The 55,073-nt window shown below is 45.6% G+C and carries 70 protein-coding genes and 1 other annotated feature (1 of these 71 running past the window's edge); of the genes, 68 read left to right on the top strand and 2 right to left on the bottom strand.

Annotation, left to right across the window (positions count from 1 at the left end):
* The 66 genes from radA to L693_RS0100905 all read left to right on the top strand — a co-directional run.
* Positions 1–1,361 carry the 3' portion of a DNA repair protein RadA gene (gene radA / locus L693_RS0101225; protein ID WP_025715700.1) on the top strand. It extends 13 nt beyond the left edge of the window, so the window shows 1,361 of its 1,374 coding nt (coding positions 14–1,374); the start codon falls outside the window, past its left edge; its stop codon occupies positions 1,359–1,361.
* Between the two features lie 12 nt (positions 1,362–1,373).
* Entirely contained in the window at positions 1,374–2,450 is a 1,077-nt protein-coding gene (disA, locus tag L693_RS0101220) for a DNA integrity scanning diadenylate cyclase DisA (protein WP_013312183.1), read from the top strand.
* 54 nt (positions 2,451–2,504) lie between these two features.
* On the top strand, positions 2,505–3,251 hold the full coding sequence (pssA, locus tag L693_RS0101215; protein ID WP_025715699.1) for a CDP-diacylglycerol--serine O-phosphatidyltransferase: 747 nt from the start codon (positions 2,505–2,507) through the stop codon (positions 3,249–3,251).
* 188 nt (positions 3,252–3,439) lie between these two features.
* Entirely contained in the window at positions 3,440–4,525 is a 1,086-nt protein-coding gene (locus tag L693_RS0101210; RefSeq protein ID WP_025715697.1) for a PIN/TRAM domain-containing protein, read from the top strand.
* Between the two features lie 70 nt (positions 4,526–4,595).
* Positions 4,596–5,294 carry a 2-C-methyl-D-erythritol 4-phosphate cytidylyltransferase gene (gene ispD, locus L693_RS0101205; RefSeq protein ID WP_025715696.1) on the top strand — a complete coding sequence of 233 codons (699 nt, stop codon included), beginning with the start codon at positions 4,596–4,598 and terminating at the stop codon, positions 5,292–5,294.
* Positions 5,291–5,767 carry a 2-C-methyl-D-erythritol 2,4-cyclodiphosphate synthase gene (ispF, locus tag L693_RS0101200; RefSeq protein WP_025715695.1) on the top strand — a complete coding sequence of 159 codons (477 nt, stop codon included), beginning with the start codon at positions 5,291–5,293 and terminating at the stop codon, positions 5,765–5,767. The genes ispD and ispF overlap by 4 nt, the downstream gene beginning before the upstream one ends.
* Positions 5,768–5,806: 39 nt before the next feature.
* Positions 5,807–7,267, top strand: a complete 1,461-nt coding sequence (gene gltX / locus L693_RS0101195) for a glutamate--tRNA ligase (RefSeq protein ID WP_025715694.1) — start codon at positions 5,807–5,809, stop codon at positions 7,265–7,267.
* 476 nt (positions 7,268–7,743) lie between these two features.
* The gene (cysE, locus tag L693_RS0101190) at positions 7,744–8,415 is read left to right on the top strand and encodes a serine O-acetyltransferase (protein WP_049825013.1); all 672 of its coding nucleotides are present in this window, start codon (positions 7,744–7,746) and stop codon (positions 8,413–8,415) included.
* A gap of 33 nt (positions 8,416–8,448) precedes the next feature.
* Positions 8,449–9,852: a cysteine--tRNA ligase gene (gene cysS, locus L693_RS0101185; RefSeq protein ID WP_025715693.1), complete on the top strand. Its 1,404-nt coding sequence runs from the start codon at positions 8,449–8,451 to the stop codon at positions 9,850–9,852.
* Positions 9,849–10,307, top strand: coding sequence for a Mini-ribonuclease 3 (locus L693_RS0101180; protein WP_025715692.1), 459 nt, complete (start codon positions 9,849–9,851; stop codon positions 10,305–10,307). The genes cysS and L693_RS0101180 overlap by 4 nt, the downstream gene beginning before the upstream one ends.
* A gap of 55 nt (positions 10,308–10,362) precedes the next feature.
* Entirely contained in the window at positions 10,363–11,109 is a 747-nt protein-coding gene (gene rlmB / locus L693_RS0101175) for a 23S rRNA (guanosine(2251)-2'-O)-methyltransferase RlmB (protein ID WP_025715691.1), read from the top strand.
* Positions 11,110–11,113: 4 nt separating this feature from the next.
* Entirely contained in the window at positions 11,114–11,635 is a 522-nt protein-coding gene (locus tag L693_RS0101170) for an NYN domain-containing protein (protein ID WP_025715690.1), read from the top strand.
* A gap of 162 nt (positions 11,636–11,797) precedes the next feature.
* Positions 11,798–12,442, top strand: coding sequence for an RNA polymerase sporulation sigma factor SigH (gene sigH / locus L693_RS0101165; RefSeq protein WP_025715689.1), 645 nt, complete (start codon positions 11,798–11,800; stop codon positions 12,440–12,442).
* Between the two features lie 329 nt (positions 12,443–12,771).
* Complete coding sequence (gene rpmG / locus L693_RS28700; protein ID WP_081752062.1) at positions 12,772–12,921, top strand: 50S ribosomal protein L33; 150 nt, start codon at positions 12,772–12,774, stop codon at positions 12,919–12,921.
* 20 nt (positions 12,922–12,941) lie between these two features.
* Positions 12,942–13,133: a preprotein translocase subunit SecE gene (secE, locus tag L693_RS0101160; protein ID WP_025685946.1), complete on the top strand. Its 192-nt coding sequence runs from the start codon at positions 12,942–12,944 to the stop codon at positions 13,131–13,133.
* 22 nt (positions 13,134–13,155) lie between these two features.
* Complete coding sequence (gene nusG, locus L693_RS0101155; protein WP_007432596.1) at positions 13,156–13,689, top strand: transcription termination/antitermination protein NusG; 534 nt, start codon at positions 13,156–13,158, stop codon at positions 13,687–13,689.
* 73 nt (positions 13,690–13,762) lie between these two features.
* The gene (gene rplK / locus L693_RS0101150) at positions 13,763–14,188 is read left to right on the top strand and encodes a 50S ribosomal protein L11 (protein ID WP_007432595.1); all 426 of its coding nucleotides are present in this window, start codon (positions 13,763–13,765) and stop codon (positions 14,186–14,188) included.
* A gap of 89 nt (positions 14,189–14,277) precedes the next feature.
* Positions 14,278–14,970 (top strand): 50S ribosomal protein L1, encoded by a 693-nt coding sequence (gene rplA / locus L693_RS0101145; protein WP_025715688.1) that lies wholly within the window; start codon positions 14,278–14,280, stop codon positions 14,968–14,970.
* 68 nt (positions 14,971–15,038) lie between these two features.
* Positions 15,039–15,190: a sequence feature (ribosomal protein L10 leader region), on the top strand.
* Between the two features lie 73 nt (positions 15,191–15,263).
* Positions 15,264–15,767 carry a 50S ribosomal protein L10 gene (gene rplJ / locus L693_RS0101140; RefSeq protein ID WP_025715687.1) on the top strand — a complete coding sequence of 168 codons (504 nt, stop codon included), beginning with the start codon at positions 15,264–15,266 and terminating at the stop codon, positions 15,765–15,767.
* A 68-nt stretch (positions 15,768–15,835) separates the two neighbouring features.
* The gene (gene rplL / locus L693_RS0101135) at positions 15,836–16,201 is read left to right on the top strand and encodes a 50S ribosomal protein L7/L12 (protein WP_013373275.1); all 366 of its coding nucleotides are present in this window, start codon (positions 15,836–15,838) and stop codon (positions 16,199–16,201) included.
* A gap of 148 nt (positions 16,202–16,349) precedes the next feature.
* The gene (locus L693_RS0101130) at positions 16,350–16,991 is read left to right on the top strand and encodes a class I SAM-dependent methyltransferase (RefSeq protein ID WP_025715686.1); all 642 of its coding nucleotides are present in this window, start codon (positions 16,350–16,352) and stop codon (positions 16,989–16,991) included.
* 315 nt (positions 16,992–17,306) lie between these two features.
* A complete protein-coding gene (gene rpoB / locus L693_RS0101125; protein ID WP_007432590.1) occupies positions 17,307–20,852 on the top strand; it encodes a DNA-directed RNA polymerase subunit beta in 3,546 nt (1,181 codons plus the stop codon).
* Between the two features lie 139 nt (positions 20,853–20,991).
* Complete coding sequence (rpoC, locus tag L693_RS0101120; protein WP_025715685.1) at positions 20,992–24,606, top strand: DNA-directed RNA polymerase subunit beta'; 3,615 nt, start codon at positions 20,992–20,994, stop codon at positions 24,604–24,606.
* Positions 24,607–24,828: 222 nt separating this feature from the next.
* Complete coding sequence (locus L693_RS0101115; RefSeq protein ID WP_007432588.1) at positions 24,829–25,080, top strand: ribosomal L7Ae/L30e/S12e/Gadd45 family protein; 252 nt, start codon at positions 24,829–24,831, stop codon at positions 25,078–25,080.
* Positions 25,081–25,223: 143 nt separating this feature from the next.
* The gene (rpsL, locus tag L693_RS0101110) at positions 25,224–25,646 is read left to right on the top strand and encodes a 30S ribosomal protein S12 (RefSeq protein WP_007432587.1); all 423 of its coding nucleotides are present in this window, start codon (positions 25,224–25,226) and stop codon (positions 25,644–25,646) included.
* 50 nt (positions 25,647–25,696) lie between these two features.
* Positions 25,697–26,167, top strand: a complete 471-nt coding sequence (rpsG, locus tag L693_RS0101105; protein ID WP_007432586.1) for a 30S ribosomal protein S7 — start codon at positions 25,697–25,699, stop codon at positions 26,165–26,167.
* A 47-nt stretch (positions 26,168–26,214) separates the two neighbouring features.
* Positions 26,215–28,293, top strand: a complete 2,079-nt coding sequence (gene fusA / locus L693_RS0101100; RefSeq protein ID WP_025715684.1) for an elongation factor G — start codon at positions 26,215–26,217, stop codon at positions 28,291–28,293.
* 94 nt (positions 28,294–28,387) lie between these two features.
* Positions 28,388–29,578, top strand: coding sequence for an elongation factor Tu (gene tuf, locus L693_RS0101095; RefSeq protein WP_007432584.1), 1,191 nt, complete (start codon positions 28,388–28,390; stop codon positions 29,576–29,578).
* Between the two features lie 339 nt (positions 29,579–29,917).
* Positions 29,918–30,226: a 30S ribosomal protein S10 gene (gene rpsJ, locus L693_RS0101090; protein ID WP_006676490.1), complete on the top strand. Its 309-nt coding sequence runs from the start codon at positions 29,918–29,920 to the stop codon at positions 30,224–30,226.
* A gap of 32 nt (positions 30,227–30,258) precedes the next feature.
* Entirely contained in the window at positions 30,259–30,882 is a 624-nt protein-coding gene (gene rplC, locus L693_RS0101085) for a 50S ribosomal protein L3 (RefSeq protein WP_025715683.1), read from the top strand.
* 26 nt (positions 30,883–30,908) lie between these two features.
* A complete protein-coding gene (rplD, locus tag L693_RS0101080) occupies positions 30,909–31,532 on the top strand; it encodes a 50S ribosomal protein L4 (protein ID WP_025715682.1) in 624 nt (207 codons plus the stop codon).
* Positions 31,532–31,822: a 50S ribosomal protein L23 gene (gene rplW / locus L693_RS0101075; RefSeq protein ID WP_007432581.1), complete on the top strand. Its 291-nt coding sequence runs from the start codon at positions 31,532–31,534 to the stop codon at positions 31,820–31,822. The genes rplD and rplW overlap by 1 nt, the downstream gene beginning before the upstream one ends.
* 30 nt (positions 31,823–31,852) lie before the next feature.
* The gene (rplB, locus tag L693_RS0101070) at positions 31,853–32,683 is read left to right on the top strand and encodes a 50S ribosomal protein L2 (protein ID WP_025715680.1); all 831 of its coding nucleotides are present in this window, start codon (positions 31,853–31,855) and stop codon (positions 32,681–32,683) included.
* A gap of 72 nt (positions 32,684–32,755) precedes the next feature.
* Positions 32,756–33,034, top strand: a complete 279-nt coding sequence (gene rpsS, locus L693_RS0101065) for a 30S ribosomal protein S19 (protein ID WP_007432579.1) — start codon at positions 32,756–32,758, stop codon at positions 33,032–33,034.
* Positions 33,035–33,069: 35 nt separating this feature from the next.
* Positions 33,070–33,402: a 50S ribosomal protein L22 gene (gene rplV / locus L693_RS0101060; protein ID WP_007432578.1), complete on the top strand. Its 333-nt coding sequence runs from the start codon at positions 33,070–33,072 to the stop codon at positions 33,400–33,402.
* Between the two features lie 13 nt (positions 33,403–33,415).
* On the top strand, positions 33,416–34,081 hold the full coding sequence (rpsC, locus tag L693_RS0101055; RefSeq protein WP_007432577.1) for a 30S ribosomal protein S3: 666 nt from the start codon (positions 33,416–33,418) through the stop codon (positions 34,079–34,081).
* A gap of 2 nt (positions 34,082–34,083) precedes the next feature.
* Complete coding sequence (gene rplP / locus L693_RS0101050) at positions 34,084–34,518, top strand: 50S ribosomal protein L16 (protein WP_007432576.1); 435 nt, start codon at positions 34,084–34,086, stop codon at positions 34,516–34,518.
* Positions 34,508–34,705, top strand: a complete 198-nt coding sequence (gene rpmC, locus L693_RS0101045; RefSeq protein ID WP_007432575.1) for a 50S ribosomal protein L29 — start codon at positions 34,508–34,510, stop codon at positions 34,703–34,705. The genes rplP and rpmC overlap by 11 nt, the downstream gene beginning before the upstream one ends.
* Before the next feature lie 50 nt (positions 34,706–34,755).
* Entirely contained in the window at positions 34,756–35,019 is a 264-nt protein-coding gene (rpsQ, locus tag L693_RS0101040; protein WP_007432574.1) for a 30S ribosomal protein S17, read from the top strand.
* A gap of 34 nt (positions 35,020–35,053) precedes the next feature.
* Positions 35,054–35,422 carry a 50S ribosomal protein L14 gene (gene rplN, locus L693_RS0101035; protein WP_007432573.1) on the top strand — a complete coding sequence of 123 codons (369 nt, stop codon included), beginning with the start codon at positions 35,054–35,056 and terminating at the stop codon, positions 35,420–35,422.
* A gap of 36 nt (positions 35,423–35,458) precedes the next feature.
* Positions 35,459–35,812 (top strand): 50S ribosomal protein L24, encoded by a 354-nt coding sequence (gene rplX, locus L693_RS0101030; RefSeq protein ID WP_007432572.1) that lies wholly within the window; start codon positions 35,459–35,461, stop codon positions 35,810–35,812.
* A gap of 31 nt (positions 35,813–35,843) precedes the next feature.
* Complete coding sequence (gene rplE, locus L693_RS0101025; RefSeq protein WP_025715678.1) at positions 35,844–36,389, top strand: 50S ribosomal protein L5; 546 nt, start codon at positions 35,844–35,846, stop codon at positions 36,387–36,389.
* 75 nt (positions 36,390–36,464) lie between these two features.
* On the top strand, positions 36,465–36,650 hold the full coding sequence (locus L693_RS28695; protein WP_013312154.1) for a type Z 30S ribosomal protein S14: 186 nt from the start codon (positions 36,465–36,467) through the stop codon (positions 36,648–36,650).
* Positions 36,651–36,682: 32 nt separating this feature from the next.
* Positions 36,683–37,081, top strand: a complete 399-nt coding sequence (rpsH, locus tag L693_RS0101020) for a 30S ribosomal protein S8 (RefSeq protein WP_007432570.1) — start codon at positions 36,683–36,685, stop codon at positions 37,079–37,081.
* Between the two features lie 33 nt (positions 37,082–37,114).
* Positions 37,115–37,657 carry a 50S ribosomal protein L6 gene (rplF, locus tag L693_RS0101015; protein ID WP_025715677.1) on the top strand — a complete coding sequence of 181 codons (543 nt, stop codon included), beginning with the start codon at positions 37,115–37,117 and terminating at the stop codon, positions 37,655–37,657.
* Between the two features lie 115 nt (positions 37,658–37,772).
* Positions 37,773–38,141, top strand: coding sequence for a 50S ribosomal protein L18 (rplR, locus tag L693_RS0101010; RefSeq protein WP_007432568.1), 369 nt, complete (start codon positions 37,773–37,775; stop codon positions 38,139–38,141).
* A 27-nt stretch (positions 38,142–38,168) separates the two neighbouring features.
* A complete protein-coding gene (rpsE, locus tag L693_RS0101005) occupies positions 38,169–38,666 on the top strand; it encodes a 30S ribosomal protein S5 (RefSeq protein ID WP_007432567.1) in 498 nt (165 codons plus the stop codon).
* Positions 38,667–38,678: 12 nt separating this feature from the next.
* The gene (gene rpmD, locus L693_RS0101000; RefSeq protein WP_007432566.1) at positions 38,679–38,864 is read left to right on the top strand and encodes a 50S ribosomal protein L30; all 186 of its coding nucleotides are present in this window, start codon (positions 38,679–38,681) and stop codon (positions 38,862–38,864) included.
* A gap of 43 nt (positions 38,865–38,907) precedes the next feature.
* A complete protein-coding gene (rplO, locus tag L693_RS0100995) occupies positions 38,908–39,348 on the top strand; it encodes a 50S ribosomal protein L15 (protein ID WP_007432565.1) in 441 nt (146 codons plus the stop codon).
* Positions 39,348–40,646, top strand: a complete 1,299-nt coding sequence (gene secY / locus L693_RS0100990; RefSeq protein ID WP_025715676.1) for a preprotein translocase subunit SecY — start codon at positions 39,348–39,350, stop codon at positions 40,644–40,646. The genes rplO and secY overlap by 1 nt, the downstream gene beginning before the upstream one ends.
* An 89-nt stretch (positions 40,647–40,735) precedes the next feature.
* A complete protein-coding gene (locus L693_RS0100985; protein ID WP_025715675.1) occupies positions 40,736–41,380 on the top strand; it encodes an adenylate kinase in 645 nt (214 codons plus the stop codon).
* 5 nt (positions 41,381–41,385) lie between these two features.
* Positions 41,386–41,925, top strand: a complete 540-nt coding sequence (locus L693_RS0100980) for a M24 family metallopeptidase (RefSeq protein ID WP_025715674.1) — start codon at positions 41,386–41,388, stop codon at positions 41,923–41,925.
* Positions 41,926–41,934: 9 nt separating this feature from the next.
* Positions 41,935–42,243 (top strand): KOW domain-containing RNA-binding protein, encoded by a 309-nt coding sequence (locus tag L693_RS0100975; protein WP_010348799.1) that lies wholly within the window; start codon positions 41,935–41,937, stop codon positions 42,241–42,243.
* Between the two features lie 2 nt (positions 42,244–42,245).
* A complete protein-coding gene (gene infA / locus L693_RS0100970; protein ID WP_006212898.1) occupies positions 42,246–42,461 on the top strand; it encodes a translation initiation factor IF-1 in 216 nt (71 codons plus the stop codon).
* Positions 42,462–42,579: 118 nt separating this feature from the next.
* Positions 42,580–42,693: a 50S ribosomal protein L36 gene (gene rpmJ, locus L693_RS0100960; RefSeq protein ID WP_003333770.1), complete on the top strand. Its 114-nt coding sequence runs from the start codon at positions 42,580–42,582 to the stop codon at positions 42,691–42,693.
* A 21-nt stretch (positions 42,694–42,714) separates the two neighbouring features.
* Positions 42,715–43,083, top strand: coding sequence for a 30S ribosomal protein S13 (gene rpsM, locus L693_RS0100955; protein ID WP_007432560.1), 369 nt, complete (start codon positions 42,715–42,717; stop codon positions 43,081–43,083).
* 19 nt (positions 43,084–43,102) lie between these two features.
* On the top strand, positions 43,103–43,498 hold the full coding sequence (gene rpsK / locus L693_RS0100950) for a 30S ribosomal protein S11 (RefSeq protein WP_013312144.1): 396 nt from the start codon (positions 43,103–43,105) through the stop codon (positions 43,496–43,498).
* A 135-nt stretch (positions 43,499–43,633) separates the two neighbouring features.
* Entirely contained in the window at positions 43,634–44,578 is a 945-nt protein-coding gene (locus L693_RS0100945; RefSeq protein ID WP_007432558.1) for a DNA-directed RNA polymerase subunit alpha, read from the top strand.
* A gap of 33 nt (positions 44,579–44,611) precedes the next feature.
* Entirely contained in the window at positions 44,612–44,977 is a 366-nt protein-coding gene (rplQ, locus tag L693_RS0100940; protein WP_007432557.1) for a 50S ribosomal protein L17, read from the top strand.
* Positions 44,978–45,127: 150 nt separating this feature from the next.
* Positions 45,128–45,913, top strand: coding sequence for a tRNA pseudouridine(38-40) synthase TruA (gene truA / locus L693_RS0100935; protein ID WP_025715672.1), 786 nt, complete (start codon positions 45,128–45,130; stop codon positions 45,911–45,913).
* Between the two features lie 182 nt (positions 45,914–46,095).
* Positions 46,096–46,533, top strand: coding sequence for a 50S ribosomal protein L13 (gene rplM / locus L693_RS0100930; RefSeq protein WP_007432555.1), 438 nt, complete (start codon positions 46,096–46,098; stop codon positions 46,531–46,533).
* Positions 46,534–46,552: 19 nt separating this feature from the next.
* Positions 46,553–46,945 (top strand): 30S ribosomal protein S9, encoded by a 393-nt coding sequence (rpsI, locus tag L693_RS0100925; RefSeq protein WP_007432554.1) that lies wholly within the window; start codon positions 46,553–46,555, stop codon positions 46,943–46,945.
* Between the two features lie 1,124 nt (positions 46,946–48,069).
* Positions 48,070–48,762 carry a phosphoadenylyl-sulfate reductase gene (locus L693_RS0100920; protein ID WP_025715670.1) on the top strand — a complete coding sequence of 231 codons (693 nt, stop codon included), beginning with the start codon at positions 48,070–48,072 and terminating at the stop codon, positions 48,760–48,762.
* Positions 48,763–48,814: 52 nt separating this feature from the next.
* Complete coding sequence (gene sat, locus L693_RS0100915; protein WP_025715669.1) at positions 48,815–49,984, top strand: sulfate adenylyltransferase; 1,170 nt, start codon at positions 48,815–48,817, stop codon at positions 49,982–49,984.
* A 68-nt stretch (positions 49,985–50,052) separates the two neighbouring features.
* Positions 50,053–50,829: an N-acetylmuramoyl-L-alanine amidase CwlD gene (cwlD, locus tag L693_RS0100910; RefSeq protein ID WP_025715668.1), complete on the top strand. Its 777-nt coding sequence runs from the start codon at positions 50,053–50,055 to the stop codon at positions 50,827–50,829.
* Positions 50,830–50,889: 60 nt separating this feature from the next.
* Complete coding sequence (locus L693_RS0100905; protein ID WP_025715667.1) at positions 50,890–52,002, top strand: Mrp/NBP35 family ATP-binding protein; 1,113 nt, start codon at positions 50,890–50,892, stop codon at positions 52,000–52,002.
* A 29-nt stretch (positions 52,003–52,031) separates the two neighbouring features.
* Here the strand turns inward: L693_RS0100905 and gerD are convergent, their stop codons facing one another.
* The gene (gene gerD, locus L693_RS0100900; RefSeq protein ID WP_025715665.1) at positions 52,032–52,790 is read right to left on the bottom strand and encodes a spore germination lipoprotein GerD; all 759 of its coding nucleotides are present in this window, start codon (positions 52,788–52,790) and stop codon (positions 52,032–52,034) included.
* Positions 52,791–52,896: 106 nt separating this feature from the next.
* On the bottom strand, positions 52,897–53,676 hold the full coding sequence (gene pdaB / locus L693_RS0100895; RefSeq protein WP_025715664.1) for a polysaccharide deacetylase family sporulation protein PdaB: 780 nt from the start codon (positions 53,674–53,676) through the stop codon (positions 52,897–52,899).
* 99 nt (positions 53,677–53,775) lie between these two features.
* On the opposite strand from pdaB, the gene L693_RS0100890 reads away from it, so the two are divergent.
* Positions 53,776–54,390 carry a stage II sporulation protein M gene (locus tag L693_RS0100890; RefSeq protein ID WP_025715663.1) on the top strand — a complete coding sequence of 205 codons (615 nt, stop codon included), beginning with the start codon at positions 53,776–53,778 and terminating at the stop codon, positions 54,388–54,390.
* A gap of 194 nt (positions 54,391–54,584) precedes the next feature.
* Positions 54,585–54,815, top strand: coding sequence for a hypothetical protein (locus L693_RS0100885; protein ID WP_025715662.1), 231 nt, complete (start codon positions 54,585–54,587; stop codon positions 54,813–54,815).
* Positions 54,816–55,073: the final 258 nt, after the last annotated feature.

Genomic DNA, 55,073 nt, shown 5'->3' with positions numbered 1-55,073 from the left:
AAACTAAATTTTCCTGTACGGAATGCGGTTATGAATCGCCCAAATGGTACGGAAAATGTCCTGGATGTCAGGCGTGGAATTCCATGGTGGAAGAAACGGAAAGCGTTGTAAAAACTCAAGGAATGGGTTCTCCCCTTCTTACTCATAGCACAAAAGATAAGCCGCTCCCCATTATTGAGGTAGAGAGTGGCAAAGAAGCACGAATTTTGACGGGAATTGGCGAATTGAATCGTGTGCTTGGCGGAGGCGTAGTGCCGGGGTCCCTCGTTCTGGTGGGCGGTGATCCGGGGATTGGTAAATCTACGCTGATGCTACAAACCTCTAATGAGCTCGCTTTAACCGGTTTGAAGGTGCTGTACGTGTCTGGTGAGGAGTCGGTTCGTCAAACGAAGCTGCGCGCAGACCGACTGGGTGCCTTGTCTCCCAATTTGTACGTATTATGTGAGACGAATTTGGAGACGATTGAAGAAGCAGTGGACAGCTTGAAGCCCGAATTTTTGGTGATAGACTCTATTCAGACCGTATATTTGCCGGAGGTGACAAGTGCGCCAGGAAGTGTGGCTCAGGTCCGAGAGTGTACCTCACGCTTTATGCGAATTGCCAAGGGACTAGGGATTGCTACGGTGCTGGTAGGACATGTGACCAAGGAAGGGGCAATTGCAGGCCCACGTCTGTTGGAGCATATGGTCGATTGCGTGCTTTATTTTGAAGGAGAGCGTCATCATACGTATCGGCTGCTGCGTGCAGTTAAGAACCGTTTCGGTTCTACGAATGAAATCGGCATTTTTGAAATGGCTGAGAGTGGCTTGCGTGAGGTAGCGAATCCTTCTGAGCTTTTCCTGTCTGAACGACCACTAGGGGTGGCTGGTTCCACTGTTGTAGCCAGTGTGGAAGGAACCAGACCTGTGCTGGTCGAACTGCAGGCGCTGATTGCGGCCACGCATTTTCCTTCTCCACGCCGAATGGGTACAGGAATCGACCATCATCGGATGGGATTAATTATAGCCGTGCTGGAAAAACGGATGGGCATGTTTTTGCAAAACCAGGATGCTTATCTCAACGTAGCCGGCGGCGTGAAGCTGGATGAGCCCGCGGTGGATTTGGCTATAGCGGTGAGCATTGCTTCCAGTTTCCGGGACGCTCCTACCAAGCCGTACGATGTAATTTTTGGTGAAGTGGGGCTGACAGGCGAGGTGCGAGCTGTATCCCGAGCAGAGCAGCGAGTGCGGGAAGCGGAGAAACTGGGTTTCAAACGGGTGATCATGCCAGAGAAAAGCCTGAAGGGCTGGACACATCCGAAAGGGATACAAATTATAGGAGTAGCAACGGTGGCAGATGCACTGGCAGCCGCATTAGATTAGGGGGCAATGAGAATGAAAGAAGCGAGCCAACTGGATAAAATGAACGATTTGCTGCGGCTTGTGGCACCGGGAACTCCCTTTCGCGATGGATTGGAAAACGTTTTACGTGCTAAAACGGGTGCTCTTCTGGTCGTTGGCTATAGCCCGGAAGTAATGGAAGTCGTGGATGGCGGGTTCTCTATCAACTGTGATTTTTCGCCGAACTATTTATATGAATTGGCTAAAATGGATGGCGCAATCATATTGAGCGAAGATTTGAAGCGGATTTTATACGCAAATACGCAATTAATTCCTGACTCTTCTATTTCGTCGATTGAAACAGGGATTCGACACCGGACAGCAGAGCGAGTTGCAAAGCAGACAGGCAAGCTCGTTGTGTCCATTTCCCAGCGGCGTAATATTATTACGTTGTATCAGGGAACGCTGCGCTATGCGCTCAAGGAAATCGGAGTCATCTTAACGAAGGCCAATCAGGCAATTCAGACACTAGAAAAATATAGATCGGTGTTGGGTCAAGCCTCGACGAATTTGACAGCATCTGAATTCGAAGAGCTGGTAACCATGCCGGAGGTCGTTAATGTTATCCAACGGATTGAAATGGTGCTGCGCATTAAAATGGAAATCAAACGATTTATTAATGAGCTCGGAAATGAAGGCCGACTCATCAGCATGCAGATGGAGGAGCTTGTCAGCAATATAGAGGAAGAAGCCTGGTTGCTGTACAAGGATTATGCTAAAGACGACAGCGACGAGAAAATCCGTGAGATTATACTTGGACTCAAGCGATCTACGGACGACGAGTTGCTGGATGTTAATCATATCGTACGTTTACTGGGTTACCCGTCTTCTGCTGCAACATCAGAGGAGTATATTGCTGCACGCGGGTATCGGGTGCTGAACAAGATACCACGTCTGCCGAATGTGATTATTCATAATCTGGTGGAGCGGTTTGGACGCTTTCCGCATGTTATAACTGCAACGATTGAAGAGCTGGATGAAGTGGATGGCATCGGAGAGGTTCGTGCGCGTACGATTAAAGAAGGTCTTAAAAGGTTGCAGGAACAAGTTTTCATTGACAGACAAATGTAAATGTAATACAGTGAAAGGATTATAATGGAACAATTCATACATTGAGGTGAAGAGATGATTACCAAATCAATTCCGAACATGTTTACCTTGGGTAACTTGTTTCTCGGAATGATCGCCATTTTATTGGCCGTAGACGGAAAATACAGTCTTGCCGCTATTATGGTTATTGTCGCCATGTTGTTGGACGGACTGGACGGAAGAATGGCCCGGGCGCTGAATGCCCAGAGCGAATTCGGTAAAGAACTGGACTCCTTATCAGATATGATATCATTTGGTGTAGCTCCCGCAGTTATTATGTACATGGTTGCTTTTCATGATGCAAATTCGGCTTTGGCTTGGACGGTTACGGCCATTTTCCCCATGTGCGGAGCGTTGCGTTTGGCTCGATTTAATGTACGCCCCGGTGTGCCAGGTTATTTTACAGGCTTGCCGATTCCGGCAGCAGGTGGCGTACTAGCCACTTTGTCCTTATTTCATAACAATGTTTCATTGTTATACATGTCGATTGCCATGTTGCTGGTCTCTTATTTGATGGTCAGCTCCATGAGATATCCTAATTTTAAAAAGGTTGGCTTTCCGAAAAAAGCGATCTGGATCGCTCCTTGGGTTGTGATTGCAGCGGTAGTACTGGCTGCTAAATTTCCCGACCAGCTGTCGAAGCTGATTTTTGTCCCATTGGTGCTATATGCATTATATGGGATGAAACTGAACATCCGTAAGCTTTCACGCAGACGGGGACGTGATCGGGAACGTTCCAACCAGGAAGAACAGGACGATCAATATCGTCATTCGCAACGTTAATAACAGCTAGAAACAAATGAGCATTTATTTCCTTGAATTCTTTCAGGGAGATAGATGCTTTTTTTGTGCATAAAAAATAAAAACACAGGGTTAGCCGGGCGAGGATTGGATCATACTGGTAAAGAAAAAAGTGTATATCCAATAAATAGCAGGATGTATGAGAAGAAAAAAGGAGGTATAGAGACTCGATGTGGAGAAAGGCTATTTTAACTTTTACAGGATTGTGCGGAGCATGGTTTGGCTATACGTTGTACCATCGGGTAGGAGGTATCTTATCATGGATGCCGCAGTGGTTGAATGATGGTACCTTACCGGGAATGGCCGTTTGGATGATTGCGGGAGCAGTGCTGTTTATGGCCGGTTGCTCATTCGCAGGGGCATCGGTGGCGAATCGGTTGCAGCAGGGCATTGAGGGCTTGGTCCGGATACCGATGAATGAGATGCTTGCCGGTGTAATTGGATTAGCAGTGGGATTGATCCTTTCCTTGGCAGTCTACCCGCTTTTATCATGGTTGGGAGCACCTGGTCAGCTGATTCAGACAGCCGTTACCATCGTTTGCGGATATGTAGGATTGATGGTTGGTTTGGAGAAGCGGGATGAGCTGTCTTCGTTTTGGAGTTCTGGTTTTTTTGGCCGGGGCACAGGTGTACCAGAACGTAAGCTGGAGGAACATAAAATTTTGGATACCAGCGTCATTATAGATGGGCGTATTGCGGATATTTGCAAGACAGGTTTTATTGAAGGAACGATAGTGATTCCTGAATTTGTGTTGGAGGAACTGCAGCATATTGCAGATTCATCTGATTTACTTAAGCGTAATCGTGGGCGTCGGGGTCTGGATATTTTGAATAAAATCCAAAAAGAGCTGGATGTGAATGTGCTCATTTATGAAGGGGATTTTGAGGAGATTTCAGAGGTTGACAGTAAGCTGGTCAAGCTGGCAAAGGTGCTGGAGGGTAAAGTTGTAACCAATGACTTTAACCTGAATAAGGTATGTGAGCTTCAGGGTGTATCGGTGCTGAACATTAATGATTTGGCGAATGCAGTCAAGCCTGTCGTACTGCCTGGTGAGGAAATTATGGTGCAGATCATTAAGGACGGCAAGGAGCATGGACAGGGTGTGGCCTATTTGGATGATGGTACGATGATTGTTGTGGAGGGCGGACGTGACTATATCGGTTCCTTGATGGAGGTGCTGGTCACGAGTGTACTTCAGACCTCTGCGGGACGTATGATCTTTGCTAAACCGAAACTATTGGAAAAAGCTCAATAAACGAGGTATGATGAAGTAGATATGTTATCATACGGATCGTACAAGTACGATCAGGGCAGGAGTTATTTCAATGAACAATCGGGTAGGAGTCGTTATTGTGGCGGCTGGGCGCGGCTCCCGTATGGGGACGCAGGAAAGTAAGCAATTTCTGCTTTTGCGGGACAAGCCCATCTTCATACATACACTTGAAATATTTGCAGCTATGCCCGAAGTGGATGAAATGGTGATGGTGACGGGAGCTGAAGATGTGGAGCGCTGTCGGGAATGGATTCGTCAATACCAGATCGAAAAAAACGTACAGGTGGTAGCTGGTGGCAGTGAACGACAGCATTCGGTTTATCACGGCTTACGCCACTTGCAAGCAGATTGGGTGATGGTTCATGATGGTGTGCGCCCACTGATCCAGCCTGAGCTTGTACGTTCATGTCTGGAGGCGGCTCAGCGTACCGGTGCTTCTGTAGCGGCAGTACCTGTAAAGGATACGGTCAAGCAAGTGAACGGGGATGGTATCATTACAGCAACGCCAGATCGCCGAAGTCTGTGGAGTATTCAAACGCCACAGACTTTTCGTCTTTCCGATTTGCTCCGTGCGTATGAGGAAGCAGAGCAGGCGGGATTTTTGGGAACAGATGATTCTACACTGGTGGAGCGGCTTGGCATTCCGGTTACTGTCGTTCAAGGCAGCTACAAGAACATCAAAATTACTACGCCTGAGGATTTGGACATGGCGGCGCTATGGGTAAAGACAGAGGGAGAGGATATCAAGTGATCAGAGTAGGACAAGGATTTGACGTCCACCAGCTGGTGGAAGGAAGGCCATGTATCATCGGAGGCGTGAATATTCCCTATGAGAAAGGTTTGCTGGGCCATTCCGATGCAGATGTGTTGCTGCATGCGATTAGCGATGCCATCCTGGGTGCGCTTGGCTTGGGAGACATCGGGAAGCATTTTCCGGATAACGACCCTGAATTTAAGGATGCCGACAGCCTGAAGCTGCTAGAGCATGTGTGGGGGTTGGCTAAAGAGCGAGGCTATCGCTTGGGGAATATCGATTCTACGATCATTGCACAGAAGCCCAAGATGGCATCGTATATTCCGCAGATGAATGAGGTCATCGCCCGGGCTTTGGAAGCAGAAGAGCCATCCCAGGTGAATGTCAAGGCGACTACCACAGAGCAACTCGGTTTTACCGGGCGGGGCGAAGGGATTGCGGCTCAATCGGTTGTCTGTCTTATCAAGTAAATGCTATCATCTTGAGTAATTCAATTTGGAGGAGATTATATGAGCACGGAAATTCGTGTACGCTATGCACCAAGCCCTACAGGGCATCTGCATATTGGAAACGCCAGAACGGCATTATTTAATTATTTATTTGCCCGTAATCAAGGCGGGAAATTTATTATTCGCATCGAAGACACAGATGTGAAGCGCAATATTGAGGGCGGAGAAGAAAGCCAACTTAAATATTTGAAATGGTTGGGTATGGACTGGGATGAGAGCGTAGATGTGGGAGGTGAGTTTGGACCTTACCGTCAGACTGAACGCTTGGATATATACAAAACATACTGGCAGGATTTGCTGGATCGTGGTTTGGCTTACCGTTGCTACTGCACGGAGGAAGAATTGGAACGCGAACGTGAAGAACAGATGGCACGGGGGGAGACACCACGCTATTCTGGAAAGCATCGTGACTTAACAGAAGAACAGTGTCAGGCATTTGAAGCAGAAGGCCGTGTACCAAGCATTCGTTTCCGCGTACCGGAAGATCGCGAATATACGTTTGACGATATCGTTAAAGGTCAAATTACGTTCAATTCCAAGGAAAGCGGCGATTTTGTTATCGTCAAAAAAGACGGTATTCCGACATATAACTTCGCTGTAGCGGTTGACGATTATTTGATGAAAATATCGCATGTATTACGAGGCGAGGATCATGTTTCCAATACGCCGCGGCAATTGATGATCTTTGAAGCTCTCGGCTGGGAGCCTCCACGCTTTGGTCATATGACGCTGATCGTAGGCGAGGATCACAAAAAGCTCAGCAAGCGTAACGAATCCATTATTCAATTCATGGAGCAGTATGACAAGCTGGGCTATCTACCGGAAGCTATATTCAACTTTATTGCGCTGTTGGGCTGGTCTCCAGAAGGCGAAGAAGAGATCTATGATCGGGAGCAATTGATTTCGATTTTCGACCCTAATCGTTTGTCCAAAAGCCCGGCCGTATTTGATACGAATAAGCTTGCTTACTTGAACAATCATTATATTAAAAAGGCTGATCCTGAGCGGATTGCCAGCATGGCGATTCCTCATTTGCAGGCAGCAGGGTTGTTGCCGATTGAACTGTCTGCGGAACAGCAGGATTGGGCTAAGGCCCTCGTTCGCTTATATCAGGAGCAGATGACTTCTGCGTCCGATATTGTAGCGTTGTCTGAGTTATTTTTTCGTTCACACCTGGAGATGGATGCCGAAGCGGCGGCTGTACTGGCTGAAGAACAGGTTCCTGAGGTGCTCAGAGCCTTTGCCAACAAGGTTGAAGAGAGCGGGGAATTTACAGCCCCACAAATGGCCAAGCTGATTAAGGAAGTTCAAAAGGAAACCGGTTTTAAGGGTAAACAGCTGTTCATGCCGATTCGTGTGGCTCTTACAGGTCAAACTCATGGACGGGATCTGAACGAAACCATCTATTTGCTTGGACGTGACAAGGTGTTGGATCGTCTTAAGGCACAAATTAAAGGCTGATATTTCTTGTCAATTTGTTGTCTTTTCGCTATAATGACTCCATTGATACGGATTGATATTTACGTGTAAAGGCTGCGAACAGGAGAAGTAAACTGCATATGGGCATCTGCCAGAGAGGACGACCGAGGGGAAACCCTAGGCTGGAAGCCGTCCAGATGACCTGCGGAGGAAATGCACCTGGGAGCCGTGCGCCCGAATCCTAATTAGACTGCTAATTATGGCAAGGGCGTGACGAGTCGTTCCCGTTACCGGACGCCAAAGACGGACATTTCTGCTTTTAGGCAGTAGTTATGTCCGAAGCAGAGTGGGACCACGTTCATGCGTCTCTGCAGCTCAGGCTGCGGAGGCGCTTTTTCATTTTTATCAGACTCGTCATAGATTAAAAAATGTCGAAGAGTGCTGAAAGATGCGAAAATTGGCGGAACGTGAAGTGTTGTGGAGATGCGGCAAGGATATGGGAGGAATAGGAGGGCGACATGTTCAGACATATCAAATCCGACATTCAGACTGTTTTGGATAATGATCCGGCCGCCCGGAGTAAGCTGGAGGTCATTTTTACGTATTCCGGCGTTCATGCCCTTTGGGCACACCGAATCGCACATTGGTTTTATTTGCGAAAATGGTGTACTGTAGCTCGTGTTATATCTCAAGTATCGCGTTTTATGACAGGCATTGAAATTCATCCTGGCGCTCGTATCGGAGATCGACTGTTCATTGACCATGGCATGGGAGTGGTCATCGGTGAAACCTGTGAGATCGGCGACGATGTCGTATTGTATCAGGGGGTCACTCTTGGAGGGACCGGAAAAGAGAAGGGGAAGCGCCATCCGACCATTGGGAATAATGTAGTTATAGGCTCCGGTGCAAAGATATTGGGCTCATTTACAATTGGGGCGCAGTCCAATATTGGCTCTAACTCGGTTGTGCTTAAAGAGGTTCCGCCAAACAGTACGGTAGTGGGCATCCCAGGGCGGGTGGTCAGACAAGATGGAAGACGTCCGGACCGACTTAGTCATCAGCTGCCTGATCCGGTCGTGGATTCTATACGGGATCTTCAATTGGAAATAAAGCGATTGCGTGCAGAGTTATCTGATTTGAAGGATGAGCGATCTGCTCAGAAACATCAGGTGACACAAGAGAATAAATGACAAGGATAATTTTTATGAGGGAGGAACATAACGATGCCGCTTCAAATTTATAATACCATGACGAGGAGCCGGGAAACCTTTGTGCCACTGGAGCCTGGAAAGGTTAAGATGTATGTATGTGGACCCACCGTATATGATTACATTCATATTGGTAATGCACGACCTGTAATTGTGTTTGACGTGGTACGCAGCTACCTGGAGTATTTGGGCTATACTGTAAACTATGTGGTGAATTTTACGGATGTCGATGATAAGCTGATTCGCAAAGCTAGGGAACTCGATACGGAGGTTCCGGCAGTTGCCGAGAAATTTATTGCAGCCTATCATGAGGATCTGGCGGGATTGAATGTTCCTGCTGCCAGCATAAATCCGCGCGTAACAGAGAGCATGGATTTGATTATTGATTTTATTAAGGAACTGGTAGACAAAGGCTATGCCTATGAGAACGAGGGCGATGTGTTCTATCGAACCAAAAAGTTCAAAGATTACGGACAACTGTCAGGTCAGAATCTGGAGGAGCTTCAGTTCGGAATTCGCATCAATGTTGATGAGCGTAAGGAAAATGCCGAGGATTTTGTACTCTGGAAGGCAGCAAAGCCGGGAGAAATTTATTGGTCGAGTCCTTGGGGAGATGGACGACCGGGATGGCATATCGAATGCTCGGCTATGGCTCGCCATTATTTGGGGGATACACTGGATATCCATGGGGGCGGACAGGATTTGCAATTTCCGCATCATGAATGTGAATGCGCGCAATCCGAAGTGATTACGGGTAAGCCATTGGCTCGCTACTGGATGCATAACGGATATATCCGAATTGATAATGAAAAAATGTCGAAATCACTCGGTAATGGTATTTTGGTTAAAGATCTGCGAACTCGCCACAAGCCTGAAGCTTTGCGTTATTTTATGCTGTCGACGCATTATCGTAATCCATTGAACTACAACCAAGAGACGATGAGTCAAGCAGAGAACAGTGTCGAACGGATTGCTAATGCAGTCGCGAACGTGAAGCATCGTTTGGCCAATGCTTTGAAAGGTAATGGAGAAGTAGCGGCTGAGCTGCAAACGAAGCTTGACGGAATTTTGCAGCAATTTGGCGAAAAGATGGATGATGATTTCAATACACCTGATGCGATTACTGCTGTATTCGAATGGGTCAGCGAAGCCAATCATTTGTTGCAGCGTGATGTTGTCAATCAGGCGGAATTGCAGGCTGTACTGCATACCTTCCATTCGATGAATACTGTACTTCGCATATATTCGGAACCCAAAGAAGAGCTGCTGGATGATGAAATAGAGCAATTAATTGCAGAACGTGTCGAAGCTCGTAAAACCAAAAATTGGGGCAGAGCCGACGAAATTCGCGATCTGCTGGCTGCTAAAGGCATTGTGCTTGAGGATACGGCACAGGGGATGCGGTGGCGGCGAAAATGAATGATAAGTCACTGAATACGGGGGCTTCGGAGGGCGCAGAGAACTGGTTCCCGTATCCTGCGTCCAAACCGGCCCGCCTGATGCCGCCCATTGCACTAGCTTACATTGGCGATGCAGTGTACGAGGTCGCCGTCCGTCAATATTTGTTGGCACAGCCCAACTTGCGTCCAAATCATCTGCATCGGCGAGCAACAGGGCTAGTCTCCGCGAAGGCGCAAAGCCGTCTGCTGGGACTGCTGGAAAAGGTGCTGACGGAGGAAGAGTGCGACATTGTCCGACAAGGAAGAAATGCCAAGTCAGGGAGTCTGCCCAAAAATGCTGATGTACTTGAGTACCGTCACGCGACTGCACTGGAGGCACTGATCGGCTTTCTCTATAGCGATGGACGCTTGGATAGATTGAGCGAATTGATAACGTACGGCATTGCACAAATGGAGAATACAGAAAAATCATAAATGGGAACGGATCAGATGGATTTACCATCTGGCGTTTCCCGGGAGGAAGCTAGATATGGAAGAAGAATGGATTGCCGGTAAGCATTCCGTAACGGAGGCATTACGTTCAGGCAGAACAATAAATAAAATATGGATTGCAGATAATGCCCAAAAGCATTTGACCCTTCCGATTACGGCCGAAGCGAAAAAAGCAGGGATCATTGTTCAACAGGTGGACAAGCGTAAGCTCGATCAAATGGTACCGGGAATTCAGCATCAGGGAGTGGTTGCACAGGCTGCGCCTTTTGCCTATGCTGAAGTGGAAGAATTGCTCGCGAGTGCTCGTAATAAAGGGGAAGAGCCGTTTTTAATTTTGCTGGATGAAATAGAAGACCCGCATAATCTGGGCTCCATCCTTCGTACGGCGGACTGCACAGGAGCACATGGTGTTATTGTGCCCAAAAGGCGTTCGGCAGCTGTAACTGTAACGGTGTCCAAAACGTCGGCAGGTGCTGCTGAGTACGTCCCGGTGGCGCGTGTGAACAATTTGGGACAAACCATTGACCGTCTTAAAGAAGAAGGTGTATGGGTAGTTGGAACGGATGTGGCAGCGACCGACCCTGTTTTTGGAAATGGAGTATTCACGGGACCAGTGGCCATTGTCATTGGGAACGAAAATAAAGGAATGGGTCGTTTAATTCGTGAGAAATGCGACGTACTCGTCAAGCTGCCGATGGCGGGGCAAATCAATTCCCTGAATGCTTCTGTAGCTGCAGGTGTCGTAATGTACGAAGTATTGCGCGGACGACAGGCACGGGACTAACGATATGGCTGACACGCGGGATGTTCTGCTGGTGGACGGTTACAACATGATTGGAGCCTGGCCCGAACTTTCCGCACTGGTACAATCTGGTATGCAGGAAGCGAGGGACAGACTTCTCGAACGGCTCGCGGATCATCAGGCGTATTCCGGCAGAAGAGTCATCGTCGTATTTGATGCTTACAGGGTGCCAGGATTGGGTAAAACTTTTGCCCAGAGTAAAGTCCAGATTTATTTTACAAGAGAAAAAGAGACAGCCGACGAGTGCATCGAGCGATTGGTTCGAGAGCTTAGTAGCAAGAGGAGAAGTATTTACGTAGCGACAAGTGATCAGGTAGAGCAGCATGTTGCCTTTGGCCAGGGAGCACTCAGGGTATCGGCACGGGAACTGCTGATCGAGCTTGAGGAATCCGAAAGGGAAGTACAGAAGCGAATTCAGCAGGACAGCGCCAAATTGTCTCGCAACTCGCTGGATGCCAAACTAAGCCCGGAGCTTCGAAAGCTGTTTGAACGATGGAGAAGAGAATAATCCAGTAATTGGGCGCTCCTCCATTTTGAAACCATTGACAATTTTGTTAGCGCTCTTCTTTTTTAGGCTGTTGTGGTTGACGGTATCAGGTTACATCGCGTATACTTGTCGTATATTTGAGAGAGTGACGGGTACCTTGCGTTGCAGCCGGAGGGATTGTTAGTGAGTGTGGACCTCAAGGATATCATGTTGTCAAAGTTTGATTACAAAAATGATGAAGACATTGTCGGAGCAGTCCATGAAGGTGATGGGGAAGCGCTGGAGTTCCTGATTAATAAGTACCGGAACTTTGTGCGGGCCAAGGCTAGATCCTACTTCCTGATCGGCGCTGATCGCGAGGATATTATTCAGGAAGGCATGATTGGTCTCTACAAATCCATTCGTGATTTTAAGGGAGACAAGCTTTCTTCGTTCAAGGCCTTCGCCGAATTATGCATTACACGACAGATTATTACGGCAATCAAGACGGCTACACGACAAAAGCACATTCCTCTGAACTCTTACGTATCTCTGGACAAGCCTATCTATGATGAAGAGTCAGACCGGACGTTGCTCGATGTGATTTGCGGAACACAAGTAAGCGACCCTGAGGAACTAATTATCAATCAGGAAGAATTTGTAGGACTTGAGGACAAGATGTCGGAGATTCTGAGCGAGCTGGAACAAAAGGTGCTTATGTTGTATCTGGATGGACGTTCGTATCAGGAGATTGCAGAGGATCTTGACCGTCATGTGAAATCGATTGATAATGCACTGCAACGGGTCAAGCGTAAACTTGAAAAGTATCTGGAAGTAAGGGATAGTTGAAAGTAGAAGCTGACAGGGAAAGGCTCGAGTCCGAGTCTTTTTTTATTCGTTAGGGCAGGGCTGGGCAGGTTTATATGTGTTAAAAATGATTTATACTAAAAAATATGATAATAGATGTCGCTTGGGTCTTGAAGCGGCTTTTAGGGAATATTTTCAAAGGATGAACAGATGTTAAAATGCACCACAGTCGAGACTGCGAAATGTATGCAAACATTCATTGACATGGAAAACCCCGTGTGATAAAGTGTTTTAGGTAGGCCTAAATTCGCGGTTTTTTTAGGATCAATTATGAGACTTCCGGTGTTGGATGTCTTCGGGAGGTGCACATCATGCGGGTAATTATTACTTTGGCTTGTACAACATGCAAACAAAGAAATTACACAACGACAAAAAACAAGCGTAATCACCCCGACCGCATGGAGATGAAGAAATTCTGTAAGTTCTGTAACGAACAGACTTCTCATCGGGAAACCAGATAGTTTTTGGAGGTGTAGTCGGCGTGAAACGCAGTTTCAAGTCTCTGTTTTCCTTTTTCTCTGAAAGCTGGGCTGAACTCAAGAAGGTTCGCTGGCCCAATCGTAAAGAACTGACCAACTATACGCTGATTGTCATTGGGACGATTGCGTTCGTCACGATTTATTTTTGGGTTCTCGATATCGGCATTTCCGCTGTGATCGGAGCGATTATCTAGGAAGGGTTCCAGGTGGCTTGATATGGAAAAAAGATGGTACGTCGTTCATACCTACTCAGGGTATGAGAATAAGGTCAAAGCCAATTTGGAAAAACGCGTTGAGTCCATGGGCATGGAAGACAAGATATTCCGTGTTCTTGTTCCGATGGAAGAAGAACTGGTAACCAAGGACGGTAAGAAAAAGACCGTTATGCGTAAAGTATACCCTGGTTATGTCTTGGTCGAAATGGTCCAAACCGACGACTCTTGGTATGTTGTTCGCAACACACCAGGTGTTACGGGATTTGTAGGGTCGACAGGCTCGGGTTCCAAGCCGACGCCATTGCTTCCGGAAGAAGTTGAACAGATTCTGAAGCATATGGGCATGGTAGAGCCGAAACCGAAGATTGAATTCGATGTTAAGGAATCCGTGCGAATTAAAGTTGGTCCTTTTGCGAATTTTGTGGGCTCCGTGGAAGAAATTTTGGTTGAGAAGAGCAAGCTTAAGGTTCACGTCAACATGTTTGGACGGGAAACCCCGCTTGAGTTGGATTATACTCAAGTGGAGAAAATATAGATTTTTCTTACAGGTTTCTTGTGGGAGGATCAATAGGTCCGTCTACCACTATTGAGTCAAGGAGGTGTCATCCATGGCAAAAAAGGTAATTAAAATGGTAAAACTGCAGATTCCTGCAGGGAAAGCTAATCCAGCGCCTCCAGTAGGTCCAGCTTTGGGTCAAGCAGGTGTCAACATCATGGCATTCTGTAAAGAGTTCAATGCTCGTACTGCTGATCAAGCAGGTCTGATTATCCCGGTTGAAATTTCCGTATTTGAGGATCGTTCTTTTACGTTCATCACGAAAACTCCACCGGCTGCTGTTCTGTTGAAAGTTGCTGCTAAAATCGAAAAAGGTTCCGGTGAACCGAATAAAACGAAAGTTGCAACTGTAAATCGCGCTGCTGTTCGTCAAATTGCAGAGCAAAAAATGCCTGACCTTAACGCAGCTTCCGTAGAATCGGCAATGCGTATGGTTGAAGGTACTGCTCGCAGCATGGGTATCACCATCGTAGATTAATATTTATTGATCTACGTGTGCCGGCAGTTTGACTGTCCGGCAAGTGTGGGAGGAATATCCGCTAATACCACATAAGGAGGAAAAACATAATGGCTAAACATGGTAAGAAATACCTGGAAGCCGCTAAGCTGATTGACAGCGAAGCGACTTATGAGCCTTTGGAAGCCGTTGAACTGGTGAAAAAGGCTGCAACTGCTAAATTCGACGAAACCGTTGAAGCAGCAGTTCGTCTGGGCGTAGATTCCCGTAAACAAGACCAGGCTGTTCGTGGTGTTGTTGTCCTGCCGCATGGTACAGGTAAAACACAACGCGTTCTGGTATTTGCAAAAGGTGACAAAGCGAAAGAAGCGGAAGCAGCTGGCGCTGATTTTGTTGGCGATCAAGATATGATCAACAAAATCCAACAAGGCTGGTTCGAATTCGACGTCTGCGTTGCGACACCTGATATGATGAGTGAGGTTGGTAAACTGGGTCGTTTGCTCGGTGGTAAAGGCTTGATGCCTAACCCTAAAGCAGGCACAGTTACTTTCGACGTTGCCAAGGCTGTTCAAGAAATTAAAGCCGGTAAAATCGAATACCGTCTCGACAAAGCGGGTCAAATTCATGCACCAATCGGCAAAGCTTCCTTCAGTGCTGAACAACTGAACGAGAATCTTAAAGCCTTGATTGAGGCCTTGAACCGTGCGAAGCCAGCGGCTGCTAAAGGTGTATACCTGAAAAACATCGCTATCTCTTCGACTATGGGACCAAGCGCACGTGTGAACGCATCTGTTTATAGATAATATTTTGATTGACACGTTCAATCAAATTTGTTATTATGTAAAAGTTGTGAGTCCTTGTGACTGGCCATTAAATTTGAATATGCTTACCGTAGACAGTAGGTGCTTTCGAGCTTAATTTCCTACCGAGGTGTTATGATAGAACGTTTCATGTGACGGGCTTGCCCCGTCCATGTGGATTTATCAAGCCTTCGTACTCTACGGAGGCTTTTTTCATGCTCAAGAAAGCAGCTTTGGGAGAGTGCCGGAGCAGGTGTTTCGAACAAAGCGGATAAATTGATCAGGAGGTGTACAGTTTGGCAAATGCAAAGGTGATTCAAGCAAAACAAGAGGCTGTTGAAGTTGTAGCTGCAAAATTGCGCGAGAGCGTAACGACTGTGGTTGCAGACTATCGCGGTCTGAATGTTGCCCAAGTAACTGAGCTGCGTAAGCAGCTTCGCGAAGCCGGAATCGAATTTCAAGTGCTGAAAAACACGCTGCTTCGTCGCGCAACTGCGGCAGCAGAATTGACTGAACTGGACGCGGTATTGACAGGTCCTACTGCAATCGCGTTCGGCAAAGATGATGCTGTGTCTGCAGCTAAAATCTTGAACGATTTCGCTAAGAAAAACAATGCGCTGGAACTGAAAGGCGCAGTTGTAGAAGGTCGCGTTATCGGTGTTGAGGAAATCAAAGCGCTGGCAGAACTGCCATCCCGCGAAGGTCTCCTTTCTATGCTCCTCAGCGTGCTTCAAGCTCCTATGCGCAACTTCGCGCTTGCAGTTAAAGCGGTTGCGGAAAAAGAAGAGCAAAGTGCATAAGTTTGGGATTAAACCTGCTGTATAGCAGTTAAGAACAAAAAAATTCGAATTTAAATGGAGGTTCAACCATGAGTAAAGAGCAAATCTTGGAAGCAATTAAAGGTATGTCCGTATTGGAATTGAACGATCTTGTAAAAGCAATCGAAGAAGAATTCGGCGTAACTGCAGCAGCTCCAGTAGCTGTAGCAGGTGGCGCAGCAGGTGGCGCAGCAGAAGCTGAGCAATCCGAGTTCGACGTAATTTTGACAAGTGCTGGCGCTTCCAAAATCAACGTTATCAAAGCAGTTCGCGAAATCACAGGTCTTGGCCTGAAAGAAGCAAAAGAATTGGTTGACAACGCTCCAAAACCACTGAAAGAAAAAGTTGCTAAAGAAGAAGCTGAATCCGTTAAAGCAAAATTGGAAGAAGCAGGCGCTTCTGTAGAAGTAAAATAATTGACTGCTAACTAGTAGACAATGTACGAAAACAAACCCCTTGAGGTGATCTTCAAGGGGTTTGTTGCTGTAAAACGGTAGTGCCAACATGTCTGAAACGTGATCGTAAGGGCTATGATGGTATTACAACCGAAAGAGGTGGTCATGAATGGCTGATCATTATTACTCTAAACGGCCAGAGGCGGCGCATGAACGACGGAGCCTGGAGACAGTGCTGAGGGGACGGACATACCGTTTTGCCAGTGATTCAGGTGTATTTTCAAAACAGGGGATTGATTACGGCAGCCGTGTGCTCATTGAAGCGATGCAGCTTCCTGTACAGGCCTCGGTGCTAGATGTAGGATGCGGATATGGACCGATTGGGTTGACGGCAGCAACGCTTGTGCCAGAGGGCCACGTTACGATGATTGATATTAACGAACGAGCCGTTCAATTGGCAAAGGAAAACGCAGAACGAAATGGGATTAAGAATGTCACTATTAAGCAGAGCGATTTGTTCGCGGAAGTGAAACATGAGCATTTTGACGTGATCTTGACGAATCCCCCTATACGTGCAGGGAAAGAAACCGTGCATGCCATTTTTGAGTTGGCGTATGAGCATTTAAACGAAAGTGGAGCTTTGTGGGTGGTCATTCAGAAAAAGCAGGGGGCTCCTTCAGCAAGTGCTAAAATCGAGAGTCTTTTCGGTAGTGTGGAGGAAGTTACGAAGGATAAAGGCTATCGAATTTTGAAGGCCAAAAAAAATTCAGGAAAATGCAATAGGACCATTGACTTGAATCCTGGTCTGTGATATCATTATAAAATGTCAGTATTAGGATGCCCTCCATGGCTTTAGTTTGTTGAAATGTCAATAGGTTTATGCGTAGAAGGGTATAGTATGTATCTCTATTACGTATAATATAATCATTTTGGGCAAATCTACAAGTGATGAAGATCTTCCGGCAAGAGGATTCTGCAGATACGTCGCTCTTTTTTCGAATGCATTCGAGTAAGGGCTTTTCTGTATTTGTAAGATCGAATCTTCTGTATGTGTCTTATTATAAGGTCACAAACAGAGGTTCGCAATGTATTTTTAAAGTGAGTAGACATGAGGGGTGAGTTTAAGTTGGCAGGACATCTTGTTCAATATGGTCGACGCACTCGGCGCAGTTATGCACGTATTAATGAGGTACTCGAGGTTCCGAACCTGATTGAAATCCAACAAAAATCCTATGATTGGTTTTTGGAGGAAGGATTACGGGAGATGTTTCGGGATATTTCACCGATTCAGGATTTCACAGGAAACCTGATTTTGGAATTTATCGATTACTCTCTCGGAGAACCTAAATATACCGTTGACGACGCAAAGGAACGCGACGTAACGTATGCAGCACCGCTTCGGGTAAAAGTCCGGCTTATTAATAAAGAAACCGGGGAAGTGAAAGAGCAGGAAGTATTCATGGGAGACTTCCCGCTGATGACTGAAACGGGTACGTTTATTATTAACGGTGCGGAACGGGTTATTGTCAGCCAGTTGGTTCGCTCTCCCAGCGTCTATTTCAGCACAAAAGTCGACAAGAATGCGAAAACAACATACACCGCAACGGTAATTCCTAACCGGGGGGCTTGGCTCGAACTGGAGATGGATGCGAAGGACATTATCTATGTCCGGATTGACCGTACCCGTAAAATTCCGGTTACGGTGTTGCTGCGTGCGCTAGGCTTCGGCACTGATGCTGAGATTTTGGATTTGCTCGGCAATGACGAATATATCCGTAACACGCTTGATAAAGACAATACCGACTCTACCGAGAAAGCGCTGATTGAGATTTATGAGCGTCTTCGTCCGGGTGAGCCACCTACACTGGATAATGCAAAGAGCTTGCTCGTTGCACGCTTCTTTGATCCAAAACGTTATGATCTGGCCAACGTAGGCCGTTACAAAATCAATAAAAAGCTGCACATCAAAAACCGTCTGTTCAATCAACGGCTAGCTGAGACCCTGATTGATACGACAACTGGTGAAATCATCGCTGAGGCAGGGCAAATGGTGGATCGCCGCCTGTTGGACGAAATTTTGGCTCAACTGGAAGAATCGGTTGGACACCGTACGTATCATGTTGCTAGTGGCGTACTGGAAAGCAATGATATTCCACTGCAAACGATTGATGTATTCTCACCAATTGAGGATGGTAAAGTTGTAAAACTGATTGCTAACGGAAATATTGATAAATCGGTTAAGAATATTACGCCTGCCGATATTATTTCCTCCATCAGTTATTTTATTAACTTGCTTCACGGAATCGGAAGCACAGACGATATTGACCACTTGGGTAACCGTCGTTTGCGTTCTGTAGGTGAGTTGCTCCAGAACCAGTTCCGCATCGGTTTGTCCCGTATGGAACGTGTGGTTCGCGAAAGAATGTCGATCCAGGATGCCAATGTAATTACGCCACAGGCGCTGATCAACATACGTCCGGTAATCGCCTCGATTAAAGAGTTCTTTGGTAGCTCCCAGTTGTCTCAGTTCATGGATCAGACAAACCCGCTTGCTGAATTGACACACAAACGTCGTTTGTCCGCTCTCGGACCTGGTGGTTTGACACGTGAGCGCGCGGGCATGGAGGTACGTGACGTCCATCCGAGTCACTACGGCCGTATGTGTCCTATCGAGACACCGGAGGGACCGAACATTGGTTTGATTAACTCCTTGTCTACCTTTGCGCGAATCAACGAGTACGGATTTATCGAAGCTCCTTATCGTTGGGTAGATCCGAAAACCGGAAAAGTTACAGATCAGATTGATTACCTGACTGCTGATGAGGAAGATAACTACATCGTAGCTCAGGCAAATGCGGAATTGACTGAGGAAAACACCTTTAAGGATGAAGTCGTTATTGTCCGCTATAACAAGCAATCTGATAACATTATTCCAATGGCGAGTAGCCGTGTTGATTACATGGACGTATCGCCTAAACAGGTCGTATCGGTCGCAACTGCACTGATTCCGTTCCTGGAGAACGATGACTCTAACCGCGCATTGATGGGTTCCAACATGCAGCGGCAGGCTGTCCCGCTTCTGATTCCAAAGGCTCCTTTGGTTGGAACAGGAATGGAGCATAAGTCTGCAAAGGATTCCGGTGTTTGCGTTGTGTCCAAGTACAACGGGGTAATCGAACGTTCTTCGGCTAATGAAATTTGGCTGCGTCGTATTGAAACTGTAGACGGCGCTGAAGTAAAAGGCGACATTGTTAAGTATAAATTACACAAATTTATGCGTTCTAACCAAGGAACATGCATCAACCAGCGTCCGATTGTTAACAGAGGTGATATTGTCAAAGTTGGCGATATTCTTGCAGATGGTCCTTCCACAGAGATGGGCGAGCTGGCATTGGGACGTAACGTTGTCGTGGCCTTCATGACTTGGGAAGGTTACAACTACGAGGATGCGATCCTGCTGAGTGAGAAGCTGGTCAAGGAGGATGTATACACCTCGATCCATATCGAGGAGTACGAATCCGAGGCTCGTGATACGAAGCTTGGACCTGAAGAAATTACTCGTGATATTCCGAATGTTGGTGAAGAAGCGCTTCGTAATCTGGATGAGCGCGGCATCATTCGCATTGGTGCTGAAATCGCCGCAGGTGACATTCTCGTTGGTAAAGTAACACCTAAGGGTGTGACTGAGCTGACAGCCGAAGAGCGTCTCTTGCATGCGATCTTTGGTGAGAAGGCACGCGAAGTTCGCGATACTTCCTTGCGAGTTCCTCACGGAACTGACGGGATCGTTGTAGATGTTAAAGTATTTACACGTGAAAATGGCGATGAGCTGCCACCAGGTGTGAACCAGCTGGTACGCGTATACATTGCTCAAAAACGTAAAATCTCCGAAGGCGATAAAATGGCTGGACGTCACGGTAACAAGGGTGTCGTTGCCCGTATCTTGCCTGAGGAAGATATGCCATTCCTGCCGGATGGTACACCAGTACAGGTTGTTCTGAACCCGCTGGGCGTACCTTCACGGATGAACATCGGACAGGTGCTCGAGGTCCATCTGGGTATGGCTGCAATGCGTCTTGGTATTCATGTGGCTACGCCAGTATTTGATGGTGCCAAGGAGTACGACGTGTTCGATACGATGGAAGAAGCAGGTATGCAGCGTAATGGTAAGACTGTGTTGTATGATGGACGTACAGGCGATCGTTTTGAACGTGAAGTTACTGTCGGTGTCATGCACATGATTAAACTTGCGCACATGGTTGACGATAAAATTCATGCCCGCTCTACGGGTCCTTACTCTCTCGTTACGCAACAACCATTGGGCGGTAAAGCTCAATTCGGTGGTCAGCGTTTCGGGGAGATGGAAGTATGGGCACTGGAAGCCTACGGCGCGGCGTACACGCTTCAGGAAATTTTAACTGTGAAATCCGATGATGTGGTTGGACGTGTTAAAACTTACGAATCCATCGTCAAAGGTGAAAATGTCCCTGAACCGGGTGTTCCTGAATCATTCAAGGTCTTGATCAAAGAGCTGCAAAGCTTGGGTATGGACGTGAAGATTCTGTCCGAAGACGAACAAGAGATCGAAATGAGAGAGCTTGATGACGAGGATGATACAACCGGCGATAAGCTGAGTTTGAATCTGGAAGGCTCTGAGGTTGGCGTAGAGTAGTTGGATCGCTGACTGAATCTATCAGCTTTGTCATATGCCTTGATCCATCCTAGGATGGAATGGGCTTCTTGATACCGCCCGGTGCTGCCGGGCGGTATCAAACCTAAAAACTCAGGATTTGGTTAAGGAGGGTTGCTCCTTGTTGGACGTTAACAATTTCGAATATATGAAAATCGGGCTTGCTTCCCCCGAGAAGATTCGTTCTTGGTCCCGCGGAGAAGTCAAAAAACCGGAGACGATTAACTATCGTACGCTTAAACCGGAAAAAGAAGGACTATTTTGCGAGAAAATTTTTGGACCTACGAAAGATTGGGAATGTCATTGCGGTAAGTACAAACGTGTACGCTATAAAGGCGTTGTCTGTGACCGTTGTGGTGTAGAAGTTACCCGCGCTAAGGTTCGTCGTGAGCGCATGGGACATATCGAGTTGGCTGCCCCTGTATCGCACATTTGGTACTTCAAAGGTATTCCAAGCCGCATGGGTCTTGCTCTTGATATGTCTCCAAGATCTCTCGAAGAGATCATTTACTTCGCATCTTATGTTGTAACTGATCCAGGAGATACGCCACTGGAGAAAAAGCAGCTTCTGTCCGAAAAAGAATACCGCAGCTACCGTGAAAAATACGGGTACGGTTTCCAAGCAGGTATGGGGGCCGAAGCGGTTAAAAAGCTTCTTCAAGATTTGGACATCGATAAAGAACTGGAATTCCTGAAGGAAGAGCTGCGTACAGCTCAAGGACAACGTCGTAATCGTGCCATCAAGCGTCTTGAAGTTATTGAGGCGTTCCGTAACTCTGGCAACCAGCCGGATTGGATGATCATGGACGTACTGCCTGTAATTCCTCCTGAGCTTCGTCCAATGGTACAGTTGGATGGCGGACGTTTTGCTACTTCCGATCTAAATGATCTGTATCGCCGTGTTATTAACCGTAATAACCGTCTGAAACGCCTGTTAGATCTGGGTGCGCCAGATATTATCGTGCAAAATGAAAAACGGATGCTGCAGGAAGCTGTTGACGCTCTGATTGATAATGGCCGTCGTGGTCGTCCTGTTACAGGTCCGGGTAACCGTCCTTTGAAATCCCTCAGCCACATGCTGAAAGGTAAACAAGGTCGTTTCCGTCAAAACTTGCTCGGAAAACGTGTTGACTACTCCGGTCGTTCCGTTATCGTAGTAGGTCCGTACTTGAAGATGTACCAATGCGGTTTACCGAAAGAAATGGCGCTGGAACTGTTCAAGCCTTTTGTTATGAAAGAGCTTGTGAACAAAGGTCTGGCACACAACATCAAGAGCGCGAAGCGCAAAGTAGAGCGTGTGAGCGCAGAAGTATGGGATGTGCTCGAAGAAGTAATCAAGGAGCATCCGGTTCTTCTTAACCGTGCCCCTACGCTGCATAGACTCGGTATTCAAGCGTTTGAACCGATTTTGGTTGAAGGTCGTGCGATTCGTTTGCATCCGCTCGTATGTACGGCATACAATGCTGACTTTGACGGTGACCAAATGGCGGTTCACGTTCCGTTGTCTGCGGAAGCTCAGGCAGAGGCTCGTTTGCTCATGCTGGCATCCGGCAACATTTTGAATCCAAAAGACGGCAAGCCTGTTGTTACTCCTTCCCAGGATATGGTTCTTGGTTCGTTCTATTTGACTATGGATAACAAGGAAGAAGAAGGAAGCAATATGATCCTTCGCAACCCGAATGAGGCTATCTCGGCGTACCAGCGTGGTACAGCGGGGCTTCATGCTCGTGTAGCTATTCCGGTTAGAGCTTTGAATAAAACGAGCTTTACAGAGAAACAACAAGATGCAATGCTGATTACAACAGTGGGTAAAATTATCTTTAATGAGATTTTCCCAGCAAGCTTCCCGTACATCAATGACGCTACCCGCGCAAACCTGCTCTACGGTACTGCGGAGGAGTTCTTTGTTTACGAGAAGGGTGTAAATCTTACGGATGCTATTCAAAACGCTCCGCAAGCTAGCGGGGTGGGCAAGGATTACCTTGGTAACATCATCGCCCGTTGTTTTGAAATTTACCATACAACAGAAACAGCTGTAATTCTGGATAAGATCAAGCAGCTTGGCTTTACGTATTCCACTCGTGCGGGTGTAACTGTTGCTGTGGCGGACGTAATTGTGCCAGTGGAAAAACAAGAGATTCTTAAGGGATCTGAGGACAAAGCGCAAGTCGTAACGAATCAGTATCGTCGTGGTCTGATTACGAACGAGGAACGCTATGACCGAATTATCGATATCTGGTCCAAAGCAAAAGATGATATTACTGATGTGCTGATGAAGTCCATGGATCGCTATAACTCCATCATGATGATGGTAGACTCCAAAGCGCGTGGTAACAAATCACAGATTACCCAGCTTGGCGGTATGCGTGGACTGATGGCGAATCCATCCGGTCGTATTATCGAGCTCCCAATTAAATCGAATTTCCGTGAAGGTCTGACAGTACTCGAGTACTTCATCTCCACACACGGAGCGCGTAAAGGTTTGGCGGATACGGCCCTTCGTACGGCTGACTCTGGTTACCTGACTCGTCGTCTCGTTGATGTGGCGCAGGATGTTATTGTGCGCGAAGATGACTGCGGAACGGATAAAGGCTTTACAGTAAGCCGTATCCAGGACGGTAAAGAAGTAATTGAGGACCTGTATGATCGTTTGGAAGGCCGCTATTGCTTTGAAACGGTACGTCATCCGGAGACTGGCGAGATTTTGGCTAGACGTAACGAACTGATTGACTCCAACAAGGCTGAAGCAATTGTTAAAGCTGGTGTAGAGAAGGTTCAAATTCGTTCCGTACTAAGCTGCCGTGCCAAACACGGTGTCTGCAAAAAGTGCTACGGTCGTAATCTGGCTACTGGTAAACACGTTGAGATTGGTGAAGCGGTTGGTATTATCGCGGCGCAATCCATCGGTGAACCGGGAACACAGCTCACCATGCGTACGTTCCACACAGGCGGTGTAGCGGGCGACGATATTACACAAGGTTTGCCTCGTATCCAGGAGCTTTTCGAAGCGCGTAATCCTAAAGGTCAGGCTACCATCAGTGAAATTGACGGTGTAGTTAAAGAAGTTCGTGAAGGTAAAGACCGTCGTGAAATCGACATTCAAGGTGAAGCTGAAACGAAGACTTATTCGGTAACTTATGGTTCACGTCTGCGTGTAAGCGAAGGCATGACCGTTGAAGCCGGGGATGAACTGACGGATGGTTCAATCGACCCTAAAGAAATGCTGCGCATTAAAGGTATTCGCGGGGTACAAAACTATATCCTTCAGGAAGTTCAGCGTGTATACCGAAATCAGGGTGTAGAAATCAACGACAAGCACGTGGAAGTTATGATTCGTCAAATGCTGCGTAAAATCCGTATCATTGATGCGGGTGACACGACGCTGCTTCCAGGCTCCTTTGTTGATGTACATGAGTATGAAAATGCGAATAAGATAGCGATTCTCAGCGGACAAGAGCCAGCGGTAGCTAAACCGGTTCTGCTCGGTATTACCAAGGCGTCTCTGGAAACTGATTCCTTCTTGTCTGCAGCTTCCTTCCAGGAAACTACTCGTGTCCTGACCGATGCTGCTATTAAAGGCAAGGTCGATCAGTTGCTTGGTCTGAAAGAGAATGTAATTATTGGTAAATTGATTCCTGCGGGAACAGGTATGAACCGCTACCGTAGTGTGAAATTTGCCCAGCCGGAAGAGGAACAAACCTCATCTGAGCAACTTGAGCCGATTTCAGCTGATTAATAAAAAACATTAATGGCCCGGGGCATCTTATACCTTGCTGGAGCCTTGCATAAAGGCTTCAGCAGGCGATGTTCCGTTGCTTTTTTCTGAGAATGAACGTGATAGCTTGGATCAAGTGAATTATAGCTGATAATTATCTTGACATTGTTAATAGTCAATGCTAATATAGCAAAGGTGCGTGAGCAGCCTATATGCTATTGGGTCTTTTCGGAGGAATGAGATATGTCTAAAGAACAGGGACTGCAAGATGCTCATGTCAAAATCGGTACCAAACAAACCATTCGTATGGTAGAATTGGGCTTCGCCTCTGAAGTATATGTGGCAGAAGACGCAGATCAGCGTCTCACTTCCAACATCATTGCTTTGTGCAACAAGCAAGGAGTCAAAGTGACTCTCGTAGACACAATGAAAAATCTCGGAGCTGCATGTGGGATTGAAGTGGGGGCCGCAATGGCTGCTATCGTAAAACAATAGGGTAAGGAACGTTTTTGTCTAGGGAATTGTATTCTTGTCGGCAAAGACTTTTCATTTGTTCTTTTATGAACCGCCTGGCTCTGTGGGCTTAGATGAGGTTTGTAAAGCAACAGCAAAAATTGAGGAAGGGGGTGGCAACCAACATGCCAACTATTAACCAACTGGTTCGTAAAGGACGTCAAGCCAAAATCGAGAAATCGAAATCACCGGCTTTGCAAAAAGGTTTTAATGCCTTGAAACGTGAAGCTACCGACATCAGTGCCCCGCAAAAACGCGGAGTGTGCACTCGTGTAGGTACTATGACTCCAAAGAAACCAAACTCCGCACTTCGTAAATATGCTCGTGTTCGTTTGACGAACCGTGTAGAGGTGACTGCTTACATTCCAGGTATTGGACATAACCTTCAAGAACACAGCGTAGTGCTGATTCGTGGCGGTCGTGTAAAAGACCTTCCGGGTGTGCGTTACCATATCGTTCGTGGTGCTTTGGATACTGCAGGCGTAAACAACCGCATGCAAGCTCGTTCCAAATACGGCGCTAAACGCCCTAAAGCTAAAAAATCCTAATGAATATAAACCGCATATGCAGGTTTAACATGTAAGAAAGGGGGATATCCATGCCACGCAAAGGTCCAGTTACCAAAAGAGACGTGTTGCCAGATCCGGTATACAACAGCAAGTTGGTTACCCGCTTGATCAACCGCATCATGCTCGACGGAAAACGAGGCGTTGCTCAAAGCATTCTGTACAATGCGTTCAAGCTTATCCAAGAACGTACGGGGAATGACCCGATGGAAGTTTTTGAAGCAGCTATCAAGAATATCATGCCAGTCCTGGAAGTTAAAGCACGCCGTGTCGGCGGTGCCAACTACCAAGTACCAATCGAGGTAAAACCAGAAAGACGTACGTCCCTGGGATTACGTTGGCTCGTAAATTACTCCCGCAACCGCGGCGAGAAGACTATGGAAGAGCGTTTGGCGGCTGAGATTATCGATGCTTCCAACAACACAGGCGCTTCCGTGAAAAAACGTGAAGACACTCACAAAATGGCTGAAGCGAACAAAGCGTTTGCTCACTATCGTTGGTAGGATTCAGCTCAAAAAAATAACTTCAATTTTGAAGGGAGACCCATTTCATGGCAAGAGAGTTCTCCTTGAAAAATACACGTAATATCGGGATCATGGCTCATATTGACGCGGGTAAAACCACAACAACAGAGCGGATCTTGTTCTACACAGGCCGTACGCACAAAATCGGTGAAGTTCACGAAGGCGCTGCGACAATGGACTGGATGGAACAAGAACAAGAGCGCGGAATCACGATTACTTCCGCTGCGACGACCGCTGCCTGGAAAGGTCACCGCGTCAATATCATCGACACCCCGGGGCACGTTGACTTCACTGTAGAAGTTGAACGTTCCCTTCGTGTATTGGACGGAGCAGTTGGTGTTTTCAGTGCGAAAGAAGGCGTTGAGCCTCAGTCCGAAACCGTATGGAGACAGGCTGATCGCTATGGCGTTCCACGGATCGCATATGTAAACAAAATGGATATCATTGGTGCTGATTTCCTGAATGTTGTCTCTGACATGCGTGATCGCCTTCAAGCGAACGCAGTTGCGATTCAATTGCCAATCGGCGCTGAAAATGACTTTTTAGGTATCATTGATATTGTTGCACAAAAGGCTCATATGTACAAAGATGACCTTGGTCAAGATATCGAAGAAACCGAAATTCCTGCGGAATTCAAAGATCAAGTTGAAGAACTTCGCAACGAATTGATTGAGAAGGTTGCTGAACTGGACGAAGATTTGACTATGAAATACCTGGAAGGCGAAGAGATTACGGTTGAAGAAATTAAAGCCGCTCTCCGCAAAGGTGTTGTAGAAGTTAAAATCTTCCCTGTTATCTGTGGATCTTCTTACCGTAACAAAGGTGTTCAGTTGATGCTGGATGCTGTTGTTGACTACCTGCCAGCTCCTATTGATGTACCAAGTATTCAAGGTCATCTGGAAGATGGTACGGAAGTTGAACGTCATTCTTCTGATGAAGAGCCTTTCTCTGCATTGGCCTTCAAAATTATGACGGACCCTTACGTTGGTAAGTTGACATTCTTCCGCGTATACTCTGGTGTACTTCAATCCGGTTCATACGTATTGAATGCAACAAAGGGCAAACGCGAACGTATCGGACGTATTCTTCAAATGCATGCGAACAGCCGTCAAGAAATCACTGAAGTTTACTCCGGTGATATTGCGGCAGCCGTAGGTTTGAAAGATACAGGTACAGGTGATACACTGTGTGATGAGAAGAATCCTGTTATTCTCGAGTCCATGAATTTCCCTGATCCGGTTATCGAAATCGCGGTTGAGCCTAAAACCAAAGCTGACCAAGACAAAATGGCAGTTGCACTCGGCAAGTTGACCGAAGAAGATCCAACTCTTCGCGCTTCAACTAACGAAGAAACTGGTCAAACCATCTTGGCAGGTATGGGTGAGCTTCACTTGGACATTATCATTGACCGTATGCGTCGTGAGTTCAAAGTGGAAACCAATGTTGGTAAACCACAGGTAGCATACCGTGAAACATTCCGCGCTCCAGCACGTGTTGAAGGTAAGTTTGTTCGTCAATCCGGTGGTCGTGGTCAGTACGGTCACGTATGGGTTGAGTTCGAACCACTCGAAGCAGGTACTGGTAGCCAGTTTGAAAGCAAGGTTGTCGGTGGTTCTGTTCCAAGAGAATACATCGGACCTGCACTTGCTGGTATTGAAGAGCAAATGAAAAACGGTGTCCTGGCTGGCTTCCCGCTTGTGGACGTTAAAGCTACAATTGTGGATGGATCATACCATGATGTCGATTCCAATGAAATGGCTTTTAAAATTGCCGGCTCAATGGCGCTGAAAGCAGCGAAAGACAAATGTAAACCAGTATTGCTTGAGCCGATTATGAAAGTTGAAGTAACGGTTCCAGAGGAATACATGGGTGACGTAATGGGTATGTTGAACTCCCGTCGTGGTCGGATTGAAGGTATGGATTCCCGTGGTGGTGCCCAAATTATTCGCGCAATGGTTCCATTGTCCGAAATGTTTGGATATTCGACTACTCTTCGTTCCGGTACACAAGGACGCGGTGTGTTCTCCATGGAGCTTCATCATTATGAAGAAGTTCCGAAGAGCATTGCCGAAGAGATCGTTGCCAAAACCAAAGGCGGCGAGTAATACAGTGTATTAGCTGATCGGTATACTCAAGGTTTTACCAAGAGGTATCCGGCAGCCTAAAAATAAAACAAGTTATTGAGGAGGAATTGTTCAAATGGCAAAGGCTAAGTTTGAACGTAACAAACCGCACGTTAATATCGGTACTATTGGTCACGTCGATCATGGTAAGACAACTTTGACTGCTGCAATCACAACTGTACTTTCCAAAACTTACGGTGGTGCTGCTGTAGCATTCGACCAAATCGATAAAGCTCCAGAAGAGCGCGAACGCGGTATCACAATCTCCACTGCACACGTGGAATATGAAACACCTAACCGTCACTATGCACACGTTGACTGCCCAGGTCACGCCGACTATGTTAAAAACATGATCACTGGCGCTGCACAAATGGACGGAGCGATTCTGGTTGTATCCGCAGCTGATGGCCCAATGCCACAAACTCGCGAACACATCCTGTTGTCCCGCCAAGTAGGCGTTCCTTACATCGTTGTATTCCTGAACAAATGCGACATGGTTGAAGACGAAGAATTGTTGGAACTGGTTGAAATGGAAGTTCGCGACTTGCTGAGCGAGTACGAATTCCCAGGCGACGACACTCCAATCACTCGTGGTTCCGCTCGTGAAGCACTGCAAAACCCAGAAGGCGACTGGGCTAAGAAAATCGTTGAAATGTTCGAAACAATCGACACTTACATCCCAACTCCAGAACGCGACACTGACAAGCCTTTCCTTATGCCTGTCGAGGACGTATTCTCCATCACTGGTCGTGGTACAGTTGCTACAGGCCGTGTAGAGCGTGGTACTGTTAAAGTGGGCGACGAAATCGAAATCATCGGTATCCAAGAAGAATCCCGTAAATCCGTTGTAACAGGTGTTGAAATGTTCCGTAAATTGCTTGACTCCGCTCAAGCTGGTGACAACATCGGCGCACTGCTTCGCGGTGTAGATCGTGCACAAATCGAGCGTGGCCAAGTATTGGCTAAACCGGGTTCTGTTAATCCACATACAGAATTCTCTGCTCAAATCTACGTTTTGACTAAAGAAGAGGGTGGACGTCACAAACCTTTCTTCACTGGATACCGTCCACAGTTCTACTTCCGTACAACTGACGTAACTGGTATCATCACTTTGCCAGAAGGTTCCGAAATGGTAATGCCTGGCGACAACATTACGGTTACTGTTCAACTGATCAGCCCAATCGCAATCGAAGAAGGAACTAAGTTCTCCATTCGTGAAGGTGGCCGTACAGTTGGCGCCGGTGCCGTAGCAACAATCTCTAAATAATAAGGCTGCAAGCCTTGAATATAGTAACATTGTACTGGAACGAGTAACATTGTATTGGAACGAAGCTAAACGAGCCCCTGCACTGGTGCGGGGGCTTTTCTCTTGAATGAAAGGCGAGCTACGGGCGCAATTCTATCTTTTTGAAAATAAGATGCATTGTTTTTTCGTTTTTGCTTGCAATAGGCAGAACTATTAGATATAATAACTAATGTTGTTTGTGACTGTGCGATGATGTGAGAGGTTACTGACACACCCGGCCCCTTTGCCATGGGAGGGCTGTCGGAAAATTTTCACGGAGTATGTCCGATACCAAATTGGGCGATAGAAGGAGGGACTAAAATGGCAAAGCAAAAAATTCGTATTCGTTTGAAAGCTTACGATCACAGAATTCTTGATCAATCCGCTGAGAAAATTGTTGAAACAGCTAAACGTTCGGGCGCTGGTGTATCCGGACCAATTCCGCTGCCAACTGAAAAACAAGTTATTACTATTCTCCGTGCGGTGCACAAGTACAAGGATTCTCGGGAACAATTCGAAATGCGCACACACAAGCGTTTGATCGACATTGTTAACCCTACTCCACAAACTGTGGATGCCTTGATGCGCTTGGATCTGCCGTCCGGTGTAGATATCGAAATTAAATTGTAATATGTGATTAGGAAAAGAAAAGAGGTGTCAACATGAAAGGTATCTTAGGAAAAAAACTCGGAATGACTCAAGTGTTTACCCCTGAAGGTAACGTGCTTGCTGTTACGGTTATCGAAGCGGGACCTTGTGTTGTTCTGCAAAAGAAAGATCAGGAAAACGATGGGTACGAAGCGATTCAACTCGGTTTTTCTGATAAAAAAGAAAAAAGATCCAATAAACCTGAAGCAGGGCATACGAAAAAAGCAAATACTGCACCTAAGCGCTACGTTCGTGAACTTCGTGGCATCGACCTTGCTGCGTACGAGGTTGGCCAAGAACTGAAGGCTGATGTCTTCACAGAAGGCGAATTCGTTGACGTAACAGGTATTTCTAAGGGTAAAGGTTTTGCTGGCGTTATCAAACGTTGGGGACAAAGCCGCGGACCAATGGCGCACGGCTCGCGTTACCACAGAGGTCCAGGTTCCATGGGCTCCATCCAAGCTAACCGCGTTCCTAAAGGCAAACACCTGCCAGGACATATGGGTAATGAAACAGTAACGATTCAACGTCTTGAAGTTGTTAAAGTCGATACTGAACGTAATGTATTGCTCGTGAAAGGTTCTATTCCAGGACCTAAAAACAGCTTCGTTAAAGTATTAGAAACGGTGAAAAAATAAACAACTGAAGAAAGGAGGAACACGAAATGCCAAAAGTAGCACTTTTAAATATTAGCGGCAGCCAAGTAGGCGAAATTGAATTGAACGATGCTGTATTCGGTATCGAACCGAATAAACACGTTCTTCATGATGCTGTTGTTATGCAATTGGCTTCCCTGCGTCAAGGTACTCACAAAGTAAAAGGACGGTCTGAAGTACGTGGCGGCGGACGTAAACCTTGGAAACAAAAGGGTACTGGTCGCGCTCGTCAAGGTTCGATCCGTGCACCGCAATGGGTTGGTGGCGGCACTGTATTTGGTCCGACTCCACGCAGCTATGCTTACAAATTGCCTAAAAAAGTTCGTCGTCTGGCGATCAAATCGGCATTGTCATCCAAAGTGATTGAGAATGAAATCATCGTATTGGACGCTCTTACACTGAACGGACCTAAAACGAAAGAATTCGCAGCCATTTTGGATAACCTTAAAGTTGATCGTAAAGCATTGATCGTAGCTCCTAGCTATGATGATAATGTAGCACTGTCCGCTCGTAATATTCCTGGTGTGAAGTTTGTATCCGCAGACGGCATTAATGTTCTTGACGTGCTTGGACACGACAAACTGATCATTACGAAGGAAGCAGTTCAGAAGGTAGAGGAGGTGCTCGCGTAATGAAGGATCCTCGTGATATTATCAAACGTCCGGTTATCACCGAACGTACGGCTGGCATGATGAATGACTTGAAATACGTTTTCGAAGTTGACATTCGTTCTAACAAAGTCGAAATTAAAAAAGCAATCGAAGCGATCTTTAACGTGAAAGTAAGTAACGTAAATACGCTTCGTGTTCCTGCAAAACCAAAACGCTACGGACGTCATTCCGGCTATACGAGCGAGTGGAAAAAAGCGTTCGTAACGCTGAGCAAAGACAGTAAGCCGCTTGAGTTTTTTGAAACGGTATAATTGAAACTGTAAAGTAAGGAGGGAAACTCAGTGCCAATTAAAAAGTATAAACCAACGTCCCCGGCCAGACGTGCAATGTCTGTATCTACTTTCGAGGAGATCACAACAAATCAGCCCGAGAAATCGTTGCTGGCACCTCTGAGCAAGCAAGCTGGACGCAATAACCAAGGTAAAATTACAGTTCGTCATCAAGGCGGCGGACACAAACGTAAATACCGTATTATTGACTTCAAACGTAACAAAGATGGAATACCGGGCCGCGTTGCTACGATCGAATATGATCCGAACCGTACGTCCAACATCGCACTTATCCACTATGTGGATGGTGAAAAACGTTACATCATCGCTCCTAAAGGCTTGAAAGTAGGAGACGAAGTGGTATCCGGTCCGGAATCCGACATCAAAATCGGTAACTCCTTGCCATTGGAAAACATTCCTGTAGGTACGGTTATCCACAACATCGAATTGAAACCGGGTAAAGGTGGCCAACTCGTTCGTGCTGCTGGTACGGAAGCCCAACTTCTTGGTAAAGAAGAGAAGTATGTAACAATTCGTTTGACTTCCGGTGAAGTTCGCCGCATTCTGAAAGTTTGCCGTGCTACAATCGGTTCTGTTGGTAACGAAGACCACGAACTTGTTAAGATCGGTAAAGCTGGTCGTAGTCGTTGGTTGGGACAACGCCCTGAAGTTCGTGGTGTTGTTATGAACCCTAACGATCACCCACACGGTGGTGGTGAAGGTCGCGCTCCAATCGGACGTAAATCTCCAATGTCTCCATGGGGCAAACCAACCCTTGGTTACAAAACACGTAAAAAAGGTAAAGCATCTGATAAATACATCGTTCGTCGTCGTACTAAGTAATGAAACGTGCGCTTAAGTCGCACGTTAACATTTTAAGGAACGATAACGTTTTAACGAAGGGAGGATTCATAAATGGGTCGCAGTCTCAAAAAAGGACCATTCATTGATGGTTACTTGCTGAAAAAAGTAGAGGTTTTGAACGAGTCGGACAAAAAAGTCGTGATCAAAACTTGGTCCCGTCGCTCTACAATTTTCCCACAATTTATCGGACATACGTTTGGTGTATACGATGGTCGTAAACACGTGCCAGTATACGTAACGGAAGATATGGTCGGACACAAATTGGGCGAATTCGCTCCAACGCGTACGTACAAAGGCCATACGGATGACGATAAGAAAACAAGAAGATAATCAACACAGCGTAGTGTTTGAGAGGAGGTAACTCAATGGAAGCAAAAGCACATGCTAAATCCGTGCGGATTTCCGCTCGCAAAGTGAAACTTGTTATCGATTTGATTCGTGGCAAGCAGGTTGGTGAGGCGATTGCAATTCTTCGTCACACTCCGAAATCCGCTTCTCCAGTCGTTGAGAAATTGTTGAATTCTGCGATTGCAAATGCAGATCACAACTACTCTATGGACGTAAATAAATTGGTAGTATCTGAGGTTTTCGTAAACCAAGGTCCTACTATGAAACGATTCCGCCCGCGTGCAATGGGTCGTGCAAGCCGCATCAATAAACGCACCAGTCATATTACTCTGGTGGTATCTGAAAAATAAGGAGGGAAAACGTGTGGGCCAAAAGGTAAATCCCGTCGGACTCCGAATCGGTATTATCCGTGATTGGGAATCCAAATGGTATGCAGGCAAAGATTTCGGTGATCTTTTGCTGGAAGACGTTAAGATTCGTGAGCATCTGAAGAAAAGATTGAAAGACTCCGCTGTATCCCGTGTTGAAATCGAGAGAGCAGCTAACCGCGTCAACGTAACGATTCACACTGCGAAACCAGGTATGGTTATCGGTAAGGGTGGTTCCGAAGTTGAAAACCTGCGCAATGAAATCACTAAAATTGCAGGCGGTAAAAAGGTACACATCAATATCTCTGAAATCAAAAACCCTGAACTGGATGCAATTCTGGTTGCTGAAAGCATTGCACAACAATTGGAACGTCGTGTTTCTTTCCGTCGTGCGTTGAAACAAGCAATTCAAAGAACTATGCGTTCCGGTGCAAAAGGAATTAAAACTCAAGTAGGCGGACGTCTTGGCGGTGCTGAAATCGCTCGTTCCGAAGGGTACAGCGAAGGAACTGTTCCACTGCATACGCTTCGTGCTGACATCGACTACGGTACAGCAGAGGCTCATACTACTTATGGCCGTCTTGGCGTAAAAGTATGGATCTATCGTGGAGAAGTTCTTCCTCCAGCTAAGAAACAAGCTCCTCAGGAAGGAGGCAACTAATCATGTTGGTACCTAAACGCGTAAAACATCGTAAACAACAACGTGGTCACATGAAGGGTCGTGCAAAAGGCGGTACTACACTGAATTTTGGTGAGTACGGTTTGCAAGCTACTGAACCAGCATGGATCACTAACCGTCAAATCGAAGCTGCTCGTATTGCGATGACTCGTTACATCAAACGTGGTGGTAAGGTTTGGATTAAAATTTTCCCTGACAAACCAATTACTCAGAAGCCTCTTGAGGTTCGTATGGGTAGCGGTAAAGGTAACGTAGAAAAATGGGTTGCAGTAGTGAAACCAGGTAAGATCATGTTTGAACTTGCTGGTGTACCGGAAGAGATTGCTCGTGAAGCAATGCGTCTTGCCGCTCACAAACTGCCAATCAAAACTAAGTTTGTGAAACGTGAAGAATTGGGTGGTGAAGCAAATGAAGGCTAGTGAATTCCGCAACCTAACCACTGCTGAAATCGAACAAAAGATCTCTGGTTTTAAAGAAGAACTTTTTAACCTTCGTTTTCAACTCGCTACCGGTCAGCTTGATAACCCGACTCGGATCGGCGCTGTGCGTAAGGAAATTGCTCGTGCTAAAACTGTGATCCGTGAAAGAGAACTTGGGATTAGCTAAGATATTAGACCGGGTGGAAAATCCGCCTGTAATTAGGAAGGAGGCCAACAATGAGCGAACGTAATGCCCGTAAAGTATTAGTCGGTAAAGTAGTTAGCGACAAAATGGATAAAACGATCGTGATTGCTGTAGAAACTTACAAAAAACATGATCTCTACCATAAACGCATTAAAGTGACTAAAAAATTCAAAGCTCATGATGAAAACAACACCGCACAAATCGGTGATACTGTTAAAATCATGGAAACTCGTCCTTTGTCCAAAGACAAAAACTGGAGACTGGTCGAAATCGTTGAAAAAGCTGTTATAATCTAATGTAGTGTAGTTTTTCCGAAAGGAGGATAAATAAATGATTCAACCATTTACACGTTTGACTGTGGCTGACAATTCCGGTGCGAAGGAACTGATGTGTATCCGTGTGCTCGGTGGTACGGGACGTCGTACAGCTCAAATTGGTGACCTGATCGTTTGTTCCGTAAAACAAGCAACACCAGGCGGCGTTGTCAAAAAGGGTGATGTAGTAAGAGCGGTTGTCGTTCGTACTAAACGTTCTATCCGCCGTAAAGACGGTTCCTACATCGGATTTGATGAGAACGCAGCAGTGGTCGTTAAAGAAGACAAGAGCCCACGCGGTACTCGTATTTTCGGACCAGTTGCTCGCGAACTTCGTGACAAGGACTTTATGAAAATCGTTTCCTTGGCTCCAGAAGTGATCTAAATTCACCTTAAAATGTGCCCGTAGGAGGTGTACGAAATGCCAAAAGTGAAAAAAGTTCTGGAATCCCATAACAACAAGCTGCACGTCAAAAAGGACGATACTGTTCTGGTGATTACAGGTAAAGATAAAGGTAAAAAAGGTCGCGTTATCGCTGCTTACCCTCGTCAAAACCGTGTGCTTGTGGAAGGTGTTAACATGATTAAAAAACACCAAAAGCCTAATCAGCTGAATCCACAAGGCGGCATCATCGAGAAAGAAGCTCCGATTCACGTTTCCAACGTTATGCACATTGATCCGAAGAGCGGAAAAGTAACTCGTATTGGTTACAAAGTATTGGACAACGGAAAAAAAGTGCGTATTGCAAAGCGTTCAGGCGAAGTGATCGACTAATTATTTTTTGAAGAAAGGAGGACTATGATTCATGGCAACAACAAGAATGAAAGAACGTTTCTTGAAAGAAATCACTCCTGCTTTGATGCAGAAGTTCAACTATACAACAGTGATGCAAGTGCCTAAAATCGAGAAAGTTGTAATCAACATGGGTGTTGGCGATGCAGTTCAAAACTCCAAAGTGCTTGATTCAGCTCTCAATGACATGCAGTTGATCGCTGGTCAAAGACCAGTTATCACTCGCGCTAAAAAATCTATTGCAGGTTTTAAATTGCGTGAAAACATGCCAATCGGTGTTAAGGTAACACTTCGTGGCGAGCGTATGTATTATTTCTTGGACAAATTGTTCAACATTACACTTCCTCGCGTACGTGACTTCCATGGTGTATCAACAAAAGCTTTTGACGGACGTGGTAACTACACGCTTGGTTTGAAAGAACAGTTGATCTTCCCGGAAATCGAGTATGATCAGGTTGATAAAGTTCGTGGTATGGACATCGTTATCGTAACGACTGCCAAAACTGACGAAGAGTCCCGTGAGCTTCTGACTCAGCTGGGCATGCCTTTTGCAAAGTAATGTTGGCATAACGTTTTGGGCGTCTGATTTAAAGGACCCCTGTTCTCCGAAACTATTTAGGAGGTGTCAGGCTAAGTGGCAAAAACTTCAATGAAAGTCAAACAACAACGCACACCAAAGTTTAAAGTTCGTGCTTACACTCGTTGTGAGCGTTGTGGTCGTCCACATTCGGTGCTGCAAAAGTTTAAAATCTGCAGAATTTGCTTCCGTGAATTAGCTTATAAAGGCCAGATTCCTGGCGTGAAAAAAGCAAGCTGGTAAAAAGTCCTGTTTGGGAAGGAGGTTTATACACAATGACTATGTCTGATCCAATTGCAGATATGCTTACACGTATTCGTAACGCGAACACTGTTCGTCACGAAACGGTAGAAATGCCTGCATCTACAATGAAAAAACAAATCGCCGACATCCTGAAACGTGAAGGATTCATTCGTGATGCGGAATTTGTTGAAGATAGCAAACAAGGGATCATCCGTATTTTCTTGAAATACGGTGCGAACAACGAGCGTGTTATTACAGGTTTGAAAAGAATCAGTAAACCAGGTCTTCGCGTTTACACGAAGAGCAATGAGATTCCACGCGTTCTGGGTGGACTCGGGATCGCAATCATTTCAACATCCAAAGGTATCATGACTGATAAAGAAGCACGTCAGTCCAAAGCCGGCGGAGAAGTGGTTTGCTACGTTTGGTAAGATAACGTTTAAAAGATAGGAGGTGCAACAGATATGTCCCGTATTGGTCGTAAACCAATCACAGTACCAAGTGGTGTTGACGTAACTTTGAACAACACAGTGATCACAGTTAAAGGTCCTAAAGGAACATTGACTCGTGAGCTTCACAAAGACATGTCCGTTACTGTGGAAAACAATGAAATTAATGTAGTTCGTCCTTCGGACAACAAACTTCACCGTTCTTTGCATGGAACAACCCGCAGCGTTGTCAGCAACATGGTAAGTGGTGTAACTGAAGGCTTTTCCAAATCTCTGGAGCTGGTTGGGGTCGGATATCGTGCAAGCAAATCCGGAGATAAAATCGTCCTGAACGTTGGATACTCTCACCCGGTTGAAATCACACCGGAAGCGGGCATCGAATTCGAAGTTCCTTCGAACACTAAAATCATCGTTCGCGGAATTGATAAAGAGCGTGTAGGTGCCTACGCTGCTAAAATTCGTTCCGTTCGTGAACCTGAACCGTACAAAGGTAAAGGGATTAAATACGAAGGCGAGCGCATCATCCGTAAAGAAGGTAAAGCCGGTAAGAAGAAATAAGTTTCTTACCGACTTTGTGCGGTCTTTCTGCAGGAAAGATTTCGTACTTCTTTTTTACCCAGTGCGTCTTAGTATAAAGCTTTAAAAGGCAAACTGAAGGGAGTGAAAACTTGAGATGATTACAAAACAAGATAAAAATAAAGCACGTGTCAGAAGACATCTGCGTGTACGTAAAAAAATCGAAGGTACGGCTGTACGTCCTCGTCTGAACGTGTTCCGCTCTTCCAAACATATCTACGCACAACTGATTGATGATGTAGCTGGTGTAACATTGGTATCTGCATCCACTATGGATAAAGAACTGAGCAGCGAAATCAAAAACGGTGGTAGTGTTGAAGCAGCTCGTAAGGTTGGCGAACTTGTTGCTAAACGTGCAAAAGAAAAAGGTCATGCTAACATCGTATTTGACCGTGGTGGATACTTGTATCATGGACGAATTCAAGCTTTGGCTGATGCAGCTCGCGAAGCAGGCCTTGAATTTTAAGACATTTCTCAAAAGGAGGTTAACGACTTGCGTGTAGATCCGAATACTTTGGAACTGACTGAAAGAGTAGTAAATATTAATCGTGTAGCTAAAGTTGTCAAAGGCGGACGCCGTTTCAGCTTCAGTGCTCTGGTAGTAGTAGGCGACGGCAACGGCTGGGTAGGCGCTGGAATCGGTAAAGCTGGCGAAGTACCTGATGCGATTCGCAAAGGTATTGAAGATGCTAAGAAAAACCTGATTCACGTTCCACTCGTAGGCACAACAATTCCTCACCTTGTTACAGGTAAGTTCGGTGCTGGCCGGGTTCTGCTGAAACCGGCATCGGAAGGTACTGGGGTTATCGCTGGTGGTCCAGTTCGTGCTGTACTGGAGCTTGCTGGTGTAGGTGATATCTTGACAAAATCTCTGGGTTCTTCGAATTCCATGAATATGGTCAATGCGACTTTGGAAGGTTTGTCCCGCTTGAAACGCGCTGAAGAAGTTGCAAAATTGCGCGGCAAATCCATCGAAGAGCTGCTGGGCTAAGGAGGGAATATCATGGCGAAATTAGAAATTACCCTCGTTCGTTCGTTGATCGGCCGTCCTGGTACTCAGAGAACGACTGTTAAGACGCTCGGCTTGCGTAAAATCAACCATAAAGTAGTTCAACCCGACAATGCAGCAATTCGCGGGATGATTAATAAAGTTAGCCATTTGGTTTCTGTTAAAGAAATCGAGGCTTAAGAAATAAAGCAATTCAACAATAATCAAGGAGGTGCAACGAACGATGAAGTTACATGAGCTTTCCCCAGCTCCAGGTTCACGCAAAGAACGTAAACGTTTGGGTCGTGGTCCTAGTAGCGGTACGGGTAAAACTTCTGGTCGTGGTCATAAGGGTCAAAACGCTCGTTCCGGCGGTGGTGTACGTCCGGGCTTCGAGGGTGGTCAAAACCCACTGTATCGTCGCTTGCCTAAACGCGGTTTCGTAAATCCTACTCGTAAAGAGTATGCGGTTTTGAATATCGAAGATTTGAACAGTTTTGCAGCGGGTACAGAAGTAAGCCCTGAGTTTTTGCTGAACAATGGCATTGTGAAAGACGCGAAGTCCGGAATTAAAATTCTGGGTAACGGTGAAATCACTGTGAAATTGACAGTTAAAGCGAACAAGTTCTCTCAATCTGCGGTAGAGAAAATTGAAGCTGCCGGCGGTAAAACCGAGGTGATCTAATGTTCAAGACCCTGAAAAATATATGGCGGGTTGAGGATCTTAGAACCCGTATCCTGTTTACCCTGTTTATACTATTTGTATATCGTATTGGCTCTTTTGTGCCGGTTCCCGGCGTGAACAAGCAAGTCTTTACATCTCAGGATCAGGCAGGAAGCGAGTTATTTGGACTCCTTAATACCTTCTCAGGGGGCGCTTTGTACCAGTTTTCGATTTTCGCCCTCGGGATTATGCCATATATTACAGCGTCTATCATTGTGCAGTTGCTGTCAATGGACGTGATTCCGAAACTTGCGGAATGGGCTAAACAAGGAGAGCATGGTAAAAAGAAGTTGGCTCAACTTACACGGTATGGTACGGTAATACTGGGCTTGATCCAAGCATTCGGAACGTCGATTGGCTTTAATCGACTGTACGGTGCAGCGATGATTCCAGGAGCGACCTTTGCTGATTATTTGGTCATTGCAATCGTGCTTACAGCAGGGACTACGTTCCTTATGTGGCTTGGTGAGCAAATTACTGAAAAGGGAATCGGCAATGGTATCTCCATTGTTATCTTTGCAGGGATTGCGGCAGGTATTCCAAGACATATTCGTACGATTGTGGAATCCCAGTTTATTCAGGCAGATCAGCTGTTCATGAATATTCTGAAGGCAATTATTATTGTCTTGGTAGTTATTCTGATTATTGTTGGTGTTATCTACATCCAGCAAGGTATTCGGAAAATACCGGTACAATATGCGAAACGTGTGGTTGGTAACAAAATGTACGGTGGCCAGAATACGCATATTCCGATGAAGATTAATGCGGCAGGCGTTATTCCGGTAATTTTTGCGGTATCATTGCTGCAATTCCCGACAATTATTGCGAGTTTCTGGGCGGATCATGCGTGGGCTAAGTGGATTACCACTTACTTGTATTATGACAAGCCACTGGGTATGGTTCTGTATGTCGTAATGATTATCGGTTTCACATTCTTCTATACCTTTGTACAGATGAATCCGCAGCAAATGGCCGACAATATGAAGAAAAACGGCGGTTATATTCCGGGGATTCGTCCGGGTAAAGCTACGGAAAAATACCTGACACGTGTAATGTCACGGTTGACGATGACAGGGGCTTTGTTCCTTGCAGTTATATCCGTATTGCCGGTATTCTTCGGTTCGCTTTCGGGCTTGCCTCGCTCCGTGCAAATTGGCGGTACTTCACTGCTCATTATTATCGGAGTTGCATTGGATACAATGAAGCAAATCGAAAGCCAACTGATTAAACGCCATTACAAAGGCTTCATCAACAAATAGGCAATGGGTTCCGGCTTAGGATGTTCGCATGCTTACCGGCACCTTTTGTGCTGTTTCTTGTGTAGGGGTCGTCTGAGGAGTGACAGGTTGTGAATATTTTGATCATGGGCCCTCCGGGGGCTGGTAAAGGTACACAAGCAGATGTCATTGTGAAGGAATTCGGCATTCCTCATATCTCGACAGGTGATGCGTTTCGCCTGGCGATGAAACAGGGAACACCTATTGGCATTAAAGCAAAAGAATATATCGACAAGGGCGAACTTGTTCCAGATGACGTAACAATTGGCATCGTTGAAGAACGGCTGCAACAGCCGGATTGCAAGAAAGGATTCTTGCTGGACGGTTTTCCAAGAACTTTAGCTCAGGCAGAAGCCTTGGATCAAATTTTGGGTCGTTTGAACACGAAGCTTGATAATGTTGTCAACCTGAAAGTGGATCGTGACAACCTGTTGGCACGAATCACAGGACGGCGGGTTTGCAAAAGTTGTGGAACTAGCTATCATGTTGTCTTTAATCCTCCGAAGGTTGAAGGCATTTGCGATAAAGACGGTGGTGAGCTCTATCAGCGTCCTGACGATAACGAAGCTAGCGTAAGAACACGACTAGACGAATATAGTAATAAAACAGCACCACTCCTCACGTTTTATGAGAACCAGAATCTTCTGCGTCATATTGACGGAGAACAGGATATTGATGTGGTTTCCCAAAATATCGTGTCCTTGTTGCGGGGTTAGCTGTAATGATCATTTGCAAGTCGGGAACGGAATTAAGCTTTATGAGGAAAGCTGAGAGAATGGAGACGGAAACGATTCATTACTTGGCAGAACACATCGAGCCCGGTATTACGACCGGTAAACTTGATCATTTAGCTGATTGGTATATTCGCAGTCAGGGAGCTGTGCCGTCTTCTAAAGGTTATAACGGTTTTCCTGCTAGCATTTGCGCTTCAGTCAACGAACAACTGGTGCACGGATTTCCCGGCAAACGCAAGTTAAACAAAGGCGATATCCTTGAGAAAACTCGTCAGTTTACAATGTCGCATGCCATTCGGCAATATATTGAGAATCCAAACCGTGGTATTCCCGTACAGGGGCCGAGGCTGAAAACCGGCATTGAGCTGGCTATTGAATCTATGATTCAAATAGGTTCTCGCCATGTGGGGACGCTGGAAGACAACTGGACGGTCGTTACGGTGGACTTGGTTCCTTGTGCTCGTAACGGGTACACGAAGCTGGTCGCAACGGACGGCATGGACATTTTCACGAAACTGAGTGCGTAGGTGATTGGAATGATTCAGCAAGGAAACCTGCAAATCGGTCAGCTGGTGAAGATTCTGAAAGGCAGAGGAGCCGGACAGATAGCGGTTGTCGTTTCAATAGCGGACAGCAGGTTTGTATATATTGCGGATGGGGATAAACGAAAGTTTGATCAAGCGAAGAAGAAAAATGTTCTTCATTTGATGCCTCAGTCTAAGATTAGTAGCGAGATTGTAAACAGTTTAAACGAAAGCGGTCGGGTGACGAACGGAAAGCTGCGTCACGCAGTGAAAACTTTCCTGGACTCGTCCGAATACCAAGCTGAAGAGAAAGGAGACTGACTTTGGCCAAAGAAGATGTCATTGAGGTTGAAGGTACGGTAATCGAGCCTTTGCCGAACGCTACGTTCAAGGTAGAGCTGGAAAACGGTCACCAAATTCTTGCTCATGTTTCCGGAAAGCTGCGGATGCACTTTATCCGTATTTTGACAGGCGACAAGGTGGTTGTACAGTTATCGCCTTACGATTTAACTAAAGGCCGTATAACGTACCGCAAGTAATTCATGCAGGTTTTTATTAAACGTACGTCATTTAAAAAAACTTGTTTTGCTCGGCAAAACGATGTGAATGTTCACGAAGCGAGTTTTACCAGGGTAAAGCTTGGAGGAGGTAATCAACATGAAGGTAAGACCTTCTGTAAAACCTATTTGCGAGAAATGCAAAGTCATTCGCCGCAAAGGGAATGTAATGGTTATTTGCGAAAATCCGAAACACAAACAAAAACAAGGTTAATAGAAGGGGGTGTAGCGTAAAATGGCTCGTATAGCTGGTGTGGATTTACCACGTGACAAACGCGTTGAGATCGCCTTGACTTACATTTTCGGAATCGGTAAAACGACTTCTCAGAAAATTTTGAAGGAAACAGGCATCAGTGCAAACACGCGTGTTCGCGATTTGACTGAAGATGAAGTGAGCAAATTACGTGAAACGATCGACAAAGAAGTTAAAGTAGAAGGCGATCTGCGTCGTGAAATTTCCTTGAATATTAAACGTCTGACTGAGATTGGCTGCTACCGTGGTGTTCGTCACCGTCGTGGATTGCCTGTTCGCGGACAACGTACTAAAACTAATGCTCGTACCCGTAAAGGTCCTCGTCGGACTGTAGCGAACAAAAAGAAATAAGAAGGGAGGATAACATTCAATGGCTAAACCGAAAAAAGTTGTACGTACAAAACGCCGTGACCGTAAAAATATCGAGACTGGCGTGGCACACATCCGTTCCACGTTCAACAATACGATCGTTACGATCACAGATCCACACGGTAACGCAATCTCTTGGGCAAGCTCAGGCGGTATGGGATTCCGCGGTTCCCGTAAATCTACTCCATTCGCAGCACAAATGGCCGCAGAAACTGCTGCCAAAGCTGCTATGGAACACGGCATGAAAACTGTCGAAGTTATGGTTAAAGGACCAGGCGCAGGCCGTGAAGCAGCAATTCGCTCTTTGCAAGCTGCTGGTCTGGAAGTTAACCTGATTAAAGACGTAACTCCGGTACCTCATAACGGATGCCGTCCTCCAAAACGTCGTCGCGTCTAATGAGATTTCTCCTCTGCGTGTAGTATAGATCCGGCATAAATTGCCAAGAATGGATGTTTAGGTATACTGCATGATTGACTATGGATAAGGTGAATGTTTCATATAGGAGCGACGTTTTGAAGGAGGGATATTGCAGTGATAGAAATCGAAAAGCCGAAAATTGAGACGGTCGACGTCAATGATGATGGCACCTATGGAAAATTCGTAGTAGAACCGCTGGAACGCGGATACGGTACGACGCTGGGGAACTCGCTTCGCCGTATTCTGTTATCCTCGTTACCGGGGGCAGCAGTCACATCGGTTCAGATCGATGGGGTTTTGCACGAGTTTGCAACGGTTCCCGGTGTGAAGGAAGACGTAACGGAGATCATACTGAACTTGAAAGCTTTATCGCTTAAAATCCACTCGGATGAAGAGAAGGTACTCGAAATCGATGCGGAAGGCGAAGGAGTTGTAACGGCAGGAGATATCCGTGCGGATAGTGATGTGGAAATTCTTAATCCGGATCTTCACATTGCTACTCTCGGACCGGGTTCGAGACTTCACATGCGTATTTTTGCCAATCGCGGTCGCGGTTACGTTAAGCAGGATCGGAATAAACGTGATGACCAGCCGATCGGCGTCATTCCCGTTGACTCCATCTACACTCCGATTGCACGCGTGAACTACGGCGTAGAAAATACGCGTGTCGGCCAGGTTACGAATTATGACAAGCTGACACTTGAGGTTTGGACTGACGGAAGTATTCGTCCTGAGGAAGCAGTGAGCCTTGGCGCCAAAATTTTGACCGAGCATGTAATGTTGTTCGTGGGTCTCACGGATGAAGCAAAAGATGCGGAAATTATGGTCGAAAAAGAAGAAGACAAGAAAGAAAAAGTTCTTGAAATGACGATCGAAGAGCTGGATCTCTCCGTCCGTTCCTATAACTGCCTTAAGCGCGCTGGTATCAATACGGTACAAGAACTCACGACTAAATCTGAAGAAGATATGATGAAGGTCCGTAACTTGGGTCGCAAATCTTTGGAAGAAGTACAAGAGAAGCTTGAGGAACTTGGTTTAGGACTTCGTACGGAAGAATAGACAGCAACGTTTTTGTGAAGGAGGGGAAATTACATGGCATACCAAAAATTGGGCCGTAACTCCAGTGCCCGTAAAGCTTTGTTTCGTGATTTGGTAACCGATCTGTTCTTGTACGAGCGTATCCAAACTACTGAGGCTAAAGCAAAAGAAGTTCGTTCTATTGCTGAAAAGCTGATCACCAAAGCGAAAAAAGGGGATCTGCACGCACGCCGTCAAGTGGCTGCGTTCGTTCGCCGTGAAACTGTTGATGGTGAGCAGGATGCAATCCAAAAACTGTTTAGCGAATTGGCTACACGTTACAATGAGCGTCCAGGTGGATACACTCGTATCTTGAAACTGGGACCTCGTCGTGGTGACGCTGCTCCAATGGTATATCTGGAATTGGTTGACCGCGCGTAGACAGGCGAAGATGAGGGAAGGGTGGACAGAATCAGCTTGATTCTGAACAACCCTTTTTTTCTCTTGGAGAAGTCCGGAGGGGCTTCTCCTTTGCTATGTTCGGTTAATTCTCATATAGCCAGAGATTACCCTGTAAAGGTGTGAAGAAACATGCGGAACTTGTGCATGAAAGTGAACTACGACGGAACCGAGTATGATGGTTTTCAGACCCAGCCCAGCGGTAATACTATTCAGGATTATCTGGAGAGCGCTATATGCTCATTGACAGGGGAACGTCTTAAAATCACAGGTTCTGGTCGCACAGACGCTGGTGTACATGCGTATGGGCAAGTATTTAATTTTCATACCGAGTCGCCTATTCCTATTGAACGTTGGTGCCTTGCCCTAAATGCGTGGTTGCCCCGTGATATTATTGTTACGGATGCGAGAGAGGTGCCGTTGTCTTTTCACGCGCGCCGCATGGCAAAGCGGAAGACTTATCGGTACAGCATTAATGCTAACCGATTTCCGGACATCTTTCACCGTCGTACACAGGCGCATCACCCAACAAAATTAGATGTACAAGCAATGGAGCAGGGACTGGCACATTTAGTGGGGACCTTTGACTATACTTCGTTTGCATCTCGACGTTCCCAGAAGACGAATCATGTCCGCACCATTTACGAGGCCTATATGACAGTAGACCATTCCTTTTCACGTCCGGGCTCGGATGATCAGGGAATTATTCATACTTATATTACAGGTAGCGGTTTTTTGCAGCACATGGTTCGGATTATTATGGGAACTTTGCTCGAAGTGGGTGAAGGAAAGAAATCGGCCGATGATATTCCATTTATTTTAGAGGCGAAAAATCGTTCAAAGGCAGGACCTACAGCGGTAGGACATGCTTTAACTCTCTGGAGTGTGGAGTATGAGGAAAACATCAAAAAACATTGATTTTTCCCTTGCGAATTTACTGGTTATCCTGTAATATAAAAGTTGTGTTTTCTTAATGGCTTTCCCACAGCCCCAATTAAGATGATCACATTAAAGCAACATCTAATCCATCAATAATGTAGCAAGTTAACGAACGAAGATAAATGACGATTTTGTTAATGAACTTAAGGAGGAAACTTTTCATGCGTACTACGTATATGGCTAAGCCAAATGAAGTTGAGCGTAACTGGCACATCATCGATGCTGAAGGTAAAACGCTCGGTCGTCTGGCAAGCGAAGCGGCTGCGTTGATTCGCGGCAAACACAAGCCACAATTTACACCACATGTGGACACAGGTGATTTCGTTGTTGTAATCAATGCAGAGAAAATCGTATTGACTGGTAAGAAAATGGAGAACAAGAAATACTACCGTCACTCCATGCACCCAGGTGGTTTGAAAGTAACAGTTGCACAAGACATGGTTAAAAACAAACCTGAACGTATGTTGGAATTGGCTGTTCACGGTATGCTTCCTAAAACTCGTCAAGGCGAAAAAATGAAGCTGAGATTGAAAGCTTACAGAGGCACTGAGCATCCACATGCAGCACAAAAACCTGAAGTTTACGAACTTCGCGGATAATTAAAAGGAGGACAGTTTCATGGCACAAGTACAATACTATGGGACAGGTCGTCGTAAACATTCGGTAGCTCGTGTTCGTCTCGTACCGGGTGAAGGACGCATTGTCATCAACAAGCGTGATATTAATGAATATTTTGGTTTGGAAACACTCAAACTGATCGTTAAACAACCATTGAACCTGACAGAAACAATTGGAAGCTATGACGTACTCGTTATTGCTCATGGCGGTGGTATCTCTGGTCAAGCAGGCGCAATTCGCCACGGTATTTCACGTGCTCTGTTGAAAGCAGATCCGGAATTCCGTCCAGCTTTGAAAAAAGCAGGCTTCCTGACTCGTGACCCACGTATGAAAGAACGTAAGAAATACGGTCTCAAAGCTGCTCGTCGTGCACCACAGTTCTCGAAACGTTAATATCAACGTTCAAAAACCTCCAACCAATGGGTTGGAGGTTTTTTTATGTTAAAAATGTCCTGTAGCTATATCATTTAAGATCACATGTGATTTTAAATTGAAGCTCAATTGTTTTAGAAAGTGTAATTTTGAAATTTAGCAACCGGTTGTTCATTGACGCGATTTATCCCCTCGTGTGTTATTCCACTCCCTTTGATGTGTACGCAATTTTTAAGTAGGTTAAGGGATTATTATATCTAGAATGATGAAACGGCTTAGAATCCTCATTTAAGGCATTTAAAAAAGATGTTGCCCTTTGCTTGTCATTTCTTTTTTCTGTTGTTAGGCTCTTATGTCGGCTAACCTTCATCACTTTGTAGTAGCTTGCCTGTCGCTTAACATAAACCTTGAGGTTTTTATTTTTCGTTTTCCCTACAAAAAGAAGCACAAACCAGGCTGCCTTTCCTTCTCATTATGTATAGTGTGCTTCTGACGATCAAAACATTGGCTTTCAGGTACGATGGACGCGTGGGCTAGTCCGTAGTCTGGTCTTAATGGTAAACCGCGATTGTGGGAAAATGGAGTCGTCTGAAGGGACTACCGCACTCTTCAGTCTGCCTCTATGCAACAATCTGCAATCCAAACGATGTATTGACGCACGTAAAGAAACTTCGAGAAGCGTACGTATTTTTGGATGTTTATGACGGGGAAATCGCAATTACTAATCCAGTTAGTCAGAAGATGAATGGGGCAACAAGTTAAATAAAATGGTTGGGTTCAGTAGTTAACTATTAAAAAGGGCGTGTTGTACACTAATTTTATGAGTTAGGTGCAGCACGTCCTTTTTAAGAGCTTTGACTAGTACCTTTTAGTTACAATTTTACTTAAGGATCATTTCCAAATGAAATTGTATAAGAATATTTTATATAAGGTTAATGAACCTGTTGGGATGTGGTGAATAGGGTTATAGAATGCTGACAGAGCAGCACTCCTGCTGTTTTCAGGCTGAAGAATGCTTATTCCTAAGTACATTACTGTAGATTGACAATAAGTAAGAAAGTCTTATACTATATTTATTCATATTAGTTTAGTCGGTATTGAAAAAGGTACTTATTTATAAATTTTCAAATGGAGGCGCATTAATAATGAATTTATTGGAGAAAGAAGCATTGATTAAGGTCAAAGCGATTGAACTGGAAGAGGCGACGCCCGAGGAAATTATCCAGTATGCTGTTCAAACATTTCCCAATCTCACTTTTGCTTGTAGCTTTGGTGCGGAAGATGTAGTCCTTGTAGATCTGCTGCAAAAAGTTAGCCCCTCCACCGACATCTTTTACTTGGACACTGATCACCATTTTAAGGAAACATACGATACACGAGATCAGATCAAGGCTAAATATAACCTGGATTTTGTTCGGGTATCTCCCTTAATTACTCCTGAGGAGCAAGCAGCTAAGTATGGGGAGGAGCTGTGGAAAACAGATCCCAACACTTGCTGTGGCATACGTAAAGTTGAGCCGCTAACGCGCATTTTATCTCAATATGATGCATGGATTACTGGCATTCGCCGCGACCAGGCACCTACTCGTGCGAATGCCAAAAAGGTAGAGTATGACCAGAAATTTGGACTTGTTAAATTTAATCCGCTGGCAAGCTGGACATCAGAAGACGTGTGGAATTATATCCATACTCATAAAGTGTTGTATAATCCACTGCATGACCGCAATTATCCAAGTATTGGATGTGAACAATGTACACGTCAAGTTCTACCAGGTGAAGATCCTCGTGCGGGACGCTGGTCAGGCAATGAGAAAACCGAATGCGGGCTCCATCAATAAAACTGCACGTAGTAGCTATGAATCGTATTTTTGAATGGAAAGGAAGTATGTTATGACGGCAATTCTTCCGCATGGCGGAACACTAGTTGATAGAATCGTCACAGGTCCGGAGCAAAAAGCCCTTTTGCAGGCTGCACGTGAATTGTTTCCTATTCGGGTAAACTCGTGGACCATTTCTGACCTGGATTTGATTGGGGTAGGGGCTTTCTCCCCATTGACTGGGTTTATGAACGAGTCTGATTATCGGTCGGTGGTTACAGATATGCGTCTTGCAGACGGTACAGTCTGGAGTATTCCCATTACGCTTGCAATTACAGATAGCATAGCCAGCGAACTAAACGTGGGTCAGCAAGTCGCTTTGGTAGGTGAAACAGACGAAACTATCTATGCAGTGCTTGATATTGAAAGTATTTATCAGGCTGATCAGGTCGAGGAAGCCAAACGTGTATTCAAGACGGATGATCCAGCCCATCCTGGCGTGAAAAAACTGTTGGACCGACCAGCCACCTATGTGGGAGGCTCTGTACAGGTGCTAAATCGGCCTAAACCTGCACAATTTGGCGATTTTTATTACACTCCAGCACAGATACGCCGTCATTTTGCCGAAAAGGGCTGGAAAACAGTAGTTGGTTTTCAAACGCGTAATCCGGTTCACCGTGCACATGAGTATATCCAGAAGAGCGCGATGGAGATTGTTGATGGACTATTTCTCAATCCGCTCGTCGGCGAAACCAAGTCAGATGATGTTCCAGCAGATGTACGCATGAAGAGTTATTTGGCACTGCTGGATAATTACTATCCGGCGGATCGGACTTTTCTGGGCGTGTTTCCTGCTGCCATGCGATATGCTGGTCCGAGAGAGGCCATTTTCCATGCTATTGTACGGAAAAACTATGGCTGCACCCATTTTATTGTTGGAAGGGATCACGCCGGTGTAGGAGACTATTATGGTACCTACGAAGCGCAGGAAATTTTCAGGAATTTTACTGCTGAGGAGCTGGCAATTACTCCATTATTCTTTGAACACAGCTTTTATTGCACTCGTTGTGGAAATATGGCTTCGAGCAAAACCTGTCCTCATCCCAAGGAACATCATTTGACGCTCTCGGGCACCAAGGTACGGGAATTGTTACGCTCCGGCGTTTGTCCCCCCCCTGAGTTTACACGACCAGAAGTCGCCCAAGTGCTGATAGAAGGTATGAAAGAATTTGTTCATTCCTGAGTTGTACTATTTAAACGCCTCGTCCCATATAGATCATTAATATCTGTATAGGACGGAGGCGTTTTGTTATGCATAAAAATAATCGTAAACACCAGGTTACACTGTGGATTCGCTATCGGACGCTGCAAAAAATGCTATTGGGCTGTTGTCTCGCCGTTTTGTTTATTATGCTGACTTTGTATGAGATACCTGCTTCAAGAGCTTGGATCCATTGGAGTCTTCCGCTCGCAGGCAAGGTAATTGCTATAGATGCAGGGCATGGAGGGCCTGATGGAGGGGCAGTTAGTAAGGAGGGTGTCATTGAAAAGGATATTAATCTGGCGATTGCATTTTATTTGCGGGATTACTTACAACAAGCAGGAGCTGTTGTCGTCATGACACGTGAGGATGACCGGGATCTGGCGTTACCCGAAACCAAGGGCTATTCCAGAAGGAAAACGGAGGATCTCAAGCAACGTGTACGCATGATTGAGGAGCATAAAGCGGACCTTTTTTTGAGCATTCACATGAACAGCATTCCATCCAGTCGTTGGAGTGGAGCTCAAACCTTTTATGTCCCCAATCATGAGGATAACGAGAATTTGGCTTCTCTTATTCAGGAGGAGATCAAACGCAATCTGGAAAATACGGACAGAGTGGCTAAGACCGTAGACACAGTATATCTGTTAAAGGCCCTTAAAATGCCCTCAGCTCTCGTGGAGGTCGGATTTTTATCCCATCCTGAGGAAGCCCGGCGACTGAGTGACGTAACCTATCAGAGACAGGTGGCGGCATCCATCTATAAGGGGATTTTACGTTATAGCGCAGGGGAAAAGGGGACATCGTCAGCACCTAAAGTCAGATAGTGGTATACTGTAATTGTTTACAACCACGTAAATTCATTGAAGCAGAGGTGCTGATTATTCATGCAATCTAGAGAGCAAGTTATAGAGCTACTTCAACAGGTACGAGAACCTCATACGGGCCGTCGTCTGGTAGATCTTCGTTTTATTCGGGATGTTGTTGTGAAAGAAGAACGCGTATCCTTGACCGTGATCAGTTTGAATACGGAGGAAGAGGTGCGGGCAGATTTGGAGCGGGAAATCCGGCAGACGTTGGAAGAGGCGGGGCTGAGTCACGTTCATATTCGTATTCGGGAAGCCTCTGAGCATGAAAGAACCGCTATTCAAACAGAGGATGATCCCGAAGCAGCGGCTGACCCAGTATTGACCAGGGGACATGCTGCCGGCATGGAAGAACATGAGCTGCTAGATCCAGCATCTGGCGTTCGGTTTATTGCTATTGCAAGCGGAAAAGGTGGTGTAGGAAAATCAACGGTAGCTGTAAATTTAGCGGCTGCTTTAGCTAGACAAGGCAAACGTGTCGGTTTGATAGATGCTGATATTTATGGGTTTAGTGTACCGGATATGATTGGGGCAGAGGACGTTCCTTCTGTAGAAGAAGGGATTATTCAGCCGGTCGAGAGATTTGGTGTCAAGCTCATGTCCATGGGCTTCTTTGTCAGGGAGAACAATCCCGTTATCTGGAGAGGTCCTATGCTGGGAAGAATGCTCAGACAGTTTTTTAGTGATGTCCAATGGGGAAGGCTCGACTATATGATACTTGATTTACCGCCGGGTACCGGGGATATAGCGCTTGACGTACACCAAATGATTCCGCAGAGTGAAGAGATCATTGTCACTACCCCTCATGCGACGGCTGCCTTTGTGGCTGCACGTGCGGGGGCGATGGCGCTCCAAACAGATCACAAGGTCATTGGTGTGGTGGAGAATATGTCCTATTATATATCCTCAACCGGTGAAAAGGATTATGTTTTTGGCCGTGGGGGAGGGGCTATGCTAGCCGATACCCTCCATACCAAACTGCTGGCGCAAATTCCATTGGGGATCCCGGATAATCATCCTTCAGAAGCTGATTTTTCGCCATCCGTATATAAATCCGAATCGGCAACCGGAGCTATTTATAACGATATTGCCCTTCAAATTACGTCATTGCACGCCAAAGCTGAATCAGAATAAGAAAAAAAGGCTGGTTGCAAACCAGCCTTTTATTGTTGACCTCCTTGTTCACCTGCGCCACCGCCGTCACCACCACCACCGCCTTGCTTTTCGCCGCTTAAACCGCCTTGCTGACCCCCTTTTTTCTCAACCTTGGGTTGAAGTTCCTCTTGTACGACTGTTTTGAGTAAATTCATAACCTCAAGCCGGAAAATCGGATTCTGCATGGCATCATGCATAACTGTCATAGATTGTTTGCGATATTCAGGGGTTTTAGTCAAGTCCATGTACATCTTGGTTAGTTCTGGTGACTTAAGCATCGCTTCAATAGACTTTTGATAAGAAGGGTCTTTTATTAATTGCATATGAATCTGTTTGCTTTGGCTGTTAATCGCTTTGGCAAATTCTCCGGCAAAACGCGGATCAGTCATAATTTTTTCGATTTCTTTTTTATACTCAGGTGACACCAAAGTATCCTTGACTGCAATTTTCATCTGCTCGGCTGATTGTATGGGCATAAGCATTTTCATTCCCATGCTGCCACCGGAAGTTCCACCGGAGCTGCCGCCAGCCCCGCTTTCTTCACCACTCTGGCCGGATTGCCCATCCTTGGATGAGCTGCTTTGCCCGGTTAAAGCTTCTTCTACCGCTTTTTTTCCATCATCGCTTTTTAAGATATCGACAACCATCGTTTTCATCTCTTTATAACTGTTCTGGGGAGGTGCAGAACTTTGATCCGAGCCGCAGCCGCTCAGTGCAACGCCCAGTACGCATATCATGCTGACAAATCGCAGACGAGTCCAATTCATGGCCGTATTCCTCCTTTATCATGAATGTGGATAGTATGCGAATGAATGAGGATAAATATGTCGAGGGGCTTTTGGTTTTTTGCTGAGAACGATGTAAAATAACTCCTTAAAGGCCCATAGCCTGATCACGTACCTCTTTGCCTTTTACTGTACCCTGTTGAAGCAGTTCAGATACCGTTACGAATTCATATCCTTGCGCTCGCAACTTGTCAATAATGATCGGTAGCGCTTCATGAGTTTGCTTGCAGGAATCACTTGCGTGGAGAAGAACGATGTCACCAGGATGCGCTTTATTTACAACACGGTCGATAATTACCTGAGTGCCAGGATTTTTCCAATCCAAGGAATCCGTATCCCATTGAATGGTTTTATAACCTAAAGTGTTAGCCACCTGAAGGACTCTTTTGTCAAAGTCTCCATTAGGCATACGAATTAACTTCGGCACTTGCCCGGTTAGCTCGGTAAGTGTGGTGTGAGCAGTTGATATTTGTTTTCGAATGTCCTCGTCGCTTAAGCTGCTGTAATTTTCGTGTTTATGTCCATGACTTCCAATCTCAAATCCGTTGTCTTTAATCTGATTCACAAGCTCTGGATGCGTTTTGCTCCATGGGGAAGAAAGAAAAAAAGTAGCCTTGGTCACTTTTTTATCCTCAAGTACCTTTAAAATAGGAGCAGTGCGCTTATCGCCCCAGCTAATGTCAAAGGTGAGGGCAATCAGCTTTTTATCAGTGGGTACACTATAAACAGCGGCTGGTGCTTCCTCGGAAAAAACGGTAACATTATCAGTTTCCACATAAATGACCCCAATAGCAAAGACGGCCGCGGCTATTACGATAAAGAACCGTTTGATTTTTTTACCGTTCAGAACATAGAAAAAAGAATTCATAGTATAATAATGCCCCTTTCATCCTAGAAGTGCTTGTTTACTTAAAGCTATGCCGGGGGTTGTCAATTATGCCAATGGACTACAGGAGGGAAACATTGAATGGGATTAAAAGCATTCTTGCATGATATATACACGACAAGACGGATAATTTTAGTTTCTACACTTCTTTTTTGTATTAGCATTGTGACGGGCTGGTTAAGTACGGGAGCTATCCAATCCATGCTAGCTCAACAAATAGAAGGCTTAGGAGGAGTAGCTCAACGTTTGCAGCAGACTGATCATCCTCAATGGAGCTTTTTTGTTTTTATCTTTTTCAATAATGCCATCAAATGTGTGCTGGTTATATTTTTTGGGGCTTTTTTTGGAATCGTACCGTTTATATTTTTAATTGTGAATGGAATGGTTTTAGGATTTGTAGTGCATTTACAGACAGATATGGGAAGAAGTATGTATGAGGTTGTGGTTAAAGGATTACTTCCTCACGGTGTGATTGAATTGCCTGTCCTGATTCTCGCTTGCGCCTTTGGATTGAAGTTTGGAATTAAAGTAATGTTTACGATAGGCTCAAGCATGGGGCTGAAACGAAAAGGAAAGGGACAAACGTGGGAGATCTTTATGAAACAGACGCTGACAGTGTCCATATGGTCCGTCATTTTGCTGTTTATTGCAGCCGCAATAGAGAGTGGCATAACTTATCGCTTATTGTCACATTAAAATATTATGGCTATTTATTTATATATTTACTGAAAATTGAACATAACAAAGGGGAGAGCTTAAAGAGAAAGTATGGGAATGAATCTCATGAAGTTTGAAGCCCTGGCAGTTGAGTTTAAAAACAGGTAAATATTGGAACAATAGTTGAGCAAATATAAGAACTATATAATATGCTGATAAGGGAGTATGGTCATATGCTGGGAATGCTGTTTAACGAAAAGGAATGCAAGGAACTGGACTATGTTCTTCGTAAAGAGCTTGATGAAATGCTGCTTGACATGAGTGATACCCGATTGGACCAGGATATTCGTTATGCAATAGCGCTTCGGTATAAAACAGTTTTCCGCATGTATGCCCGTTTTGCACCCGCTAAGGAGCTATCCAAATATGCCCGCAGAGGGCGTGTTCCTCAAATCAAACAATAAAAGATAAAGATTAAGAGCAAAAAAAGTATTGACTCTATTCAATATTCATGGTAAATTAATTTTCGTTCCTTTTTGAAGGATTTGCTCGAAAAAAAGATTTTAAAAAAACACTTGCAAATTTCAAAAAGAGATGATATATTATAAAAGTCGCCGCTGAGATGCGGTGGTGAAACAAAGTGGTGCAAAAAGTAAGATATTATGAGAGTAAGGTATTATATAAGCTTGATCTTTGAAAACTGAACAACGAGTGAGTAAATG

It is taken from the genome of Paenibacillus sp. 1-18 (assembly GCF_000520755.1).
GTDB lineage: Bacteria > Bacillota > Bacilli > Paenibacillales > Paenibacillaceae > Paenibacillus > Paenibacillus brasilensis.
Note: the sequence above shows the minus strand (reverse complement) of the source record. Positions and strands in the feature narration are given on the sequence as shown.

What these genes read in the sequence shown, in the direction of transcription:
- L693_RS0101180 (WP_025715692.1), top strand. Translation starts at nt 9,849, where the DNA reads ATGAATGATAAGTCACTGAATACGGGGGCTTCGGAGGGCGCAGAGAAC.
- rplP (WP_007432576.1), top strand. Translation starts at nt 34,084, where the DNA reads ATGTTGGTACCTAAACGCGTAAAACATCGTAAACAACAACGTGGTCAC.
- rpsJ (WP_006676490.1), top strand. Translation starts at nt 29,918, where the DNA reads ATGGCAAAGCAAAAAATTCGTATTCGTTTGAAAGCTTACGATCACAGA.
- cysE (WP_049825013.1), top strand. Translation starts at nt 7,744, where the DNA reads ATGTTCAGACATATCAAATCCGACATTCAGACTGTTTTGGATAATGAT.
- L693_RS0100885 (WP_025715662.1), top strand. Translation starts at nt 54,585, where the DNA reads ATGCTGGGAATGCTGTTTAACGAAAAGGAATGCAAGGAACTGGACTAT.
- rpsH (WP_007432570.1), top strand. Translation starts at nt 36,683, where the DNA reads ATGACTATGTCTGATCCAATTGCAGATATGCTTACACGTATTCGTAAC.
- tuf (WP_007432584.1), top strand. Translation starts at nt 28,388, where the DNA reads ATGGCAAAGGCTAAGTTTGAACGTAACAAACCGCACGTTAATATCGGT.
- L693_RS0100980 (WP_025715674.1), top strand. Translation starts at nt 41,386, where the DNA reads ATGATCATTTGCAAGTCGGGAACGGAATTAAGCTTTATGAGGAAAGCT.
- rplX (WP_007432572.1), top strand. Translation starts at nt 35,459, where the DNA reads ATGCCAAAAGTGAAAAAAGTTCTGGAATCCCATAACAACAAGCTGCAC.
- disA (WP_013312183.1), top strand. Translation starts at nt 1,374, where the DNA reads ATGAAAGAAGCGAGCCAACTGGATAAAATGAACGATTTGCTGCGGCTT.
- gerD (WP_025715665.1), bottom strand. Translation starts at nt 52,790, where the DNA reads ATGAATTGGACTCGTCTGCGATTTGTCAGCATGATATGCGTACTGGGC.
- rplN (WP_007432573.1), top strand. Translation starts at nt 35,054, where the DNA reads ATGATTCAACCATTTACACGTTTGACTGTGGCTGACAATTCCGGTGCG.
- rpsS (WP_007432579.1), top strand. Translation starts at nt 32,756, where the DNA reads ATGGGTCGCAGTCTCAAAAAAGGACCATTCATTGATGGTTACTTGCTG.
- cysS (WP_025715693.1), top strand. Translation starts at nt 8,449, where the DNA reads ATGCCGCTTCAAATTTATAATACCATGACGAGGAGCCGGGAAACCTTT.
- pdaB (WP_025715664.1), bottom strand. Translation starts at nt 53,676, where the DNA reads ATGAATTCTTTTTTCTATGTTCTGAACGGTAAAAAAATCAAACGGTTC.
- rplW (WP_007432581.1), top strand. Translation starts at nt 31,532, where the DNA reads ATGAAGGATCCTCGTGATATTATCAAACGTCCGGTTATCACCGAACGT.
- rplL (WP_013373275.1), top strand. Translation starts at nt 15,836, where the DNA reads ATGAGTAAAGAGCAAATCTTGGAAGCAATTAAAGGTATGTCCGTATTG.
- rplF (WP_025715677.1), top strand. Translation starts at nt 37,115, where the DNA reads ATGTCCCGTATTGGTCGTAAACCAATCACAGTACCAAGTGGTGTTGAC.
- rplM (WP_007432555.1), top strand. Translation starts at nt 46,096, where the DNA reads ATGCGTACTACGTATATGGCTAAGCCAAATGAAGTTGAGCGTAACTGG.
- rplC (WP_025715683.1), top strand. Translation starts at nt 30,259, where the DNA reads ATGAAAGGTATCTTAGGAAAAAAACTCGGAATGACTCAAGTGTTTACC.
- pssA (WP_025715699.1), top strand. Translation starts at nt 2,505, where the DNA reads ATGATTACCAAATCAATTCCGAACATGTTTACCTTGGGTAACTTGTTT.
- rpsQ (WP_007432574.1), top strand. Translation starts at nt 34,756, where the DNA reads ATGAGCGAACGTAATGCCCGTAAAGTATTAGTCGGTAAAGTAGTTAGC.
- nusG (WP_007432596.1), top strand. Translation starts at nt 13,156, where the DNA reads ATGGAAAAAAGATGGTACGTCGTTCATACCTACTCAGGGTATGAGAAT.
- L693_RS0100975 (WP_010348799.1), top strand. Translation starts at nt 41,935, where the DNA reads ATGATTCAGCAAGGAAACCTGCAAATCGGTCAGCTGGTGAAGATTCTG.
- rplA (WP_025715688.1), top strand. Translation starts at nt 14,278, where the DNA reads ATGGCTAAACATGGTAAGAAATACCTGGAAGCCGCTAAGCTGATTGAC.
- rpsK (WP_013312144.1), top strand. Translation starts at nt 43,103, where the DNA reads ATGGCTAAACCGAAAAAAGTTGTACGTACAAAACGCCGTGACCGTAAA.
- cwlD (WP_025715668.1), top strand. Translation starts at nt 50,053, where the DNA reads ATGCATAAAAATAATCGTAAACACCAGGTTACACTGTGGATTCGCTAT.
- rplO (WP_007432565.1), top strand. Translation starts at nt 38,908, where the DNA reads ATGAAGTTACATGAGCTTTCCCCAGCTCCAGGTTCACGCAAAGAACGT.
- rpmJ (WP_003333770.1), top strand. Translation starts at nt 42,580, where the DNA reads ATGAAGGTAAGACCTTCTGTAAAACCTATTTGCGAGAAATGCAAAGTC.
- L693_RS0100905 (WP_025715667.1), top strand. Translation starts at nt 50,890, where the DNA reads ATGCAATCTAGAGAGCAAGTTATAGAGCTACTTCAACAGGTACGAGAA.
- fusA (WP_025715684.1), top strand. Translation starts at nt 26,215, where the DNA reads ATGGCAAGAGAGTTCTCCTTGAAAAATACACGTAATATCGGGATCATG.
- rpmC (WP_007432575.1), top strand. Translation starts at nt 34,508, where the DNA reads ATGAAGGCTAGTGAATTCCGCAACCTAACCACTGCTGAAATCGAACAA.
- truA (WP_025715672.1), top strand. Translation starts at nt 45,128, where the DNA reads ATGCGGAACTTGTGCATGAAAGTGAACTACGACGGAACCGAGTATGAT.
- rplD (WP_025715682.1), top strand. Translation starts at nt 30,909, where the DNA reads ATGCCAAAAGTAGCACTTTTAAATATTAGCGGCAGCCAAGTAGGCGAA.
- L693_RS0100920 (WP_025715670.1), top strand. Translation starts at nt 48,070, where the DNA reads ATGAATTTATTGGAGAAAGAAGCATTGATTAAGGTCAAAGCGATTGAA.
- rpsG (WP_007432586.1), top strand. Translation starts at nt 25,697, where the DNA reads ATGCCACGCAAAGGTCCAGTTACCAAAAGAGACGTGTTGCCAGATCCG.
- rpsI (WP_007432554.1), top strand. Translation starts at nt 46,553, where the DNA reads ATGGCACAAGTACAATACTATGGGACAGGTCGTCGTAAACATTCGGTA.
- L693_RS0101210 (WP_025715697.1), top strand. Translation starts at nt 3,440, where the DNA reads ATGTGGAGAAAGGCTATTTTAACTTTTACAGGATTGTGCGGAGCATGG.
- ispD (WP_025715696.1), top strand. Translation starts at nt 4,596, where the DNA reads ATGAACAATCGGGTAGGAGTCGTTATTGTGGCGGCTGGGCGCGGCTCC.
- rplR (WP_007432568.1), top strand. Translation starts at nt 37,773, where the DNA reads ATGATTACAAAACAAGATAAAAATAAAGCACGTGTCAGAAGACATCTG.
- rplK (WP_007432595.1), top strand. Translation starts at nt 13,763, where the DNA reads ATGGCAAAAAAGGTAATTAAAATGGTAAAACTGCAGATTCCTGCAGGG.
- rplV (WP_007432578.1), top strand. Translation starts at nt 33,070, where the DNA reads ATGGAAGCAAAAGCACATGCTAAATCCGTGCGGATTTCCGCTCGCAAA.
- rlmB (WP_025715691.1), top strand. Translation starts at nt 10,363, where the DNA reads ATGGAAGAAGAATGGATTGCCGGTAAGCATTCCGTAACGGAGGCATTA.
- L693_RS0101170 (WP_025715690.1), top strand. Translation starts at nt 11,114, where the DNA reads ATGGCTGACACGCGGGATGTTCTGCTGGTGGACGGTTACAACATGATT.
- sat (WP_025715669.1), top strand. Translation starts at nt 48,815, where the DNA reads ATGACGGCAATTCTTCCGCATGGCGGAACACTAGTTGATAGAATCGTC.
- L693_RS0101115 (WP_007432588.1), top strand. Translation starts at nt 24,829, where the DNA reads ATGTCTAAAGAACAGGGACTGCAAGATGCTCATGTCAAAATCGGTACC.
- rpsL (WP_007432587.1), top strand. Translation starts at nt 25,224, where the DNA reads ATGCCAACTATTAACCAACTGGTTCGTAAAGGACGTCAAGCCAAAATC.
- secY (WP_025715676.1), top strand. Translation starts at nt 39,348, where the DNA reads ATGTTCAAGACCCTGAAAAATATATGGCGGGTTGAGGATCTTAGAACC.
- rpmG (WP_081752062.1), top strand. Translation starts at nt 12,772, where the DNA reads ATGCGGGTAATTATTACTTTGGCTTGTACAACATGCAAACAAAGAAAT.
- L693_RS0101130 (WP_025715686.1), top strand. Translation starts at nt 16,350, where the DNA reads ATGGCTGATCATTATTACTCTAAACGGCCAGAGGCGGCGCATGAACGA.
- rplE (WP_025715678.1), top strand. Translation starts at nt 35,844, where the DNA reads ATGGCAACAACAAGAATGAAAGAACGTTTCTTGAAAGAAATCACTCCT.
- rpsM (WP_007432560.1), top strand. Translation starts at nt 42,715, where the DNA reads ATGGCTCGTATAGCTGGTGTGGATTTACCACGTGACAAACGCGTTGAG.
- gltX (WP_025715694.1), top strand. Translation starts at nt 5,807, where the DNA reads ATGAGCACGGAAATTCGTGTACGCTATGCACCAAGCCCTACAGGGCAT.
- rplQ (WP_007432557.1), top strand. Translation starts at nt 44,612, where the DNA reads ATGGCATACCAAAAATTGGGCCGTAACTCCAGTGCCCGTAAAGCTTTG.
- L693_RS0100890 (WP_025715663.1), top strand. Translation starts at nt 53,776, where the DNA reads ATGGGATTAAAAGCATTCTTGCATGATATATACACGACAAGACGGATA.
- rpmD (WP_007432566.1), top strand. Translation starts at nt 38,679, where the DNA reads ATGGCGAAATTAGAAATTACCCTCGTTCGTTCGTTGATCGGCCGTCCT.